Below are 57,671 nucleotides of genomic sequence, written 5' to 3'. Positions count from 1 at the left end.
TGCCTGGCACCGGCCACAAAAAGCAAGACCTCTCAGAACACATTTAGGCAATAAGCCAAACAAAACACAATAACTGAGAGTAAAACCAAGAGAGACGATCACATGACTAAGCAAACTGTTGTAGTGGCACTGGGCGGTAATGCCCTACTTCGCCGCGGCGAGCCACTCGAAGCTGATATCCAACGCCAGAACATTGCCAAAGCGGCAAAAACCATTGCGGAAATTGGCAAAGAATACAACGTGGTTCTTGTTCACGGCAATGGCCCTCAAGTTGGCCTGCTAGCCCTACAAGGGTTGGAATACAAAAAGGTTAACCCATACCCGTTGGACGTACTTGGTTCAGAAACCCAGGGCATGATTGGCTACATGCTAATGCAAGAGCTAAAGAACCTACTGCCGGAGCAAGATGTCTCCTGCATGCTAACCCAAATGACGGTAGATCCGAATGATCCTGCCTTTGCGGATCCAACCAAGCCAATCGGCCCGGTCTACGAAGAAGCCGAAGCCCGCGAGATGGCAGAGAAATACCACTGGACTGTCAAACCTGACGGCCAGTACTTCCGCCGCGTAGTGCCAAGTCCACTACCAACCGGTATTGTTGAAAGCGATGCAATCACTGCCCTTATCAAGCAAGAGCACCTAGTGATCTGTACCGGTGGTGGCGGTATCCCGGTGAAAAAAGAAAATGGCAAGTTAGTTGGTGTTGAAGCGGTTATCGACAAAGACATGTCTGCAGCATACCTTGCCCAGCAGCTTGATGCCGATGCCCTGCTGATCCTGACCGATGCCGATGCGGTGTACCTAGACTGGGGTAAACCAACCCAGAAAGCACTGCGCAGCACCAACCCTCGCGAGTTGGCTCAGTATGCCTTCGATGCCGGCTCGATGGGACCAAAAATCGATGCCTCATGCGAGTTCATCAACAAAGGTGGCAAGCTAGTTGGTATCGGCGCCCTTGAAGATGGCCTAGCCATCCTAAAAGGTGAAGCTGGCACAAATATTATTGCAGAATAAAAGAATATTTATTCACAAAACATAAATAATACGTTAAACAATACATAATAGCTTCCGGTGGCGGGGCAACCATTACAACCCAGCCCTTCCCCGGACAGAGAGATACAGATTCAGAGAGGATAACATCATGGCTTTTAACCTTCGCAACCGTAACTTCCTAAAACTTCTAGACTTCACTCCACGTGAGATCCAGCACCTACTAGAACTATCTGCTGAGCTGAAAAAAGCGAAGTACAACGGTTACGAGCAGCCTCGCCTAACTGGCAAGAATATCGCACTGATCTTCGAGAAAACATCAACTCGTACACGCTGTGCATTCGAAGTTGCAGCTTTCGATCAGGGCGCACAAGTTTCTTACCTTGGCCCATCTGGCTCTCAAATCGGCCACAAAGAATCAATGAAAGACACCGCTCGCGTTCTTGGCCGCATGTATGACGGCATCGAATACCGCGGTTTCGGTCAGGAGATCGTTGAAGAGCTAGGCGCTTACGCTGGCGTACCTGTATGGAATGGCCTAACTGACGAATTCCACCCAACACAAATCCTGGCTGACTTCCTGACTATGATGGAACACGGCCGTGGCAAACAGCTACACGAAATGAAATTTGCCTACCTAGGCGATGCGCGCAACAACATGGGTAACTCCCTAATGGTTGGCGCAGCGAAAATGGGTATGGACATCCGCCTAGTCGCACCTAAGCAATTCTGGCCTGAAGAAGCACTTGTTGCTCAGTGCCGCGAAATCGCTGAAACCACTGGCGCGAAAATCACTATGACTGAAGACGTACAAGAAGGCGTTGAAGGCGTAGACTTCCTATACACTGACGTTTGGGTATCTATGGGTGAAGCGAAAGAAGCATGGGCTGAGCGTATCAACCTAATGCTGCCTTACCAGGTCAACATGGACATGATCAAAGCCACTGGCAACCCACACGTTAAATTCATGCACTGCCTACCAGCCTTCCACGGCGAAGACACCACAGTTGGTAAGCAGCTAGCAGCAGAATACCCAGTACTGGCACAAGGCTGTGAAGTAACTGATGAAGTGGTTGAGTCAGACTACTCTATCGTATTCGACGAAGCAGAGAACCGTATGCACACCATCAAAGCTGTGATGGTCGCCACACTGGGTCAGTAATCGACTCTCTTGAGTGTAACTACTCTCAAACCCATACCGGCCTTCGGGCCGGTATTTTTATTCCAGCCAATTTTCCCCAGCCGCTCTCTTCGTTCAAAAACAAGCCCTTACAGTTCACAGGGTTAGAACACTATTCCTAGCCCGTAAAATACCCCTGAAAAATGCATAAAATTCCGCTAAATGAATACTTTAGGCAAACGCTTGCGTTCGCAAGAAATGGGGGTATAATCCTTCGCAATTTGTCTAGAGAGAGATAAAAAATGCGCCCGTCTTTTCAGCTAAACCTGATGACCCTTCGCCGATTTTCGGCGGAAGCGCCGTTTTTTGTTTTTCCTGTTTTTGTAAAAAGAGCCTCCTTTTTAAAGGGGGCTTTTTTTTGCCTGCTGTCCACACCAGCCGGCACCTGTCGTTCATCATCGTAATTAAAAGGGAAGAGAAGCCATGGCGAATTCGCTGTTTCAAAAGCACATCATTTCCATTCCGGAACTGAGCCGTAGTGAGCTTGAGCTAGTTGTCGAGACTGCTGGCAAACTAAAAGCCGAGCCGAACCCTGAACTTCTGAAGAACAAGGTTGTTGCAAGCTGTTTCTTCGAGCCATCTACCCGTACCCGTCTGTCTTTCGAAACCGCTATCCAGCGCCTGGGCGGTACCGTGATTGGTTTTGACAACGGTGGTAACACGTCACTTGCGAAGAAAGGCGAGACCCTAGCCGACTCGGTACAGGTCATTTCTTCCTATGTTGATGCCTTCGTCATGCGCCACCCGCAGGAAGGGGCTGCCCGCCTTGCTTCTGAGTTCTCCAACGGCGTGCCTATCATCAACGGTGGCGACGGTGCTAACCAACACCCAACCCAGACCCTGCTGGATTTGTTCACTATCTACGAAACCCAGGGCACACTGGATAACTTGAATGTCGCGTTTGTCGGTGACCTGAAATACGGCCGTACCGTCCACTCCCTCACCCAGGCGCTCGCCAAGTTCAACAACGTGAAGTTCTTCTTTGTTGCCCCGGAAGTACTGGCAATGCCTGACTACATCTGTGAGGAGCTAGACGAAGCCGGCATCAGCTATAGCGTGCATGACTCGATGGAAGAAGTGATTCCAGAGCTGGATATCCTGTACATGACTCGCGTCCAGAAAGAACGCTTCGACGAGTCTGAGTACGCCCACATGAAGGCAGCCTACATCCTTACCGCACCGATGCTGGCCGAAGCCCGTGACAACCTGAAAGTACTGCACCCGCTGCCACGTATTGACGAAATCACGACTGACGTCGACAAAACTAAGCATGCTTACTTCTTCCAGCAAGCAGAAAACGGTGTGTACGCACGTGAAGCCCTATTGGCACTGGTCCTAAACGAAGCAATCTAAGCAGGAGAGAATATAATGGCGAAGGAAACACAACTACAGGTCGAAGCGATCAAAAACGGCTCGGTGATCGACCATATCCCTGCAAACATTGGCTTCAAGGTGCTGAAGCTGTTTAAGATGCACAAAACTAACCAGCGCGTAACGGTTGGCCTGAACCTGCCATCATCGGCGCTGGGTGCAAAAGATCTTATCAAGATTGAAAACATCTTCATCAGCGAAGAGCAGGCAAGCCAACTGGCACTGTATGCACCACAGGCGACAGTTAACCAGATCGAAAACTACGAAGTCGTGAAGAAGCTGAACCTGACCCTGCCAGAGCAAATCAATGCCGTGTTCAAGTGCCCGAACACCAACTGTATTTCACATGGCGAACCGGTAGACAGCAGCTTCAAAGTCATCACCAAGAAAGAAGATATCCAGCTTAAGTGTAAATACTGCGAAAAGGTCTTCTCACGCGAAATCGTCACTGAGAACCACTAAATTTTCACAGTTAGATTCGCTAAATAGCTGAAAAAGCTGTCTCATTCGCGACATTTCCTGCCCTAGGAAAAAGAAAGTCTGCTCAACTTTGAGCAGGCTTTTTGATTCTCACTTCCGGCAAAGATCGATCCCATTCCCCTCACTACCTTTAAGTTTCCAGCCCCGCGTGCTGGATAAAACAACAAAAATAAAGGCTAGTGAAATGAGAAAAATTGCGCAAAAGATTGTGGCAGGTAAGCCAGGGTTTGCCCGCCCCTGTAGTATCCTTCTTGCAACTCTCCTCCTGTCGGGTTGTGTTACCAGCAATGGTCCTGTCCAACAGACCTACCAGCACTCCGCCAATGAAATGGTGGTCATCGGCGTACCGATGCTAATGGGGGGGTTTGGCTCCGCTGTCCCCATCAACGATGACTACATGATAACCGCCAAGCATGTCGCCCAACTGTCTTGGGATACCGGTGTTATCTACCACCCGGCCTGTGATCTTGCCCTGATCCCACGCGCTTCCAATGCCCAGCCAACCTGGGGCTTGATCTACCCTGATCAGGCAGTCATCCACCACGGCCATTCACTCGTGGGGACCACCGTAAGCGGTGAGGGCAAATACCTCCAAGATGTGGTCGATACCAATACCGATTGCCTTTACTCGTTAAGCGATGCGCCGGTTATGTCCGGTATGAGTGGAGGGCCGGTATTCAATGAAGACGGCGAGATTGCAGGGATCACCGTCGCCATCGTCAACAACCCGGAAGATCTGCAAAACCTCAAACCGGCTACTCGCTATAGCCAGTTTGTGCCTTCACCATTGATCTTCGACTGGCTCGCTGCTTTGGGGATAGACGTGCAATCCGCCAGTACCGAATTGGCCGGCATCAAGGTGTCTGACTATGTCGCAAGCCTCAACCGCCCTGGCACAGAGACACTTCAAATTGCCAGCAACAACGCACAGTCAACGGTAGAAACACCGCAAAAGCGTACATTTATGCCTGTCTCCCAGTACAGTACATATAGCCCGAATAATTTGTCAGGCCTGAACCTTCCCGAAGAAAATGATGGGGTTGCTGCTAATCAATCGAGACCTGAGGCCAAGTTAAATCCTCGGACCCTTCTCGATCAATCGGGATATAATTCCTCATTCTAACCAAATAGATGGCGTTTTGTTTTGGTGATAGGGGTCAATAAATTACTCTGACATTGTTGATATGATGCCCTTGCAAGATTATGCAACCGAGGCATTATATCTTGCGTCAGGGTAGCCACCTTTGTTCACCGATAAGAAGCACAGACTTCCAGACAAATCATACGGTGCGCAGGCTGCTAACGAGATACGATCAAAGTCCCAACAGAATAACAAGGAGTTGCCCGTGAGTGGATACAGTATGCACGGAGCGATGGAAGCTTTCTGCCAAGAAGAAAGCATCACTTCCGCCTGCAAACGACTATTGCAGCAACAAAGCTTTTCAACCCAAGATGATATCCGCAAGCAGCTCATCGCAATGGGGTTTGAAGATGTGAGCCAATCGACAGTGTCCCGCCTACTGTCGAGACTAGGCGTAGCGAAAGTACCCAACGCCTACGGTAAAAAGGTCTACTGCCTAACGGTAGAGAGTGAGCCGGTTCAAGTTGGCTCATCGATCGCTTCACAGATCGAGTTTATTACCCATAACCAATTGGTCGTGGTGGTGAAAACACACCCCGGCGGTGCCCAGTTGGTCGCCAGGCTGATTGACATCCAGCCCCATGCCGAGATCCTCGGTACGGTCGGCGGTAATGACACTGTGATGGTGGCACCGAAGGACATCAGCCGCATTGATGAATGCGAAAAGGTGGTTAAAGCAAGACTGGGGATCCCAGCTTGAACAATAGGCTAAGCTAAGCGGGCCAGCCCAAGACCACACTGCCATTACCGAATGAACAGAGAAAAACTAAGCAAAAAGGCAGCCTTAGCAGCTTCATGCTGTCTTTTTGCCCAGCCTACCTGAAACCCTTTGACCTCTTCGCCATTGGGTTGCAAACTAGACCTCTAACGGTGACCTACAACTATATTTAAGTAAGGACAAGAAATGACTCAAGTACTTCACACAGAGCAGGCTCCAGCTGCAATCGGCCCTTATGTACAGGGTGTTGACCTAGGTAACATGGTTCTGACTTCAGGCCAGATCCCTGTGAATCCTCAAACAGGTGAAGTGTCTGACGATATCGCTGAGCAGGCTCGCCAGTCACTAGAAAACGTTAAGGCTGTTGTGGAGTCTTCTGGCCTGAAAGTGGCTGACATCGTAAAAATGACCGTCTTCGTAAAAGACCTGAATGACTTCGGTACAGTTAACGAAGTGTACGGTAAGTTCTTTGACGAGCACAATGCACCATACCCAGCACGCTCTTGTGTTGAAGTTGCTCGTCTGCCAAAAGACGTAAAAATTGAAATCGAAGCCATTGCCGTTCGCAAATAATTGCCTGCCGCATCGCTGAACACAAAAAAGCTGCATTTGGCAGCTTTTTTCGTTTTGGCAGATAAGGAGTCCACCAGCACTAACAACGAATGTCACTAGGCATTCGCTAAGGTCAGTGCGAGCACCTGTGGAAACCAAGCAGTAAAACACTCAGGCTCCTGCTCCAAGGCTGCCTGAAGCTCACTTTGCGCCCACCAGCGATAAGCCATAACCTCTTCTGGGTTTGCCGTTATCGCTATATCGGAAGCCTCTGCCACCAAGACATGATCCAACTCGTGTTCGACCAAATCGTTATCCAGCTCAGCGTGGTATACAAAGTTGGCGACATCTGACAGCTCATGGATACCGACAATGCCCATCTCTTCACCCAAGCGACGGATACCAGCTTGGCTCATGGACTCACCCAAACGCGGGTGTGAGCAGCATGTGTTGGTCCACAGACCGCCACTATGATACTTACCTAGGGCACGTTGCTGCATCAGGAACTCACGCTCGTTACCACCGTCGCGGTAAAGCAAAACCGAAAACGCCAAATGCAATGCGCCGTCCCGGTGCGCCTGCATTTTTTCCTCAACGCCAAGCTCCCTGCCCTGCGGATCGACTAATATAACCTGTTCTTCAATCATGGTACGTTCAACTATAAAAACAAAAAGGACACGCTGGGCATGTCCTTAATCATTCAACAATGGCAAGAGAGCTTATCGATTAGCTTGCCGAGCGACTGTCCGCTTCAGCATTGAGCTCTTCCAGTTTCGCGGCCATCAAATCACGGCACTGATTAGACAACTGGCGGACATCTTCTTTAGTCAGCCCATCAACTGAAACGGGAGGCAACATTTCGACGATCACCACACCGTTATCCCACTTATTCAGTCTAACATTTTCCGTGCTACTACACACAATCGGGACAATCGGAACACCAGCACCGATAGCGGCGTGAAAAGCACCAGTTTTGAACGGCAGCAAACCACGACCGCGAGAACGGGTCCCCTCAGGGAACATCCACACCGAAACATTACGCTCTTTGATCTGGTCAATCACTTGGCCAATCGTACCGACAGCCTTGCTACGGTTGGCACGGTCAATCAAGATATTTCCGGTTAACCAGTAAAGCTGACCAAACAATGGCATCCAGGCAATACTTTTCTTGCCCACGGTCACAGTACGAGGCTGAATGGCACCCGACACGGTAAACATATCGTAGTTATTCTGGTGGTTCGCTAGGTATACGCTTGGAACAGGCTGTTCCCCTTCAGGGAAACGAAGCTCCAGCTTAATGCCGAAGATACGTGCCATCTTGCAGAAGTGACGGCCAACAATATAGACATTCTTAGGGTTACGAGGGCTGAACAAACAGTAACCACAGCCAAATACAAACATGAACACAGCAAAAACTGCGACAGCAATCATGCGCAATAGAAATAACATCAGACTCTCCTCAGCGTACAAGCGTTCGCTAGTATACTTAGGCTGCGGGAAAAAACACCTTTTATGTGCACAAATTAGACCACATCCTACCTCTTTCTGCCCCGAACTGCTGGAAAACGCACAAAAAAAGCCCTCCATCAGGAGGGCTTCCAATAAGCGTCAATAAAACCTTATTCGGCTTCAGGCTCTTGCGGTGCATCTATTTCAAAACGCGTCACCCGCTGCAGGCCACGCGGCAGCATGCTACCACGGCGGCCACGCTCGCCACGGAAGTTATCCAAATCGGCTGGCTTAAGGCCTAGCTTACGCTTGCCTGCATATAAGGTCAGGGTGCTGCCTTTTGGCAGTACCACCAACTGGGACAGGAACTCTTCCCGCGCTTTCGAGCGGGCTGCAGGGATATTGATGATCTTGTTACCCTTACCTTTGCCCAACTGCGGCAGCTCCTTAATTGGGAACAGCAACATCCGGCCCTCATTGGTAATCGCCAGGATCTCATCGTTCTCCAAGTCGGCAATACACTGCGGCTGCATCACTTCGGCATTTTCCGGAACCGTCAACAAGGCCTTACCGTTCTTGTTCTTCGATACCATATCACTGCATTTACAGATGAAACCGTAACCGGCATCAGAGCCCATCAGCCATAACTGATCGTCATCGGCCATCATCACTTGGCGGACGTGGCTGCCAGGCGTCAAATTCAAACGCCCCGTAATCGGCTCACCCTGACTACGTGCCGATGGCAAACTATGGGATTCAAGCGCATAGCTCCGACCATCCGAGCCAAGGAAAACCGCAGGCTGGTTGCTCTTACCTCGTGCATGGGCCTGGTAGCCATCACCAGACTTGTAGCTCAATGAGGTTGGGTCAACCTCATGGCCTTTGGCATGGCGGATCCAGCCTTTCTCAGACAGTACCACTGTGATGGCTTCTGAAGGGATCAGTTCGCGCTCGGTCAGTGCTTTGGCTTCTTCACGCTCTACCAATGGCGAACGGCGATCGTCACCGTACTTCTCTGCATCGGCCAAGATCTCTTTCTTGATCAAAGTACTCAAGCGGCGCTCTGAGCCCAGTAACTTCTCGAGGTGATCACGCTCCTTTGACAGTTCATCCTGCTCACCGCGGATCTTGATCTCTTCCAGCTTAGCCAACTGGCGGAGTTTGATTTCAAGAATCGCATCAGCCTGGATAGCAGATAGGTCGAAGCGAGACATCAGCTCAGCCTTCGGATCATCCTCGGTACGGATGATCTCGATAACCTCGTCAATGTTGAGGTAAGCCGCCAACAAACCTTCAAGGATGTGCAAACGGGCATTAACCTTATCCAAGCGGTGCTGCAAGCGACGACGTACTGTGGCACGGCGGAATTCAAGCCATTCCGAGATAATCTGTACCAAGCCTTTAACCTGCGGACGGCCATCAAGGCCCAGCATGTTAAGGTTTACGCGGAAGCTCTTTTCCAGATCAGTCGAGGCAAACAGGTGGTTCATCAACTGCTCGCTATCAACACGGTTAGAGCGCGGTACGATCACGATACGAGTCGGGTTCTCGTGATCCGATTCGTCACGCAAGTCTTCTACCATTGGCAGCTTCTTGGCTCGCATCTGGCTGGCGATCTGCTCAAGCAACTTCGAGCCAGAAACTTGGTGTGGCAATGCGGTGATCACAATATCGCCGCTTTCCTTGTGCCATACCGCACGCATCTTGATGCTGCCGCGACCGGTACGGTAAACCTTTTTCAGATCGGTCTTCGATGTAATGATCTCCGCCTCGGTCGGGTAGTCCGGCCCTTGAACGAATTCCATCACCTCATCAAGCTCTGCTTTCGGATTCTCAATCAGATGTACGGCAGCATTCGCCACTTCGCGGGCATTATGCGGCGGTATATCCGTCGCCATACCAACAGCGATACCGGTCACGCCGTTAAGCAGGATGTGCGGCAACCGGGCTGGCAACATCTTCGGCTCTTTCATCGTGCCATCGAAGTTCAGGCCCCAGTCGACCGTCCCCTGCCCGAGTTCGTTGAGCAACACTTCCGAGAAACGCGACAAGCGCGATTCGGTATAACGCATCGCGGCAAAAGATTTCGGATCGTCCGGCGCCCCCCAGTTACCCTGGCCATCAACCAACGGGTAGCGGTAGGAAAATGGCTGCGCCATCAACACCATGGCTTCATAACACGCCGAATCGCCGTGCGGGTGGTATTTACCCAACACGTCTCCGACAGTACGGGCAGACTTCTTGTACTTGGCCGTTGCCGACAGGCCCAGCTCTGACATCGCATAGATGATGCGGCGCTGAACTGGCTTTAGGCCGTCGCCGATAAACGGCAGGGCACGGTCCATGATCACATACATGGAGTAGTTGAGGTAGGCGTCTTCGGTGAACTTACGCAGCGGGAGCTGTTCAACGCCGTCCATTGAGACATCAGTCATCGTTGGGTATTCCGTTTACGTTTCTGGCCCATGCATCGTCACAGGCCATCAAATCATCAAGCAGGGCTGGCTAACAAATGCGATAAGCCAGCCCCATCAATCACACTTCGGCCATGTCGCCTTTGCTCTGCAGCCAGTGACGGCGGTCTTCCGCACGCTTCTTGCCCAGCAGCATATCCATCATCTCGTTGGTCTGCTCATCATCATCGATAGTCAGCTGAACCAAACGGCGGGTATTCGGATCCATGGTCGTTTCACGGAGCTGGAGTGGGTTCATTTCACCCAGACCTTTGAAGCGCTGGACATTCACTTTACCGCGCTTGTTGCTCAGGCGGTCAAGGATGCCGTCTTTCTCGGCATCATCAAGGGCATAATAGACTTCCTTGCCAAGGTCGATACGGTACAGTGGCGGCATCGCAATATAAACATGGCCAGCACGGACCAGAGACTCAAAGTGGCGCACAAACAACGCGCACAGCAAGGTGGCAATGTGCAGACCATCCGAGTCGGCATCGGCCAGGACGCAGATCTTGCCGTAACGCAAGCCGCTCAAGTCGTCGCTGTCTGGGTCAATACCCAAGGCAACTGAAATATCATGGACTTCCTGCGAAGCCAGTACCTGATCGGCAGAGACTTCCCAAGTATTCAAAATCTTACCGCGCAGCGGCATGATAGCCTGGAATTCACGGTCACGGGCTTGCTTGGCAGAACCACCTGCCGAGTCACCCTCGACCAGGAACAATTCGGTACGGGACAGGTCCTGCTGCGAACAGTCAGCCAGCTTGCCAGGCAACGCCGGGCCCGAGGCAACCTTCTTACGCACCACTTTCTTGCTGGCACGCATACGGCGGTGGGCATTGGCGATACAGACTTCCGCCAACTGTTCGGCAATCTGTGGGCGCTCGTTCAGCCATAGGCTGAAGGCATCTTTGACGACGCCAGAAACAAACGCAGCACACTGGCGGGATGACAGGCGCTCTTTGGTCTGGCCGGCAAACTGCGGGTCTTGCATCTTGACCGACAACACATAGGCACAGCGGTCCCAGATATCATCAGCCGTCAGCTTCACGCCACGTGGCAGCAAATTGCGGAACTCACAGAATTCGCGCATCGCATCGAGCAACCCCTGGCGCAAGCCGTTGACATGGGTACCGCCCTGCGCGGTCGGGATCAGGTTCACGTAACTTTCGGTGATCAGCTCACCGCCTTCCGGCAACCACAGCAAAGCCCAATCAGCCGCTTCGGTCTGGCCACTGAATACACCGGTAAACGGCTCTTCCGGCAACAGGGTGTAGCCCTTCACGCCTTCTGCCAAGTAATCTTTCAGGCCGTCTTCGTAGCACCAACGGATAGTTTCGTCACTTGCCTTGTCGGTAAAGACAATTTCAAGCCCCGGGCAAAGCACCGCTTTGGCCTTAAGGATGTTTTTCAGGCGAGAGACAGAGAATTTCGGGCTATCGAAGTATTTCGCATCCGGCCAGAAGTGGACCCGGGTTCCCTTGGCACGGCGGCCACAGGTGCCGATCACTTCCAGCTCACTGGCTTTGTCACCGTTTTCAAAAGCAATCTGGTAAACCTGACCATCACGTTTTACCGTGACCTCGACGCGGGTCGACAAGGCGTTAACGACCGAGATCCCCACCCCGTGCAAACCACCGGAGAATTGGTAATTTTTACCTGAGAACTTACCACCGGCATGGAGTTTACATAGGATAAGCTCTACCCCTGAAACCCCCTCTTCCGGGTGAATATCTACCGGCATCCCCCGGCCATCATCAATCACTTCCAGTGACTGATCCGCATGAAGAATGACCTCTACCTTGCGGGCATGGCCAGCCAAGGCTTCATCGACACTGTTATCGATGACTTCCTGGCCTAGGTGGTTAGGCCGTACCGTGTCGGTATACATCCCCGGACGGCGGCGTACTGGCTCAAGGCCATTTAGAACCTCAATGGCTCCAGCGTTATAGCTTTGCTCTGTCATAATTACGGAAAGTTACGGAAAAATTTCTGCCACAATAGTCAGTAACCCCAGCTCGGTTGTCAAGCTAGGGTCGAAAATGTGGCCCACAATTGTGAGTCGAATTTGATCCAAGTCGGGACAAGTTCCCCTCAAGCAACAAGTGCTCGGAAGATATTACAAGCCCAAGAATCGAATGATTTGTTCAGGGTAGCGTTCAAATCCGACAAAACTATGATCCCCTTCGGGTTCAACGGTTTGCCGGCAGGCCGAGTATTTCTCGACAGCCCGGCGGTAATCCAGTACCTCGTCACCTTCTTGTTGAAGCAACCATAGTTGCTCAGGGTGGCGGAGTTTGGCCACATCCATCTGGCGCAGTTCATCCATATGTTTGGGCTCCAGGAAATAGCGCTCCCCGGTATAGGGGTTTTCCTGCTCACCCAAGTAATCCTGCAATAACTCATAAGGCTTCACCGCAGGGTTAACCAATACCGCAGGCAACTGATAGTTGTTATTGAGCCAGGTAGAAATATACCCCCCCAGCGAACTGCCGACCAAGCCTATCTGGTATTGATGACGCAATGATTGCACCAGCTCATCAATAAACGTAGCAGCATCTGCAGGGTAGCAGGGGATCTGCGGGATCTCGACCCGGATATCTGGCCGTTCACGGCGGCAGTACTCAGCCATAACCGTTGCCTTGAGGGATTTCGGCGAGCTGTTAAAGCCGTGGATATACAATAGCAACGGCTTCATTTAGTAACCTGCGGACTCAAAATTCGGGGTAAAGTCATGGCCTTCCAAGCGATGGACCTGAGTTTCAAGACGCCCATCACTGTGCAATGACAAATAACGCCAGCCTGGGCTTTTCTGATCCAAGGCAAAGTCATGGGAATCTGGCTGGAACTGGATGCAGGTCGATGGTGTCGCCAGTACCCTGACATCTTGATGGATGCGGTCCAACTCCTGGTGGATATGACCGCACAAAATCGCCTTAACCTGCGGATAACGGCCAATGACCTGCCAGAACGGTTCGCTGTTGTGCAACTGGTGCTGATCAAGCCAAGTGCTTCCAGCCGGCAAAGGGTGATGGTGCAACAAGACCAGCGCATGGCGGTCAGGGTGAGCCGACAGTGCCTCATCGAGCATCTCGAGTTGTTCCTGGCTCAGTTCACCGTGCGGAACCCCTTTGACCTGGCTGTCCAGCAGGATCACCTGCCAATGGTCTCCCGCCAAGAGTTGATGGCAAGGCTTGATCTGTGGCGATGGCAGTACCGCCTGCATGCTTGGCTGGTAATCATGGTTACCCGGCAGCCAGAAACATGGCTGAGACCAGCGTGCTATACCATCGCAAAAGCGCTGGTAGGAATGTTCGGTATGGTCTTGGGAAATATCGCCCGTCGCCACGATAGCATCAAAAGGGCGTGCAGCGGCATCTACCGCATTCAGTACGGCATGAAAGCTGTCTTTTGTCGCGACACCCAACAAACTGCCGCCGTCATCGGCAAACAGGTGGGTATCGGTAATTTGCAGGAGAACCACACTATCGCGGTTCGTCTGTGGCAGAGTAAAAGTCTGCAAAACGTCAAAAACCTTGTCTATCTGATTCTATTAACAAACCGACTGTCTGCTGATCCCGTTTTTAAGGCAATACACCAACCAGTCTCCCAGAAAACGGTTAACTTGATGCTTCTCATCTTTCTGATGCATCCGCATGTTGGGGTAATCATACCTTGGCTTCAGACGCGAAGTCTGCTGAGCGGAACACACTTCTGCGACCCTTGCATCGTGGTACAACCTGATCGTCATTTTCGGGATCAGGTAATCCGGCAGTGATTCTTCTGCCTTGAGATGAAGTTCAACCACTGTGGTATATCGGGTCGATTCAGTAATGGTCAGATGATATTCCTGTTCCGAAACACAATAAATGCATTGGTCCCCTACCTGATCGCTTTTTGGCAGCAATGGGAGCAACTTCGCATAGTTGGTTTCGTAAAGTCGCATGATACCAGCAAAATCAACAGTGTATCTTCTATTCAATCGGTATCCTCAGTGAGTGTGGTCGTCTAACGCGCAGCCTGCAACCGAGTGTAGTTCAATTGCAACCATTGCAGGGCAATGATCGAGGCCGCATTCTCAATTTTACCAGATTCTACCCACTGGTAAGCGTCTTCTCGAGAAACCACATGCACTTTGATATCTTCGCCTTCCTCTTCCAGGCCATGGATCCCTTCTGCCGTGGTACTGTCTATCTCACCGACAAAAATATCCAAGGTTTCCGAGCAACCACCAGAGCTAGACAGGTAACGGGTGATTTTATGCAACGAGCCAACTTCAACGCCCGCTTCTTCCACTGATTCACGGCGGACAACATCATCCGCCTGTTCACCCGGTTCAATAATACCGGCCACTATCTCTAGCTGCCATGGCGAGCAATCAGCAGCCATCGCACCTACCCGGAACTGTTCAACCAATACAACCTGATCGGTATGGGGGTCATAAGGCAACATAGCCGCAGCATGGCCACGTTCGAACATTTCACGGTCCAATGGCTGACTCCAGCCTCCCGCAAATAGGCGATGGCGAAAACGGTATTTCACCATGCTGAAAAAACCTTGGTACAAAGGCTCCTCGGCGAGAACTTCGACGTCGTCACGAGAAAACTGTCCTGGTCCGCCTTGCTTAGCACCTGTTTTTGCCATGTTTTTATTCCTTTTGCCCTTTCTGACACGGCCTCCGGCCGACGAAGGCATATATCATTCCATTCCCGCCAAGGAACGGCAATGATTTAATTCAACATTTATGACAATTATTGTGATTTTTTTTAAGTCGCTTTTCGCAACGAAAAGCTTAAAATCACATTTAATCCAGTAAAATATCGTAAAATAAAGTAAATTGTTCAATGATCAGTTTCAGGCAAGGAAACATAGGTTAAACTGGAGCCTTGCTCTTATTTTTGTCAGGACCAGGAAAGGCATACATGAAAAAATTGCTTCCGCTTTTTGTTAGCTTTGCGCTTGGCGGTCTTAGCCATACTGCACTGGCTGATGATCTCGCCGAAATCTACCAACAAGCAAAACAAAATGACCCTCAGCTGCTACGTGCGGCTGCCGATAAAGACACTGCGTTCGAAGCGATTAACTCCACTCGAAGCGCATTGCTACCACAGATAAATTTAACTGCTGGATACAACGCTCTTTTTCTTGATAGCGATAACCCAAACACTGATAACGGTTTTGATGTAGGTCTTTCTCTAGATCAATCAATCTACAACCGTGCCAGCTGGGTGAACCTAGATATCAGCGAGAAAGTGGCCCGCCAGAGTGATGCTTTTTATGCGACCTCTCAGCAAGGCCTGATCCTGCGTGTTTCTGACGCCTACTTTGCCGTGCTACGCGCAATGGATGACTTAGAATTCGTCCGTGCCGAAAAAGCCGCTGTAGGCCGCCAGCTAGAGCAAACCAAGCAGCGTTTCGAAGTTGGCCTGTCAGCGATTACCGATGTTCATGATGCCCAGGCACAGTACGACAGCGTACTGGCTGATGAAATTTTGGCAGAAAACTCACTGACCAACAGCTACGAAGGCCTACGTGAAATCACCGGCCAGGCCCACACTAATCTGAGCGTTCTGGATACCCGCCGCTTCAGTGCCAGCGCACCTAAATCACGTGTAGAAAGCCTGATCACAGATGCTGAGACAGAAAACCTTAGCCTGTTGACTGCCCGTATCTCTCAAGATATCGCCCGTGACGAAATTGCCCTGGCAGAGTCAGGCCATTTGCCAACCCTGTCTTTCAATGCTGGTTATAACTACGACGATAAGCAGGCTTCAACTGATGATGGTTCTTTGACTGCTGGCATCAATCTTGCTCTTCCTGTTTACACCGGTGGCCGCGTGACCTCTGAAGTGAAACAGGCCCAATACGGCTATGTAGCAGCAAGCGAAGATCTGGAAGGCTCTTACCGCAGTGTTGTTCGTGACGTCCGCGCTTTCTACAACAACATCAATGCCTCTATCGGTGCTCTTCGCGCTTACCAACAGTCTGTGGTTTCTGCCCAGTCTGCTCTTGAAGCGACAGAAGCCGGTTTCGATGTGGGTACCCGTACCATTGTTGATGTACTAGATGCGACTCGCCGCCTGTATGATGCTAACCGCCAGCTGGCCAATGCTCGCTACGATTACATCATCAGCCAGCTTCAGCTAAAACAAGCCGTTGGCTCACTGAACGAACAAGATATCTTGGACGTTAACGCTGGCTTGGTAAAAGCGAAGTAATCGCAACCTAGCTTAAGCAAACCATATAAAAAAGCGCCCTCAGCAATGACGGCGCTTTTTTAGTATCTTTGCCTAACCGAAGCCCTGCTCTTATTGAGGTGCTTTCAGGCTCAGTCCAAGGAGAGGCCCTGTTAGCCCCTTCCCCCTTTGATCGCTTCAATGATTTCGGTTGTCGAACAACCGTCCTCGAAGTTAAGCACGCGAACCTCACCACCAGCCGCAATCACTTCCTGGCCACCGGCAATTTCTTCCGGCTTGTAATCGCCCCCCTTGACCAACAGCGTCGGCAAGATCTCACTGATCAGGCGCTGCGGGGTTTCTTCGCTAAATGGCACGACCCAATCAACGGCCCCCAAACCTGCCAACACGGCCATACGGCGATCTTCAGGGTTCACCGGGCGGCCAGGGCCTTTGAGCACCTGAACAGAGCTGTCTGAGTTCACCGCGACTATTAAGCGATCACCCAATTTAGCTGCCTCGTTGAGGTAGGCGACGTGACCTGCATGCAGGATATCGAAACACCCGTTGGTCATCACCACTTTCTCGCCACGGGCACGGGCCGCTTTGACCGCTTGCTTAAGCTGAGCTTCACTGATCACACCAAAACCGCTGTCCTGGCTACCGTGAATAGCTTCGGTCAGTTCAATGGTCGACAAGGTCGATGTACCCAGTTTACCCACCACAACACCAGCGGCAGCATTGGCCAATTTACACGAGTCAGACAAAGACTTGCCCGCCGCCAGCGAAGCCGCCAGCACCGAGATAACCGTGTCACCGGCACCGGTCACATCATAGACCTCTTTGGCCTGGGTCGGCATATGCAGCGGCTCCTGGCCTTTTTGCAGCAGGGTCATACCATGCTCGCTGCGGGTGACTAGCAAGGCTTCAAGCTCAAAACGCTCAATTAATGCCAAGCCTTTTGCCACCAAATCCTCTTCAGACAGAGCTTTACCCGCCACAGCTTCAAACTCTGACAGGTTTGGCGTTAGCAACGTTGCGCCACGGTAGCGTTCAAAGTCCGCCCCTTTCGGGTCAACCATCACTGCAACTCCAGACTTACGCGCCAACTGGATCATAGCCTGAACATGCTCAAGGGCTCCCTTGGCATAATCCGATAGCACAACCACTTTGCTCGATGCCAGTGCTTGCTCCATACGAGGCAAAATCACATCCGCCGGCACGTTGTGGAAACCTTCCTCGAAATCCAAACGGATCATCTGCTGACCGCGACTCATCACCCGCAGTTTGGTGATGGTTGGATAGTCCGGCAAAGTCACAAAGTCACAGCGCACATCCAATGACGACAGCTTTTCCGACAACGCACGGGCAGGTTCATCAATACCAGTCAAGCCCACCAAACGGGCATGCCCGCCCAGCGCCGCGATATTCATGGCCACGTTGGCCGCACCACCCGGACGCTCCTCTACCTGATCGACTTTTACTACAGGGACGGGGGCTTCAGGGGAAATACGGCCTGTCGGCCCATACCAGTAGCGATCTAGCATGACATCACCCACGACCAGCACGCCTGCTTGATCATAATCAGGAAGAGTCAGTTTCATTTTTTTCTCCGGGATTGTGATAACCCCCAAATATTAACACAAAGCCAATTTAGCATGCATCTGCTCGGGGGATTTCAACAATGATTCAACCACAAAGAGCAAGAAAAACGCCTCGCCCTTGTTGTTCAATATTACGTGCTTGGCTCTAGCAATGACTGCCAGATCGTTTGGACACATTGGCGCTCATCCGCAAAACGCCCTTCTTCGACATAGGCCGGTAAACCCAGCAAGCTCAAGCGGTGTATTTCGTCCCGCATCACACAATAGGCCTGCTTAAGCTGCATCGCTTGTTCCGGTGCCAAAATATCGTAATCGGCCATGGTATCGAACAAGCGGACATTATCAGACCAACGGGTCAGGGCCTTTTCTCCAGCCGCATGCTGCAATACCAAGTACTGGGCTAGGAACTCAATATCCGTGATCCCGCCTTTGTCCTGCTTGAGGCCGAACATTCCCGCCTTTTTGCTGCCGAGGTGCTCACGCATCTTATGGCGCATATCAACCACTTCCTGACGCAAGGGGGCAGCCTCCCGGCTGGACATCAGGATGGATTGCCTTACATTGGCAAACGCCTGCTGGAGCGGGGCATCCCCATAAATCATTCTTGCCCTGACCAACGCCTGATGCTCCCAGGTCCAGGCTTCTTTTTGCTGGTAATCGGCAAATGCCTCCATTGTGCTGACCAGCAGCCCCGAAGCCCCTGACGGCCTTAGCCGGACATCCACTTCATACAACACGCCCGATGCGGTACGGGTTGAGAACAAATGGACAATTCGCTGTGCCAATCTTAGGTAGAACTGCCTGCCGTCTATCTCTTTGCGGCCATTGGTGTAGACATTATCCGGACAGTCATGGAGGAAGACCAAATCCAAATCTGAGCCATAGCCCAGCTCCCAACCACCGACCTTGCCATAGCCCAACACGGCGAAGCCTCGCCCGCTTCGCTCGAGCAAATGCGTCGGCTCACCGTATTTTTCCACCATTTGCAGCCAGGCCTGGTTAACCACGGCAGCAACAATGGCTTCGGAAAGGTAAGTCAGATGATCACTGACCTTCATCAATGGCAATGCGCCAGCTATATCTGCCGCTGCGATACGCAGCAATTGGGTCTGCTTGAACTGGCGAATCGCCTCCATCTGCTGCTCCATATCCTCTTCAGGAATACGGGCAAGGAATTCGCGTAGCTCGTCACCGTAGTGTTCAAGCGGGGTCGGGTTGTAGAGGTGTTGGGGATCAAGCAGCTCATCGAGCAGGATCGGGTATTGGGCCAACTGGGTGGCAACCATTGGACTAGCCGCACATAGACGCACCAGTTGCTCAAGTGCCGCCGGGTGCTCACTGAGCAGCTCGAGGTAGGTGGTTCGGGTTGCAATACGGACAATCAGTTTACTGACCCGCTCCAACACGGCTGGGGCATCGTCCCGGGTCACTATTAGCATCAACACTGCAGGCATTAGTTTAGCAAGGACTTCGCGGCCACGAGGCCCAAGCGTACGCTTCGATAGCTCAGCCTTCATATTGCCCAGTACAGAAAGCTGGCTCTCTGCCTCTGGCGCGTTGAGCTCGGCAAGGATCGCTGTCACTACCTCTGGATCTTTTATCATCGCCCACATTTCATGGAACTGGGCCGTGGCTTCACTTTGCGGCTCTTCCTCATCACTACCGATGATGTCATCGAACACTTCGTGGATTGCTGCCATATTGCAGCCAACCGCCTGCTCTAACCCAGCCCAATTATCAAAACCCATCGCCAATGCCAAGCGGCACTGGTCGAGCGGTTTATCCGGCAATGTCTGGGTCTGCTTGTCATCAATAGCCTGCAAAAGGTTTTCCAACTTGCGCAAGAACGCGTAGCCCTGTTCGAGATCATCGACTTGCTGGCAAGGCAATAAACCCTGAGCCCGAATTGCCTGCAGGGTCTCACGCAAGCCACGCCCGCGTAATTCAGGCGTGCGGCCACCACGGATCAACTGGAAAGACTGGGCGATAAACTCCACTTCGCGGATCCCGCCCGGACCGAGTTTGATATTGTTGGTGAGGCCACGCCGGCGCACTTCGCTACTGATCATCGCCTTCATCCGGCGCAGTGACTGTATGGCGCTGAAATCGATATAGCGGCGGAACACAAAAGGCCGCAGCATCTGGCGCAACTCCTGGTACTGGGAGAAACTCTCCTTGCCCATGACCCGCGCTTTGATCATGGCGTAGCGTTCCCAGTCACGGCCTTGCTCCTGATAGTAATCTTCCAGCGCAGCATAGCTCATGACTAATGGGCCACTATCACCAAATGGCCGCAGGCGCATATCGACCCGGTAGCAGAATCCATCAAAGGTCTGCTGGTCAAGGGCTTTGATCAAACGCTGTCCCAAACGGGTAAAGAACTGGGCATTAGCCAGGCTACGGCGCCCACCTTGGGTTTCGCCATTTTCCGGATAGGTAAAGATCAAATCGATATCAGACGAGAAATTGAGCTCGCCCCCCCCGAGCTTACCCATGCCGAGGATCAGCATAGGTTGGGCTTCACCACAACTGTTCATTGGTGTGCCCCACTCCCTGCAGCATTGTGCATAAAGCCAGTTGTAGGCTTCCATGATCATCGCTTCGGCCAACATAGAAAGGTGGCCAAGGCTCAAATCCAGGCTGTCATGGCCGACAAAGTCCCGCCAGGCAATCCAAACCATCTCACGGCGGCGGAACTGACGCAGTACCCGCATCATGCCCGTTTCATCATTCACTGCTGCCAATGCGTCAGCCAACTCGGAGCGATAGTTTTCTGCACGTTCAGGGTCGTCCAAATGCAAGGCTAACCACGGCAATAAGGCTGCATCTCGGGCTATCGAGGCGGTAATAAAATCACTGTAGGCCAATGCCTGCTTGAGTTCGTCAAGCTTCTCCTGAGGCCAATCAGCTATTGCCTCTGGTTGGGCACAACTCACTTTATCCCACGCCTTGTCCATTGCGGTTTGGAAGCGATCCTGCACAGTCATAGGGGTTCCTTTTCAAATGCCGTTGTCTTACCTACCCGGCACATTTTACCAAAACCATACTGGCTGGCCGGGTATTGATTGTCCTTACGATAGCACAACGCCCGCGCGAGGCGGGCGTTGATTTGATAGCAAAAGTGTATTTATTTATACATTGAAGGCTTGGATTTTCTTTTCCAATTCAGTGGCATGATTTTGCATTGCATCCGAGGTTTCCGACAGTTCGGTCACCACTACAACCGATGCTTCCACCAGTTCGCGGACATTGGTCAGGTTCTGGTTCATCTCGTCAGCAACCGTGCTTTGCTGCTCGGCTGCCGATGCGATCTGGAAGTTCATATCATTGATCAAACTGACCTGCTCAACGATTTTATCCAGCTCGCCCCCCGCACTGGTCACCAAATCTACCCCTTCGGCCGCTTCAACCACACTTTGTTCCATTAAACCTACTGCCTGTTGGGCACTGGTTTGCAGCTGGGAAATCATTTCCTGGATTTCAACCGTTGCCGTTTGGGTGCGCTGGGCGAGGTTACGTACCTCGTCTGCCACTACGGCAAAGCCACGCCCTGCATCACCGGCACGGGCAGCTTCAATCGCCGCATTAAGCGCCAGCAGGTTGGTTTGCTCTGAGATACTCTGGATTGTGACAATGACAGTACCGATTTGCTCAACACGCTCTTCGACCTGATTCACTGCATTGGCTGACTGGCTAATATCCTGTGACAACTGGTTGATAGTACCGATAGTCTGGGACACGAACTGCTGCCCCTGGACAGCCTGTCCCGAAGTCCCCTCCGTTGCACTCGAGGCCTCACGGGCATGCTCAGCCACGGTCTGCACCGTCGAGGTCATTTCACTCATCGCCGATGCCAACTGGTCGATTTCATTGAATTCTTCCTGCGCCGACTCCTTGGTTTCAATCATGCTAATCGACATCACTTCAGCCAAGCCTGATAGCTCACCGGCGGCATCGCGCTGGTTACAAATCACCTCACGCAACTGAAGGCGGGTCTTTTCCAATTCTTTGGCCAAGTCACCGTATTCGTCACGGCACTCCATCACTATCGGCTGGGTCAGGTCCCGGGCAGCCAGTCGCTTAATGCTATCAGCCAGGTACCGGGTCTGACGCAGCATGACATGGGATCCCCCCAGCAAAATCACTACAAAGGCAACAATCATCAAAGCCGTTTGCCACGCCACCTGCACCAGATACTGCTGGTAATAAGCGTCAGCTTCCGAGGCTGGCTGCGAGGCCACCACCACCCAGTTCAAACGCGGAAGTTCAACCGCATATTCAAAACGTGATTGATCAGAAAAAATCAGGCTGGCCTGCCCGTTTAACTGCTGCAAGGCACGGTTGAGGCTACCCTGGCTGTCTATCTCTCCGTGCAACTCAGACAGTGCATGGACACTTGGGTGGCCTATTACCCTGTTGCTTCCCCGCTCGACCAAATAGACATAGGCGCCGCTGTTCATGGCAGCCGCCTGTGCGGCAACTACTTGCTCAACCAGTACTATATCCTGCTGGCTAGCCGATGGCAGGGCTTGAATGACTGCCGCAGTGGCTTGCGCTTGTTCTTGCGCCCTGTCTTGTTGGATATCCACTACCGACTGGTAGAAAGTGCTGGCATCCCAAAGCTGCTTGCCGACCAACAAAATGGTACTAAATACCATTAGCAAGAGCAGTTTGGGGATCAACCGGATATTTGTCAGCCCTTTCTCCCAAGGCTTGAAAACCATTTTGGTCATGTGGTATCTCCATATATGCTTGATACTCCTTCGCAGAATCAGCTCCCAAGTAAGGTGGTCAATTCTGCACAGGGTGTAGGGAAGTCGGTGCCTAGAAATCTATTTATTTTTCGCACCGAAACAATACATCACATTCTATCTATCGGCTGCGCAGTACAAAAATTTAATGATGAAAAAGATCGACCCCGTCAAATATGAGCTTAATCCGATGAGCCTGATGTCATTGGTATTGTCGTTTCTATCACTGACCATTGTGACGACCATGATCTTCTTACCCAAGGAGAGTAATGGCTACTTGTTGCTGCTCGGCATCGATACCTTTATCTGTTTGGTATTCTGGTGCCAGTTATTAGCGGACTTTTTTCGTAGCAAGGATAAAACCACTTACCTCAAAACCCATTGGATTGACTTCATCGCCAGTATCCCGATCATCGAGCAAATTCGTTTTGCCCGCCTACTGCAAATCTTCCGGGTGATCAGGCTGATCCGCTCAAGCCAACATGTTCTTAACCAAATTCGTAGCAACCGCCGCGAAGCAACCGTTGCCAGCATCTTCCTGTTATTAACCGTGTTGGTCTCGGTTGGCTCGGCCCTGATGCTGATTCTCGAGGGTAAAGTCCCAGAGTCCAATATCAAAGATGCCAGTGATGCCCTGTGGTGGGTGTTCGTCACCATTTCCACTGTCGGCTATGGTGACCACTACCCGGTGACAGTGCTTGGTAAAATGCTGGCTGCGGTCATTATTGTTTGTGGGGTAGGTTTGTTTGGTATGGTGGCCGGCCTGGTGAGTTCCATTATCTCCGATCCGGAGCAGAAGAAAGAGCAGGATGATGCCCGCCACGAACGAGAGTGGCAAACGATGCTGGCTAACCAACAACGGTTAATTGAGCGCCTTGAAACAATTGAAAAAAAGCTGGAAGAGAGCAATCACAACAAATAGCCCATAACAAAACACCCGGCATTCGCCGGGTGTTTTCACTAAAGCATAGTGCCTGTTAAGGCCAGTATGGCATGAGCTCGATACCCATCTGGCGGGTCTGATCCATCGCATGGATCAACGACTCCTCTTTGCGCTGGAGCCATTTTTCTATCTGGCTGCGATCCTCTTCGTCTTCCTGCTCACCCGACAATTGGCGGATAGGTTCCAGGTGACGAAGATCCTCAATCCCCTGCTGCAGGTCGAGCCACGGCATGCGGAAAGCCATTCGCTTTTCCTCTTCATATAAGGAGGCAAAGCTCAAGCCACTCATCAAATTGCGGATCAAGCGCGGCTGCTGGTCGAGATAATCAACTCGGTTAAGCTGACGCTCAGCCGGAAAAACATCAAGCAATTCCTGCCACGAACGCGCCAGCATATTATCAGCAAAGCCTTTAACCGGCTCGGCCAAGCGGGCACGGGACTTATCATCGAGGAACGGCTGCCAGCCACGGCTTAAGATCCAACGGCTCAAGTTGAGTAGCAAACCGCAGTAACGTGCCGAGCTGAGCAGGAGCAACATGTCGTTGTCGTCTGGTAGTTCCGCTTGAACAACCTCGAGCTGCTTGACCAATTGCTTGCGGGCATTGAGCTTTTTCAGTGCATGGCCTTTTTCAGCCAGCAAATACTCCAAGCCTTCTGCATCACCTAGCCAGTCCAACTCTCCTTCTAGCCACTGCAGTTCCTGGCGTAATAGGGCACTGGCCCGACGCGGGATCATACCGCCGAAAGTGACGAGGGTTTGGCGAATCAAGCCAAGCGCTTGCTGGATTTGAACCAATGCCTTTGGCTCTTGGCGCTCAGCAAAAATTTGTTCATGGTAATGCCAATGACCCAGTGCATGTTCAAGGGTTTTGACAAACACTGTTTCAACCGACTCATTACCGTCGAGTTTGACAGGCTCGAGTTGGGTCACTTCATCGCCCAGGTAGCCTGCCGCCAAACGGTAGCCTCTTGCGGCTTTGCTCAAGTTACCGAGGCGCATGCCACCATCGGCGCACAATTCACGGGCCAAAGTAAACAAGGCATCAGTTTGACCTGACTTTAACTCCAGCTCGACTTCGCAGATCGGCGTCGTTTCACCATTGGCACTCACTTCCCCTTGGTCAAAAGCCAGTTCGACCTGACTACCATCGGGCATCGCAACCAACCATTGCTGGCGGACGAAGTCCGTAGAGAAAAGCGGCGCAAGTTGCTGCTGGGTACGCTCAACATCAAACCCTTCCGGCCAGGCATCAGCTGGATGCAGGGCAAGATCAGGATCGGTGCTGTTGGTTTCGGCATTGTATTCCGGACGCTGGTGCAGTCCGGCGACCACGCGGCCGTGGGTCTTCAATGTTTGGACAAATACATCATCAAAACGACGGATCCGAAGACCGATATCGTGCTGGCGAAGAATTTGGTCTGGGGTGTCGAAGTAGACATTGCCTAACTCGCGACGACTTTGCTGCAGAACTTTCGCTTCAGATATTTTTTTCAGTAACTGGCTCGAAAATTCTGGTGAGACGAAAAACTTCAGTTCTATCTCAGTTTCCATAGTTCTACCTATAAACAGTGGCAAACCAAGGATATTGGCAATTGCACTCCGGGGCAAGCATGAAATATAAACAAAACCTTGATCGAAATTAGTTCCCCTATACTTACTTATGCGTTACCATGCGCGCCTTAATGACCATCGCTCAAGAATTAGCCATTTAAGGCACTTTCTAGGTTATTCGGCTATGCCAGTAAATACTATTATGGGGCTATTTGCTAAGTCCCCGATCAAACCCCTGCAACGTCACGTTACCCGTGTAAATGAGTGTTGCGAACTGCTTGTCCCTTTCTTCGAAGCCTGTAAGGCGGGTGATTGGGATCAGGCGGCTGTCCTGCGCGAGCAGATCTCCCAGCTTGAAAAAGATGCGGATGTGCTTAAGCGAGAAATCCGTCTGAAGCTTCCTCGTGGCCTTTTCATGCCAGTCGATCGTACTGACATGCTTGGTCTACTGACCCAGCAAGATAAGCTTGCCAACTTGTCGAAAGACATTGCGGGCCGCGTCTTGGGTCGCCAGCTTCAAATTCCTTCCGAAATGTATCCTGACTTTATCGCCTACGTTCAACGTTGCCTTGACGCCGCCAATCAGGCGAACCGTGTCATCAACGAACTGGACGAGCTTCTTGAAACAGGCTTTAAAGGCAGAGAAGTGACGCTCGTGGCTGAGATGATTAACCAGCTTGACGTTATCGAAGACGATACCGACAGCATGCAGATCAAGCTTCGCCAACAGCTCATGTCCATCGAAGACCAACTCAGTCCGGTGGATATCATGTTCCTTTACAAGATTCTCGAGTGGGTTGGTGCTATCGCTGACCAGGCACAACGTGTCGGCTCTCGTCTTGAAATCATGCTATCGCGCTCATAAGCGAAAGAGTGTAACAAAAACAAGGTTTTACAATGGAAATCCTGGCTAACTACGGCACCATTCTTATTTTGGTGGCGGCTTTTTTTGGTCTATTGATGGCTATTGGTATTGGCGCAAACGATGTTGCCAACGCCATGGGTACCTCGGTCGGTTCTAAAGCACTGACGGTTAAACAAGCAATCATCATTGCGATGATCTTCGAGTTTGCAGGTGCTTACCTAGCAGGTGGTGAAGTTACAGATACCATCCGCAAAGGGGTTATCGACACCTCGCTATATGCTGCCAACCCGGAAGTATTGGTGTACGGCATGATGTCAGCCCTATTGGCTGCTGGTACTTGGTTACTGGTTGCGTCCTACATGGGCTGGCCGGTATCTACTACTCACTCCATTATTGGTGCCATCATCGGTTTTGCCTGTGTTTCAGTCGGTACTGACGCAGTTGACTGGAGCTCTGTTCAGGGTATTGTCGGCAGTTGGCTTATCACACCGTTGATCTCGGGGCTGTTTGCTTATGCTATTTTCATCAGCGCCCAGCGCCTTATCTTCGATACTGATAATCCAGTAATCAATGCTAAGCGCTTCGTGCCTATCTACATGTTCATTACCACAATCGTAATCGCTCTAGTTACGATCAAAAAGGGTCTGAAACACGTAGGTCTTCACCTTTCAGGCGGTGAAGCATGGCTAGCTTCTGTTGCTGTGTCCCTCATTGTAATGATGTTAGGTTACATTTATATTAACCGTAAGTTCACAGACGACGGTTCGACCGTTGATAGCAATGGATATGCCGGTGTTGAGCGTATTTTCAGCGTGCTGATGGTGGTTACAGCTTGTGCGATGGCCTTTGCCCACGGCTCTAACGATGTAGCCAATGCTATCGGTCCTCTATCTGCCGTTGTCACTACCGTTCAGAACATGGGTGAAATCACAGCCAAGAGTCAAATTGCTTGGTGGATCTTGCCACTAGGTGGTTTCGGTATTGTTCTCGGCCTAGCAACAATGGGTCACAAGGTTATGGCCACCGTTGGTACAGGTATTACCGAACTGACACCAAGCCGTGGCTTTGCTGCCCAACTAGCAACTGCCTCTACCGTTGTTTTGGCATCGGGCACAGGCCTGCCGATCTCAACGACTCAGACACTGGTTGGTGGTGTCATTGGTGTTGCTTTTGCCCGTGGTATCGCGGCATTGAACCTGGGTGTGGTACGCAACATTGTTGCTTCTTGGGTGGTAACCCTGCCGGCCGGCGCTCTGCTTGCAGTCATTTTCTTCTACGTAATGCAAGCTGTGTTTGGTTAAACACCGTCAAAGCGGGCTCAAGATCAAAAGAGGGAGGCTATGCCTCCCTCTTTTCTTGCACCCAACGCACAAAATTCTTAGACTTCCTCTCTTAGAGAAAAACAGGCTCTCCCCCAAGGAATCAAATTGTGAAGCAGCTAATCAGCTTACTATTATTCGCTTGTGCCATGGCGACCATGCCTGCACAGGCCCAACAAACTCGGTATATCTCCGACAACCTATTTACCTACATGCACAACGGCCCAAGTACGCAATACCGTATCATGGGTAGCGTGAATGCCGGTACCAAAGTCGATCTACTCGAAACCAACAGCAGCACAGGTTTTAGTAAAATCCGTGATAACCGCGGCCGCACCGGCTGGGTTAACTCTGATTTCGTTTCGACCCAAGTAGGCCTGAAAGTACGCTTCCCTGCACTAGAAAAAGAGCTGACTGAAGTGAAGTCCCAGTTGGAAGAAGCGCTGGAGTCGGGCGACGAGAAAACCGCTAGCCTGCAGAACTCGCTGAAGCTTCGCAACGAACAAATTACGGATCTGGAAACCCAGAACGGCCAGCTTAACGAGCAGCTAATGAGCTCACAGGCAGAGATCCGCGAACTGCGCGCCCGCCTGGATACCCAAAAAGATGACCTGCTAATGCGCTGGTTCACTTACGGTGGTATGGTTGCCGGTGGTGGCCTGCTATTCGGCCTAGTTCTTCCTCACCTTATCCCACGTCGCCGCAAGCGCAACAACGGCTGGGCATAATCTCTTAGGTAGATATAAGGCAGGATCAAAAAAGGCAGCTAGGCTGCCTTTTTTATTACTTCTTCCGGGCCAGATTACCACTCCGACAACGCTGGCATCGCTATCAAGTAAGACTCAAAGTCGAACACCACCTCACGCGGATCAATCCGCCGCAGTACCACGCCCGGAGCTATCTCATCCCCTTCATAAGCCTCGCTGCCATTGACCTTGACCCAGCGGCTATCCGCCGATGATGAGTAAATGTGGGTCTGGAAATTCAGGTGTGGGATCCTATCTTGTACGGATGCCGGCAGATCACCGACATTAACCGTTTTAAGCGGAGCCTCGGGCTCTGGCATAGGCGGCAACCGTTCTTCCTGCAACAACTGCGGCAGAGTTTCCCCATCACCGGTTGCCGCAATCGCAGCCTTTAATTGACTTGCCAACTGTGGCGATAGCTCAGAGTAATCCAGCGCCTCCAGATCCCAACTGTCATCTACGGCATTCACTGACGAACGATTGAGTGACGGATCAGCTGAGGAAGGTAACGGAACGGGGTCGCTATCCCAACCATTAGGCTCACTGGCGGCTTGAACGGGTACCGATGATGTTTGGGTGTAACTCACCCGGTACGGTTGTCCCGCTTGGCGAGGGAGAGGCTCGGCATAAAACTGTGGGTAATCTAATCGCTCAATACCTTGCGGATATTGCGGAATGACAGTCGCTGCGACGTCAAGCACTGATGCAGGCACCTCTTCAGGCAAAATATCAGGTGCTGGTGTGGTTACCTGTTGTACTGTTGCCTCAGGTGCAGCAACCTGAGGCTCTGCGGTATATAGCTGCGGTGCCATGGCCGCTTGTTGTTGCTGGAAAAACAAGTATCCCAACATCCCTATCACCGGCAAGGCAAAGCCGACACCCGGTAGCAACCAAGGGTTGGCCTGCTTTGGGGCGGGCCCTGTGCGGTATGCCGCGCCAGAAGGCAGCGTTGCTGGTGCACGCTGGGCATCCGACTGCGCTAGGGCAGATAATAACTTCGACATTAACTTTTCTCCGGTTGCAGGGTCGGGCCCGGTAAATTCAGAGCTGAATCAATCACCATTAAGGTGCGAGGCCCGGCAATCCCATCCACCGATAAATCTTGTGCCCGCTGGAAGCGACGCAGTTTGTTGAGCAGGGCTTGCTCGAAGGTATCCTGGTTCTCAGGCATCACACCCAGCAACTGGCTGAGCTGACGATCGAGCCATTGAACCCTTGGGCCCTGCTGGCCATAACGGATCGCTGTTTTGTCTCCCAACGGCGGTCGCCACAGCAAGGTGTATTCACCGTTCCAGCGCTGTGCCAGCCACTGGGCGCCAACAGCAAAGCGTTGCCCTGCCAATAGCAACTCAACCCGGTCTTGGCCAATCGTATACAAGGTCGCAAAATAGCTCTCCCCACTCGGCTCGCGGAGCTCAACAATCGCAGGGCGATTGATCAATGCCAGTTGCTCCAGTGACCCCGTACCGTTAAAGCAACTTAACTGAACACGGCTTCCAGACTCACAATTGGCCTGGTTGAGTTGGGTGCTATATCCCCAGAGCTTGTATAGGGTCTGCATCGCCAAACGTTCAGAACTGGCTTGGGTGATCACCTGCTGCCACATATCCCGGGGAGATAGGCGCTGCGGGCTAACCTGTGGAAGCATTGGCTGCTGAGGGGTTGTCTGCACGAACTTGGTGGCCGGCTGTGCCAATATCGATTGAGAAGCGGTAGGCTGACTTGCTGTCACCGGCTCTTGAACGGAAGCTGTGGCTGCAGCAGAGGGTTGCACCGCAGCATTGGGTTCAACCGGCAAAGACGGGCTGCTAGGTTGCGATAAAATACCAGACCAGTAGCCTAAGCCAACGGCAGTGATAATACCTGCAGCCAAGGCAACCGCCAAAGGCTTGCGTGTGGCAGCTGGTGGCTCCGAATTACCTGGAGCGGCATATTGCGGTAACTGCCAGCTCAGGACATCACTGCACGCCCGCTCAACCAACTCTTTATTGACCAAGTGGGTCGACTGTTGGTGGGCCAGTTGCATCGACTTATCACACACCAGATTGATAAGCCTCGGGATCCCACCGGTTGCCTTGGCAATTTGCTTGGTCTGGGCAGGGGCAAACACCTCATGCAGACAATCCACCGCCTGCAGGCGGTAGTGGATATATTCCCGCACTTCATCTTCTGTCAACGGAAGCAAATGGTAGCGGGAGGTGATCCGCTGGGCTAACTGACGCAACCTGTCTTGCTGCAGTAGTTGCTGCAGCTCAGGTTGGCCAACCAGCACCACCTTGAGTAGTTTGACGCTGTCAGTTTCAAGGTTGGTCAGCAAGCGCAGTTGCTCAAGCACCTCCGGCAGCAAGTGCTGGGCTTCATCAATGAGCAGCAGGGTCTGGCGCCCCTCCCGGTGGTTGGCCAACAAATGCTGGTAAATACCATCGGTCAGGGTTTTGATGGTTGCCTCATCGGTATAATCAATGCTCAGCTCATCGCACAAGCTAGCTAGCAACTCCCGGGTCGAGAGTGACGGGTTCATAATGACCGCCACCTGAGTTTCCTGGGGCAATCGCGATACCAACGCACGCAGGACGGTTGTCTTACCGGTACCCACCTCGCCGGTCAACAAACCGAAACCGCCCCCTCCATTGAGGCTAGACAACATGTGGGTCAATGCTTCACGGTGACGCTCACTCAGATAAAGGAAGCGTGCGCTGGGCACAATAGAAAATGGTGATTCGGTGATCCCAAAAAAGTCCTTGTACATGCCTTTTGATCTCTTATTGTCGGCCTGGAAGGGGAAACCCCCTACGTTACCTGTCCCTTAACTGAATGTATAGCCCTTCAGATGAGGGCTGACAAGGGTTTTGCCTCCAAAGCCCGACCTGCCGCAAGCCATTCGTGAGTGCACCCAAGGTTTGGTATACTCGGCCTATAACAGTCTGCAGTCAGAGCGAAAAAGGATAAATCAGTGCAAACGTATTTAGTTGGCGGGGCTGTTCGAGATGCCCTGCTGGAACTACCAGTAAAAGACAAAGACTGGGTCGTGGTTGGTGCGACTCCCGAGCTAATGCTGGATCAAGGCTATAGCCAGGTCGGCAGCGACTTCCCGGTGTTCCTTCACCCCAAGACCAAACAAGAATACGCCCTCGCCCGTACCGAGCGAAAATCTGGCCAAGGCTATACCGGCTTTACCTGCTATTCCGCACCTGATGTCACTCTGGAGCAGGATTTAATGCGCCGGGATCTCACCATCAATGCCATTGCCCAGGCTGAAGACGGCAGCCTGATTGACCCTTACCAAGGCCAGCGCGATCTGGAGTTGCGCCAGTTGCGCCATGTCTCCCCCGCATTTGTCGAAGATCCGCTCCGCGTCCTGCGCGTTGCCCGCTTCGCTGCCCGTTTTGCCCATCTCGGCTTTACCGTTGCAGCCGAAACCATGGCGCTGATGCAAGATATGGTAGTGGCCGGTGAGTTGTCTGCACTAACCCCAGAGCGGGTCTGGATCGAGTGGGAAAAGTCGCTGCAGTCTGATAACCCTGAAGTGTTTCTCAAGGTTCTGCGCCAGTGTGGTGCCCTTGCGGTGATCATGCCGGAAATCCATGCCTTGTTCGGTGTTCCCCAGCCGGAGAAATGGCACCCTGAAATCGATTGTGGCATCCATACCCTGCTGGTTGCCGAGCAGGCAGCCAACCTCAGCACATCAAAGGTGATCCGTTTTGCCGCCCAGGTCCATGACCTTGGCAAAGCCCTGACCCCGAAAGAGGAGCTACCCAGCCATAAAATGCACTGCCATACCGGGCTTGATGCCATTCGTGGCCTTTGCCAGCGCCTGCGGGTCCCAAACGAATACCGCGATGTTGCCCTGATGGTCTGTGCCCAGCACACCAAGTTACATTTTGCTGCTGAGCTGCGTCCCAGCACGTTCATCAATATCTTCGATCAAATTGATGCCTGGCGTAAACCGGAACGGGTCGCCCAACTGGCCATTTGCTGCCGGGCCGATGTAAGAGGCCGGACCGGGTTTGAGAATGATCCCTACCCACAAGCCGATATCTTTGAAGGCGCTTTTGCCGCCGCCCAGGGCGTTGAGGTGAAACCTATTGTCGAGGCCGGTTTCAAGGGGAAAGAGATCAAGGAGCAACTTGCGCTGCGCCGTGCAGAGGCTGTCAAAGCCGCGCTGGTCGAATTACGCTAATCAGCATCTGGTTATCTGCTTGGTGAAAAACTTGTTGAACAATAAAAAGCCCGGCTTCAAGCCGGGCTTTTATATCACTACAAAATTGCTGTGGTATTACTGAGTCAGAAGGAAAGCGATCAAACCTGCGCCCAGCAATAGGCGGTATACCACAAACGGGAACATGCCCAGGCGGGTTACCAGCTTAAGGAAGGCATGGATACACGCATAAGCACTGACAAACGAGACCACAATACCAATCAGCAACGCATCAAGCTGAATCGGAGCACCGCTCACCACCATCTTCATGCTCAAGTAACCACCGGCAAGCAGGATGATAGGGATAGACATCAGGAACGAGAAACGCGCTGCCGCTTCACGGGTAAAGCCAAGGTACAGCGCGGCCGTCATGGTTGCACCAGAGCGAGAGGTACCCGGGATCATCGCCGCAGCCTGAGCCAGACCGATAAACAATGAGCGCTTCCAGTCAGCTTGGTATTCATCATCTTTTTGCGTTGCACGCACATCCACCCACCATAGCAACAAGCCAAAGAAGATAGTGGTACAGGCAATTACCCACGCCGAGCGCAGGTAAATCTCGATAATGTCTTTCATAAATAGACCGAAGATGCAGGCAGGGATCGTCGCCAGTACGATCATCCAAGCCAACTTGGACTCGGCACTGTGCTCTTTCTTGAAAATAGAGCTGATCCACGCCGATAGCAGGGCAACCACTTCCTTGCGGAAGTACCAGATCACCGCAGCCAGAGTACCCACATGCACGGCAACATCAAACGCCAAGCCCTGATCGTCCCAGCCCAAAATGGCCGACGGCAAAATCAAATGGGCCGAGCTCGAAATCGGCAAAAACTCAGTTAACCCCTGAATCAGGGCCAGCACAAAGGCTTCAAAGTAACTCATAACAATCTCTAAACGACAAAATGATATTCGACAGGCCAAAGTGCCTGTTCAAAACGAGAATCATGCCAAAGTTCGGCGACTGTACGGCCATCCCCCGGGATCACCCGGTGGGGGCACAGCTCCATCAAAGGCTGCAACACAAAGGCAAACTTGAAAATATCGTTACGCGGTAGAACCGGGTTGGTGCTCTGCACAGTATCGCCGAAAAGGAGAATATCCAGATCCAAGGTACGACTTTGGTTTTTGGCCGCATCGGGCGAGCGGCCATGCTGCAACTCCAACTGCTTCAGCGCTTGCAACAGCATATCCAGTGACAAAGACGTTTCGATGACAGCGACACAGTTGTAAAAGTTCGGCCCGCTAAAACCCACCGGCTCGGCTTCGTAAACGGTCGATACCTGCATCCCCGTCCCCAGCTTGCTCAACCCCACCAAACCGGCCTGCAAATAACGTTCGCGGTCAATATTGGAGCCTAAGCTGATATAGACAGTGGTCACTTGCTTCCTCGCTCAATCACCACCCCTACTCCACGGGCATTGGCCACCGCACCCGGCTTGGTCACACGCACCTTGATCCACGGTACGGAGAATTGGGTCATGATCAAGTTAGCGATTTCCTCGGCAACTCGCTCCACCAGTAAGAAACGGCCATTTTGAATGTACTGTGTCACCGCATCGCTTACCGCGGCATAGTCCAGAGCATAAGCGACGTCATCGCTTTGTGCGGCAGGACGATTATCGTGCGCCATTTCCAAATCAAGCACCAATTTTTGCTTGATTTCCTGTTCCCAGTCATACACACCAATGGTGGCGATGACTTCAAGATGTTCGATAAATACTGAATCCATGTTCAATCGCTAATAATGTTAGAGGTCGGATACCTAATTTGAGCAAAAACGCGTATTATCAGGTCGTAATCGTCTATATACTATGATCTTGATTTATATGATCATCGTATTGCCTGTATGGCTTCGGGTGAGCACTATACCATATGCCAGCCCATGCAGCATGGCTGACGATAGATAAAATCAGCGGCGTATAGCCACTAGCTACAGGATCTTGCATGACACCACTTGTACTCATGATCATCATCGGTGCCTACCTACTGGGTTCTATATCCAGTGCGGTCTTGATCTGCCGCTTGTACGGCCTGCCGGATCCTCGTGAAAACGGCTCGGGCAACCCCGGTGCCACCAATGTTTTACGCCTCGGTGGTCGTGGTGCTGCAGCCAGCGTCTTGGTCTGCGATATCCTCAAAGGTATGCTGCCGGTCTGGCTGAGCTATTTTATCGGCATCAACCCCTTCATGCTGGGGTTCATCGGCATCGCCGCCTGCCTTGGCCATATCTACCCGATATTCTTCCATTTCCGTGGCGGCAAAGGCGTCGCAACCGCACTGGGCGCTCTGGCTCCTATCGGCTGGGATCTCAGTGGCTTGTTGATCAGCACATGGCTACTAACGGTTTTGGTTACCGGCTATTCCTCGCTAGGCTCGATGGTCACCGCTCTGGCTGCACCGCTATTTACTTGGTGGGTCAAACCGGAATACACCATGCCGGTTGCTATGCTCTCGTGCCTGATCGTCTTTCGCCACCACGACAATGTCCGCCGCCTGCTCGAGGGCGAGGAAAGCAAGATCTGGAATAAATTCCAGCGCAGAAACAAAACAACCCCGCCACAAGACTGATTTCCAGCCTGTCACGGGGTTGCTTTATCATCTCACCTCAATACCTTTTACCAAGGCATAAAGTTACCAAGGCATAAAGGCTTACGCGTCTTTGATCGGCTTTAGCTGATCGATAGGCCAACGCGGGTACGCTTTTACGCCCAAGTCCATCGTTTCTTGGTTTTTCAGGCGTTGCATGCCGGCAAAAGCAATCATCGCACCGTTATCGGTACAGAACTCGGTACGTGGGTAGAACACTTCGCCGCCCATCTTCGCCATCATGGTCTCCAACTGCTCACGCAAGTGCTTGTTAGCACTCACTCCGCCGGCAATCACCAGACGTTTAAAGCCTGTCTGCTTAAGGGCGCGCTTACATTTGATGGCCAGGGTATCGACGACAGCTTCCTGGAACGCATAGGCAATATCAGCACGGGTCTGCTCGTCATCATCGTTGGCGCGAATAGTATTGGCTGCAAACGTCTTAAGACCAGAAAAGCTAAAGTCCAGCCCTGGGCGGTCAGTCATCGGGCGCGGGAAGGTAAAGCGTCCTGCGGTCCCTTTGTCAGCCAAACGCGACAGCAATGGGCCCCCCGGATAATCCAGCCCCATTAGCTTGGCGGTTTTATCAAACGCTTCGCCGGCTGCATCGTCAATCGACTCACCCAATATTTGGTATTCGCCAATGCCCTTCACTTCTACCATCATGGTGTGACCGCCAGAGACCAGCAGTGCCACAAACGGAAACTCAGGTGGGTTATCTTCCAGCATCGGTGCCAGCAAATGGCCTTCCATGTGGTGTACCGCAACAGCCGGTAAATCCCAGGCGTAGGCCAGGCTGCGGCCAATGGTCGCTCCCACTAACAGTGCGCCGACTAGGCCTGGTCCTGCGGTGTATGCCACACCGTCCAGATCCTCAGGCGTCAAGCCGGCATTGTTAAGCGCTTCCTTGATGAGCGGAATCGTCTTCTTTACATGGTCACGCGAGGCCAGTTCAGGCACGACACCACCGTAGTCGGCGTGCAGTTTTACCTGGCTGTAAAGTTCGTGTGCCAATAGGCCTTTTTCATCATCGAAAATAGCCACACCTGTTTCGTCACAGGAGGTTTCGATGCCCAGTATACGCATAACAACCTCTATACTTATGGTAATTGGGGGCCATACTACCGCCCTTGACAGAAATTAACCAGTTCGGGGTTGCAGAATGCTTTACAAATGCCCCCAGATCAGATTAGAATTTCGCACCATTTTTAATCAGCTGACACTTTATTGAACGTCAGCATTAACCGAATCACTCTGAGGTGAGTATTACATGCCAGTAATCAAAGTACGTGAAAACGAACCGTTTGACGTAGCACTACGTCGTTTCAAGCGCTCTTGCGAAAAAGCAGGTATCCTTTCTGAAGTACGTCGTCGTGAGCACTTCGAAAAGCCTACTACTGTACGTAAGCGTGCGAAAGCAGCGGCAGTTAAGCGTCACCTGAAGAAATTGGCTCGCGAAAACGCGCGTCGCGTTCGTCTGTACTAATCTGCTGATTAACAGAAGGAACGTGTTATGACCCTGATTGAGCGTCTTAAAGACGAACAAAAAGCAGCGATGAAAGCCAAAGACAAACCTCGTCTTGGCACAATTCGCTTGGTAATGGCTGCCATCAAACAGCGTGAAGTTGACGAAAAGATCACTCTTTCCGAAGACGACATTCTGGCAGTACTGACCAAAATGGTAAAACAGCGCCGTGATTCTGTTGCTCAATACGAAGCAGCAGGTCGCCAAGATCTTGCTGATGCAGAGCTTGCTGAAATCACAGTTCTGGAAGAGTTCATGCCACAACCACTGACCGACGACGAAGTCGCCGCTCTGCTGGATGAGGCTATTGCTGCTACCGGTGCTGCCAGCATGCAGGACATGGGCAAACTGATGGGCGTACTGAAACCACAGGTTCAGGGTCGTGCCGATATGGGTAAAGTTAGCCAGCTGGTGAAAGCCAAGCTAGGTTAATCCCTACCCTATTTCTGCAACAAGCCGTGCTATCCGTAACAGGACTGCGCGGCTTGTTCGTATTCAGCACCCTGTCGATTTTATTTCTCCGACGCCAAATCAAAGTGCTATTATCGCATAGCTATAACACTTTGATTTGACACTCCATCCCAACGCAAGCAGGTAACACCACTCTATGGCTGGAAAAATCCCACGTACATTTATCGATGATCTCATCTCTCGACATGACATCGTGGATATTGTGGATGCCAGGGTAAAGCTCAAGAAACAGGGCAAAAACTTTGGTGCCTGCTGCCCGTTCCACAACGAAAAGACCCCGTCTTTCTCTGTCAGCCAGGAAAAACAGTTCTACCACTGTTTCGGCTGTGGTGCCCACGGTAACGTCCTTGATTTCGTGATGGAATTTGACCGCCTGGAATTTGTCGAGGCGATTGAAGAGCTTGCGTCACAACTAGGCCTGGAGGTTCCGCGCGAGCAAGGCACCGGCGGTGGCCAGTCCGGAGCCCGCAGCAAGGAAAAGCTTGGCCTTTACGATATGATGGGGCAGATATCCCAGTTCTACCAAGGCCAGCTAAGAACCCAAGAGGGCCAGACCGCCATTGACTACCTCAAAGGGCGTGGGCTGTCTGGGGAAGTGGTCAAAAAGTTCGGTATCGGTTTTGTGCCTGACCAATGGGATCAGGTCCGTAACCGATTTGGTCGCGACATGCAGGCCCAGCAGGCACTAGTCAGTGCCGGTATGCTGATTGAAAATGACAACGGCAGGCGCTACGACCGCTTCCGTGGCCGGGTTATGTTTCCTATCCATGACCGCCGTGGCCGGGTAATAGGCTTTGGTGGCCGGGTGTTGGGTGATGGTACCCCTAAGTACCTCAACTCCCCGGAAACGCCGATCTTCCACAAAGGGCGTGAGCTCTACGGCCTTTACGAGGTGCTGCAAGCCTACCGTGAACCGGAAAAGCTGCTCGTTGTTGAAGGCTATATGGATGTTGTTGCCCTGGCCCAGTTTGGGGTCGACTACGCCGTCGCCTCGCTGGGGACCTCTACTACGGGCGATCATATCCAAATGATGTTCCGCCAAACCGGTACCGTGGTGTGTTGCTACGATGGTGACCGGGCTGGCCGTGACGCGGCGTGGCGTGCGATGGAGCAAGCCTTGCCGTATCTCAACGACGGCCGCCAGCTCAAATTTATGTTCCTGCCAGACGGCGAGGACCCGGATACCTATATCCGCCAGTATGGCCAGGAAGGGTTCGAGCAACAAGTCGAACAGGCCATGACCCTGTCAGACTTTATGTTCAGCACCCTATTACAGCAGGTCGACACCAGCAGCAACGAAGGCAAGGCCAAGCTCAGTACCCTTGCCGTCCCGCTAATTGATAAAGTACCCGGCGGCACCCTGCGCCTCTATTTGCGTGAGATGCTTGGCAGAAAGTTGGGCTTGCCCAACGAAGAGCAATTACAGCAGCTAATCTCAAAGCAAGGGGCCGACGCACCGAAGAAAGCGGGCCAGCCGGAAATCAAACGTACCCCGATGCGCGAAGTTATCGCCTTGCTGATCCAGAACCCAGATTTTGTAAATAGCCTAGAATTTGATATGGCTGCATTTGAAGGGATTGATGTCGCTGGGCTAAATTTATTGATAACAATAGTTGAAAAGTGTCGGGCCAACCCCAATATTAAAACTGGACAACTGCTAGAGGGTTGGCGCGGAAGCAAAAGTGAAGGGATGCTGGCACGCCTAGCCGCCTGGGAACTGCCTCTTGCCAAAGAAGAGGACAACACTCTAGATGTTTTTCTTGACGCAATGGACAAAGTCATAGACCAGTGCGTTAAACAACAAATCGAAAAGTTGCAGGCTAAATCGAGAACCGTCGGCTTATCAGTCGAAGAGAAGCGGGAATTGCAGTTGCTGATACTCAACCGTCCCGGCTAGTAAGTAGTCATCAATTAAGAAATTTGTTATAATTAATAGTTTGCATCTCTGCATACTACTATTCTCAATCAGACCCTAAGTTGGATATCGTCTATGGAGCAAAATCCGCAGTCACAGCTAAAGTTACTTGTTGCTAAAGGCAAGGAACAAGGCTATCTGACCTACGCCGAAGTAAATGACCACCTACCAGAGGACATCGTCGATTCTGATCAGGTGGAAGACATCATTCAGATGATCAATGACATGGGTATTAAGGTGGTTGAAACTGCCCCTGATGCCGATGATCTGATGATGACAGAAGACAATGCGGACGAAGACGCGATTGAAGCCGCGGCCCAGGCCCTATCAAGTGTAGAAAGCGAAATTGGCCGCACCACTGACCCGGTACGTATGTACATGCGTGAAATGGGTACAGTAGAACTCCTTACCCGCGAAGGCGAGATTGATATCGCAAAGCGCATTGAAGATGGTATCAACCAGGTTCAGTGCTCTGTTGCCGAGTACCCTAGCGCCATCGCATACTTGCTTGAGCAGTTTGACAAGGTAGAAGCAGAAGAGCTTCGCCTGACTGATATCATCTCTGGTTTTGTCGACCCGAATGAAGAAGAAACTGCCGCACCGACAGCAACACACATCGGCTCTGAGCTAAGCGAAGCAGATCTTGAAGATGAAGACAAAGATCTGGAAGAAGACGACGATGCCGATGAAGAAGAAGAAGATACAGGCATTGACCCTGAGCTTGCTCGTGAGAAATTCAATGACTTGCGTGTTGCCTATGACAACATGGCGCTAGCTATTGATACTCATGGCCGCCAGGATCCAAAAACAGCGGTTGCTGTTGAAGAACTGTCTGAAGTATTCAAGCAGTTCCGTCTGATCCCTAAGCAGTTCGACAAACTGATCAGCTCTCTGCGTGAGTCTATGGACAAAGTGCGCACCAACGAGCGTCTGATCATGCGTATGTGTGTCGACAACAGCAAGATGCCGAAGAAAACTTTTGTAAGCCTATTTGCCGGCAACGAAGCTTCTTCTGAGTGGATTGACGAGGCACTGAACTCAGGCAAGCCTTACGCTGAACGCCTGAAAACGTACGAAGAAGACCTTCGTCGTGCAACGACCAAGCTAAGTATCCTAGAGCAGGAAACTGGCTTGTCTATCGAACGTATCAAAGACATCAGCCGTCGTATGTCTATCGGTGAAGCCAAGGCTCGCCGTGCGAAGAAAGAGATGGTTGAAGCAAACTTGCGTCTTGTTATCTCGATTGCCAAGAAATACACCAACCGTGGCCTGCAGTTCTTGGATCTGATCCAGGAAGGTAACATCGGTCTGATGAAAGCGGTAGATAAGTTCGAATACCGTCGTGGTTACAAGTTCTCGACTTATGCAACATGGTGGATTCGTCAGGCAATCACGCGCTCAATTGCTGACCAGGCACGTACTATCCGTATCCCTGTTCACATGATCGAGACGATCAACAAGCTGAACCGTATCTCTCGCCAGATGCTTCAGGAAATGGGCCGCGAACCATTGCCGGAAGAATTGGCAGAGCGTATGCAGATGCCTGAAGACAAGATCCGCAAGGTACTGAAGATTGCCAAAGAGCCAATCTCAATGGAAACCCCTATCGGTGATGATGAAGATTCGCACCTAGGTGATTTCATTGAAGATACCACGCTTCAGCTACCGATGGACGCCGCTACGGCAACTAACCTGCGTATGGCGACCAACGATGTACTCGCTGGTTTGACGCCGCGTGAAGCGAAAGTACTGCGTATGCGTTTCGGTATCGATATGAACACTGACCACACCCTTGAGGAAGTGGGCAAGCAGTTCGACGTTACCCGTGAGCGTATCCGTCAGATCGAAGCAAAGGCACTGCGTAAGCTACGCCACCCAAGCCGCTCAGACGTTCTGCGCAGCTTCCTGGATGAATAAGCACGCATTCAAAATAGCATGACTAAAAACGGGCCCTTCGGCCCGTTTTTTTATTTCTTCTTTCTTGCCATCAAACACTTACTTCTGTTTTCACCTTTGGGCTGGCATGTTCCTTTAACTGCCTAAAAAGCAAGCAAAACAACCACTTTATTCTCTAGACAAGCCGACAGCCTTCCCATATAATTTCACCCATTCGGCCCCTTAGCTCAGTGGTTAGAGCAGGCGACTCATAATCGCTTGGTCCCCAGTTCAAGTCTGGGAGGGGCCACCACTTCTCTTGTGGTAAAGATTTCAGAGACCTGATAGGGCAACCTATCAGGTCTTTTTTGTTTTCTAGTAGCCATCTACCAGCACTCTTGTGCTTAACTTGCTGCAACCTTAGCCTAGTAACAACCTTGTTATTTATTTTTCCCTCCTAAATAAATCATCAATTGATAAGAAACAAAAAAAATCTGTGAAATATGTAGATAATCTCACCCTCTCTTTGAGCGGGCGTTAAAAATTTGCGCACTATCACAAGGTGATTAAAGAGATTGACTATGTTAGTATGTGCCCCTTGTTTGGCCTGCTGATTTATGTAAGGCAGACATACAAGCGTCATACGGCTACAGTATAGTCATGACATCTTGCCAATAACCTACCCGGTTAACGGCAGCTTTGGCTCACAAGAGATGCCTTACAAAAGCAACACCACTGCTTTTGTAAGGCAATATTTTTGAAAAAATTTGTATTATCACTGGTGATAACCGGACGAAAGTTACATTTTTTTGAAGTCCGCCACACTTTGTGGGCGTATTTCAACATCAATGGCACTGCGTTTTCGGGTATAACACTGTGAATCAAATTTCCCTTGGGTAAAAGTTCGTCCGGAGACCATTCTCAATGAAAAAGACCAAGATCGTATGTACGATTGGACCTAAAACTGAATCTGTAGAAATGCTTACTAAGCTAGCTAACGCTGGCATGAACGTAATGCGTCTAAACTTCTCACACGGTGACTTCGCTGAGCACGGCCAGCGTATCCAGAACCTACGTGACGTTATGGGCGAGACTGGTAAGCAACTTGCGATTCTTCTAGACACTAAAGGTCCAGAAATTCGTACTATCAAGCTTGAAGGCGGTCAAGACTTTTCTCTTGTTGCTGGCCAGGAGTTCACGTTCACAACTGACACTTCTGTAATCGGTAACCAAGACCGCGTGGCGGTAACTTACCCTGGTTTTGCTAAAGACCTGGCTAAAGGCAACACTATCCTTGTTGACGACGGCCTGATCGAAATGGAAGTTCTAGAAACTTCTGAGACTGAAGTTAAGTGTAAAGTACTTAACAACGGTGACCTAGGCGAGAACAAAGGTGTTAACCTACCTGGCGTTTCTGTACAGCTTCCTGCACTGTCTGAAAAAGACAAAGCTGACCTAGTATTCGGTTGTGAGCAAGGCGTTGACTTCGTTGCGGCTTCTTTCATCCGTAAAGCATCTGATGTTAAAGAAATCCGTGAGCTACTAGTTGCTAACGGCGGCGAGAACATCCAGATCATCTCTAAGATCGAAAACCAGGAAGGCGTTGACAACTTCGACGAAATCCTAGAAGCCTCTGACGGCATCATGGTTGCTCGTGGTGACCTAGGTGTTGAGATCCCTGTAGAAGAAGTTATCTTCGCTCAGAAGATGATGATCGAGAAGTGTAACCGTGCACGTAAAGTGGTAATCACTGCAACTCAGATGCTTGATTCTATGATCAAGAACCCACGTCCAACTCGCGCAGAAGCGGGTGACGTTGCGAACGCAATCATGGACGGTACTGATGCAGTAATGCTTTCTGGTGAGTCTGCGAAAGGTAAGTACCCAATCGAAGCGGTAACTATCATGGCTCAGATCTGTGAGCGTACTGATGCAGCTCTTAAAGCAGAGCTAGGCTCTCGTCTAGACAGCGCTCGCCTACGTATCACTGAAGCTGTTTGTAAAGGTGCTGTAGACACGTCTGAGAAGCTAAACGCTCCTCTTATCGTTGTAGCAACTGAAGCTGGTAAGTCTGCACGTTCTGTACGTAAGTACTTCCCAACTGCAAACATCCTAGCTGTTACTACTAACACTAAGACTGCTGCTCAGCTAGCACTGACCAAAGGTGTTACTCCAGTAGTTGTTGATTCAATCGACAACACTGATGCGTTCTACGGCCGCGGTAAAGAGCTTGCACTAGAAACTGGCCTAGGCGCTAAAGGCGATATCGTTGTTATGGTATCTGGCGCGCTAGTTCCTTCTGGTACAACTAACACAGCTTCTGTACACGTACTATAAGTGTCATTACGCTGATTGTTGAAAGCGGGAGCCTCGGCTCCCGTTTTTTATTGCCTGCCACGGCGCTGCTTTCATCGCCAACTACCACGCTAATCTGTGATAACCTCTCACAATTATGAAACTTAGCGTCGCACTCGATTTTTTTCCTCGATATACTTCACCTGCAGTATTCCCCTTGAGCATATCCTTATACGCTTAACCTTACGGGTGGCACTGCCTATTCTGAGCTGAAACCACACAATGAGGAAGAACGTGTCCAGCCCTACCCTTGCCGATAAAGTCATGGAAATGATCCGCCAAGATATCTTGACGGGTGAGCTATCCCCAGGCCAAAAACTGGTGGTTGCAGAACTCAAGCAGCGATATAGCGTGGGCGCTTCCCCTATCCGCGAAGCCCTTGTTCAACTGGCTTGGCGTAAATACGTCCATTTTGCGCCACAAAAAGGCTGCTGGGTTGCCAATGTTTCTGCAGCCGAATTGGAAGACTTGTTCGATACCAATCAAGAACTCTCAAAAATCCTACTCCAGCGAGCGATTGAGCAAGGCGATGAAGCATGGGAAATCAACATCCTCACTAGCTACCACAAGCTCAGTAGGCTGAACCCAGCAGAAGCGAATACCGACTTTGCAGAATGGGAACAAAGGCACAGTGACTTCCACCACGCCCTCCTTGCAGGTAGTCAATCACCGACAATGCTGGCACTGTACCGGCAAGTGTATGAGCAAATCGAACGCTATCGCCATATCTGGGTGAGCAGGCACCGCCAATATGAAGAGCGATACCATGACAACGGTGAGCATGAAGCAATGATGAAGGCAGTATTGGACCGCAATACCGAGCAGGCACTGGCAATCATGGCAACTCATTCAGAGCGCGCACTGGAAATGATAAAAGGCGACTTGGTCCAAGACTGATAGCTGGCACTACCAAAAAATTTCCTTGTGGTGGGTATTAAGCAGTAATACCGCTAACAGGAAATACAGCGCACTGACATTGAAGCCAAGCAGAAATAGGCTAAGCACTGTTAGCCTTGCCAAAAATTTACGGTTCATCATTTCCCCCCTGCGCCATACCACCTGATTGGCACCTGACCTTATTAGACTTTAGTCTAATAAGGTTTGATTTTCAGGGAGACAAAATGACAAAACCCGGTGACAAGCACCGGGTGTATTAGGCCTGAGACAAGCTCTTAGTAGGATTTAAGCTTTCAGCGCCCGCTCTCCACGAGCAATACCAACGACACCACTGCGCGCCACTTCGATGATCTCTGTCGCTTCGCTGACCGCTGAAATAAAGGCATCCAGCTTATCGCTAGTCCCCGCTAGCTGGACGGTGTAGATCTGGCTTGTCACATCGACTATCTGGCCCCGGAAAATATCCGCAGTGCGCTTCACTTCCGCTCGGGCAAAACCGCTCGCCTTCACCTTAACCAACATCAATTCGCGCTCGACATGCTCACTCTCGGTAACATTGCTAACCTTGAGGATATCGATGAGTTTGTGCAGTTGTTTCTCAATCTGCTCCAGCGCCGCCTCATCTTCAACATTGGTCGTGATATTCAAACGGGACAAGGTAGGATCGTCCGTCGGGGCTACCGTCAAAGACTCAATGTTGTAACCCCGTTGGGAAAATAGCCCGACTACCCGTGACAATGCGCCCGGTTCATTTTCAAGAAGTACTGATACAATCCTGCGCATATTACGTTCTCTCCGTTTTACTCAGCCACATTTCGCTCATTGACCCACCACGGATCAACATTGGGTAGACGTGTTCTGTCTCATCAACACTGATGTCGATAAAGACTAGGCGATCTTTTAGCGCCAGCGCCTTCTCCAGCTCTTCTTCTAATTTGTTCGGGTCGGAGATCCGCACCCCAACATGGCCATACGCTTCAGCAATGGCAGCAAAATCAGGCACCGAGTCCATATAAGAATGGGAGTGGCGGCCTTGGTAAATCATATCCTGCCACTGTTTCACCATACCGAGGAAACGGTTGTTGAGGTTGATGATCTTAACCGGAATATCGTACTGAAGAGCAGTGGAAAGCTCCTGGATATTCATCTGGATACTACCATCACCGGTTACACAGACGACTTCGGCATCTGGCAGGGCGAACTTAACCCCCATTGCGGCAGGAAGGCCAAAGCCCATCGTGCCTAGGCCACCGGAGTTGATCCAGCGGCGGGGTTTGTCAAACGGATAATACAAGGCAGCGAACATCTGGTGCTGGCCAACATCCGAGGCAACATAAGCATCGCCATCGGTCAGCCTGTGCAGCACTTCAATCACTTCCTGCGGCTTGATGCGCTCATTATCCTTCTTGTAGCTCAGGCACTGGCGTCCACGCCAGGACTCGATTTCACTCCACCAGGTATCAATGGCGGCATCATCGTTTTGGCCACTTTGCTCATCAAGCATTTTCAGCATGCAGTTGAGCACCGTATCCGCCGAACCTACAATCGGGATATCTACTGCAATCGTTTTGGAAATGGACGACGGGTCGACATCGATATGCATAATGGTGGCATTCGGGCAGTATTTCTCGACATTGTTGGTGGTACGGTCGTCAAAACGCACCCCGACACCGAAAATCAAATCCGAGTTATGCATTGCCATATTGGCTTCATAAGTACCGTGCATCCCCAGCATACCCAGGTTGTTCTTGTGCGAACCAGGGAAAGCACCAAGGCCCATCAGGGTATTGACCACCGGGATATTCAAACTCTCAGCCAGTTTAATCAATTGCGGGCTACAATCAGCCATGATTGCACCACCGCCAACATACAATACCGGCTTTTTGGCCGCTAACAGGGCTTTGAGACCCCGCTTGATTTGGCCCTTGTGGCCTTGCGTTGTCGGGTTGTAAGAACGCATGGCAATAGACTCGGGGTACTTGTACGGGAAGCTCTCAGCCGGGTTGAGCATATCTTTGGGGATATCGATAACAACAGGGCCAGGGCGGCCACTAGAAGCGATATAGAAGGCTTTTTTGATAATCTCAGGGATATCTTCCGGCTTCTTCACCAAGAAGCTGTGTTTGACGACAGGACGTGAGATCCCCACCATGTCACACTCTTGGAAGGCATCGTTACCGATGAGGTTACTCATGACCTGGCCGGAAAGCACGACCATAGGAATGGAGTCCATATAAGCGGTTGCGATACCAGTGATAGCGTTGGTCGCTCCTGGGCCGGACGTTACCAGCACCACACCAACCTCACCAGTGGCACGGGCATAACCATCTGCCATGTGCACTGCCGCTTGTTCGTGGCGGACCAGTACGTGCTCGATATCGCTTTTCTCATGCAGCGCATCGTAGATATCAAGAACTGAACCACCAGGGTATCCGAAGATATGTTTCACGCCTTGATCGATCATCGAACGAACGATCATATCGGCGCCGGACAACATTTCCATATTTCTGCCTCCAGGTCGCGTATACCACCCTGCATAGCTAATTCATTCCATACCTCTTGCTAGCGGCCTGATCCCATCTGCTTGGTTGGAGGAGCAAACAGTCTGGGTATCAGCACGGGTTGCGCTAGCCTGATTGAGGAAATACAGCAGCCAGAATACCTGGTGCCTCAATTAGCTATACAGGCTGGTATAACATAGTTAGGGCTTATTTTTAGCCTAAAAAATGAAATCGTGCTTTCATGCTATGTTACCTGCTCTGAGTCATAACCCGAGCAGTAAACCGCAACAACTGTAACGTTTTTTTAGCAACTAAGTCTATTGGTCGAAGGCAGTTAACACGTATCCTCTGAAATGAGCAAATATCCATCAAGATCATCATTGAGCGTGCTACAAATTGCAGAATATTTTCCTCTGTGTATGTGGTTATTTCAGAATGTTCAACTGATCAAACCAGAGCTAGTGCCACTGAGACTGCCACACTGGCAGCACCAAAACGGAAAACCGAGCCCCCAGCAGGCAAATACCAGGCATAAAAAAGGAGAGCCGAGGCTCCCCTTTCCAACACGTTAGCGATATTACTTGCTGGCCGCTTTATGGCTTTCTTCGTACATACGCTCAATTTGCTGATGGTAGCGGTCTTGGATCACTTTACGACGCAGTTTCTGAGTCGGTGTCAGTTCGCCTTTGTCCATCGAGAAGGCACTTGGCAGCAGGGTAAACTTCTTCACCTGCTCAAATCGCGCCAGATCTTTTTGCAGCTCAACAACACGCTTTTCGATCAGCTCGATGATCTGGCTGTGTTTGACCAGCTCCATGCGATCCTTGTACTTGATGTTAAGCTCGCGAGCATGCTCTTCCAGGGTTTCGAAACAAGGCACAATCAGGGCCGAGACAAACTTGCGGGTATCGGCAATCACGGCGATCTGCTCGATAAAGTGGTCTTTACCAATGGCACCTTCAATCACCTGCGGCGCAATGTACTTACCGCCCGAGGTTTTCATCAGCTCCTTGATTCGGTCGGTAATAAACACATTACCTTCCTCATCAATGTGGCCGGCATCACCGGTTTTCAGGAAGCCGTCTGCGGTAAAGTTCTTGGCCGTTTCTTCCGGCATATTGTAGTAGCCACGCATAACCATTGGGCCGCGAACCAAGATCTCGTTGTTCTCGCCAATTTTCACTTCTGCACCCGGCATCGGCATACCGATGGAATCAGGATTAAAGCAGCTATCATCCCAACACGATACTGTCGCGGTGGTCTCGGTCATACCGTAGCCCAGCTTGACGTTGATACCGATGGCATGGAAGAAGCGGCCGATGCTCTCGTCCAGCTTGGCACCACCACATGGCATGAACTTAATGTTGCCACCAAGGATAGCGCGCAGCTTTGAAAGCACTAGCTTATCAGCCAACGCATGGCTCTTCTTCAGCATCCACGACGGCTCGCGGCATTCCTGGCGGGCCAGTGCCATACGGGCACCCATATTGACCGCCCAGGTGAAGATCACCTTGCGCTGGAACGGGGCACGGGCCACTTTGTCGTGGACGGTTGAATAAATCTTCTCGTAAACCCTAGGCACTGCCGCCATGACATTTGGCTTCACCTCGGCAAGGGCTTCTTTGAGCAGGTTGGTATCTGACAGGTAGCAGTTTACGCCACCACGGTGTAGGACATAGAAGGTCCATGCACGTTCGAAAACGTGGGACAATGGCAGGAAGCACAGTGAAACATCACCTTGCTCCAGTGCCAACTTCTGATCGTGGCCTTCAATCTGAGAGCCAATATTGTTGTAATCCAACATGACACCTTTTGGCGTACCGGTCGTACCCGAGGTGTAAATCAGCGTCAGCAGGTCATCCATTGAAGCTTCATCTAGGCGCTGGGTCAACACCTCTGCAGGCGCAGACTCGGCAGCCGCCACGAAGTCTTCAAAGCGGATCACCAATGGGTGCTCGGTCAGGTTTTCAACCTCACCCATCACCACGATATGTTCTAATCCAGGGCAATCAGCCGCTACCGAAACAGCAGCATCCAGCTGTGCCTGCTCGCCTACGAACAAGATACGGAGGCCTGCATCGTTAATGATGTATGCAGCTTGCTGAGGGGTATTGGTTGGGTAAATAGGGACAGTTACAGCTCGGTTGTACAAGGTTGCGAAGTCAGCCACTGTCCATCGCGGCATATTGTTGGAGAAAATACCGACCTTGTCTTGGACATTGAGGCCATGTCCAATCATTGCCAGCGCTAGCTGTTGGATCTGATCGCCAAACTCAGTCCAGCGGATATCTTGCCATTGACCCGCCACTTGGTGGCGCAATGCAACCTGGTCACCTAAACGCTCAACTTGAGAACGAATGCGGTTGACGATATGAAATTCACGTTTAGCCATAACTACTCTGCCATTCGGGCTTACACCTGTAAGCCTATTCCGCAGGGAGTCTACCCGCGACGCAGGGAAAAAGGCAACTCCGTGACTTCACAAAATACCCATTTCTCTGGTACGACCAGAATCAAAAAGCCAGATATTACAAAGGCTCTACGTTTCCCTAATAGCATGGCTACAAAGTGTAAGGAAATACGTCTAACTTTCCGCCTACTGACAGTATAACGGCACGCACAGACTCGCTTAGAAAAAGAAAAGCCAGCGATTGCTGGCTTCATAACAAAAAGGGCATTGCTCCGATTTAGAGGGAGCTATCACCACATACCGCTAATAGCTGGTCGCGCATCCAGATGTGACCTTTGTCTTTCTGTGATGACTCATGCCAGCTCAAGTAGCCTGCAATCTTGGCCGACTCAACCGGTAACGGCAGGATCTTCAACTGTTGGCTAGCTGCCGCCACATTAGCAAGCCAGCGCGGTACCACGGCAATCAATTCGGATTGGCTAACCACATACATGATGTTGCTCAGGCTCGCCCCTTGGTAGGCCTCTTGGTAGCTGGTATGGGCATGGTAGATATGGTCGGCGAACATCTTCACCCCCGGGATCGACTTCATGACCGCATGTTGCTCCTGGGTAAATTCAGCCTCTGTGATCACCTCACCAATGCGCGGGTGGTTACCCGCAGCCACGACCACCAATTCATCGGTAAACAGCTCTGTGCTGCAGAAGCCTGGCTCATCGAAGCGAACATAGTCAATAACGAAATCGATGTCCTGGTAACGCATTTTCTGGGTGAGTTCAGCGTCCAACTCTGCCTCGACCTGCACTCGTACATAAGGTGCTTGCTCAGCAACATTGCTCAGGATACGTGGGGCAAAACGCATGTCAGATGGGCTGCAAACGGCCAGTTTAAAGGTGCGAGTTGAGGTTTCTGGCGAGAAAATAGAAGACGGCAGCTCATTTTTCACCAGCTGCAACGCCTGGCGTAGAGGGCCGAACAGCTGCTTGGCACGCTGGGTAGGCTGAATACCACGGCCATGGCGGATAAACAGCTCATCATTGAACATCACCTTCAGGCGGGCAACAGCATTACTCACTGCCGGCTGGGACATACCCAGGTTGTGTGCTGCACGGGTAATGTTCTGCTCCTGCATAACTGCATCAAATACAGTCAACAGGTTTAGATCAACGCTACGTAAGTTTGATTCCATTTTGTACCCATCAGCAGGGTGAATAGATGAATTTCTGCGTGCCATTATTTGCCTCTATAGATTACCGTTATGGGGCAAAATCCATTATGCCGCCGGTGAATAACTGGGCATTCCAATGCCTCTGAAAACTGACTCCCTCTCTCGGGGTGCTGCCAGTATGTTTCAAATAGATTGACGAAATAAATAGGCGAGTATCAGCAAATTGATGCAGTGATATATAAAAAACTGAATTCAGAATACAAACACTTATATTTCATAACCTTAAGTCAATTATAAAAAGATCTAAAATATCTATAATTAAAATAAAGCTTCAATTATAAGCAAAATTAAAGGCTTGGCTGGGACAAAAAAAGGCCTAAACCGGCCTTTTCATCGTTGGGTGACACTGCGATGTTACACAGTCGTTATGGAGGATTTGTAGCGGCTTGGCTCATTATTTGTGTACCACTCAATCATGGCTTCTTCGACGATCTCCGGGTACTCAACCTGATCCCATAGCTGTTGCCATAATTCATCACAGTTATGCCAGTTTCCCGACAGCACCCAGCCAGCAATTGTCATGGCAACATCCGGCATTTTGACCCGACCAACTGAATTGCTATCGAGCCAGTTTCTTACCGCAGCAGGGTCAAGGTAGCTCATCGAATCCGCCAGCCCCATCATCTCCAGTGTCATCACATTGCTGAGCTGTTCATACTGACCATGCAAGGGCTTGAGCAATAGTTTCTTACCGAGGTTCATCGCCTCGGAGGGCAACTCGAAACCACCATTGGCAATCACGCCCCGACAATAGTGCAAACGATGATGGAAGCTTTCTCGGTTGAGCTGACGAATGCTGACATTATCGTACTCACTATCTTTCTCTACATCGGGGTGATAGCAATAAAAGTGAACTTGGTTAAACCGGGTGAGCAAATCCAGCACTGCTGGCAAGCTCTCAAACGGCAGGTAAACCAATACCGACTGATCATTATCCCTCTGGGCTTCCTTTACTGGCACGATCGGCGGCAAGATCATCTGGTTGAAGTGAAACCAATGTACACCTAACTGCTGGACTGTCGGGGCGAAGCCACGTATCACGAGACTATCGAACCAAGTTTGCCCTCGGGTTGGAATATCGTGCAGAAAAGCATTCTGGTGGCTGATACCAATACTGTGGACTTTCTGCGCCTTGGCAGCCCAAGCAGATACAGGTTCAAAATCATTGAGTACAACATCATAGCCGGATACATCGAGATGGCGGACATCCCGTGCAAAGCGGGCTAAATGGTTACCGGTCAATGTTTTCCTGCGGTTCACTTCGCCGTTTTCGGTCACGAAAGTCAGTCCGCGGCAGGTTTGGAAATCCCCGAAGCAATCCATATCGAAATAGCGATTATCCGGCCTTCCCGAAAACAGGAAATCAACATCTCCCCCCAAAGTGGCAAATGCCCTCGCCATTTCCCTAGCCCTTGAAATATGACCGTTACCCGTTCCTTGGACGCCATAAAGGATCTTCATTTATCAGCTACTCCTCAAAAACTCACCAACTGGAAACAGAATATGCCCAGCAAGGCGCCAGCAATCACATCAGTAATGTAATGCACGCCAAGTAGTACACGTGAAAACCCTATCGCTATCGCCCACGGCCAAATAAACCATGCCGTATCGGGGTAGAAAGTAGTGATCAGCGAAGCCATCACAAAAGCCGCTGCGGTATGGCCTGATGGCAGGCTGTATTTGTCTGATGGGGTGATAAAGCTAGGCAGTGCCGCTGGGCGGTCACGCTTTAAACTGTTTTTCAAGATGAGGTAGACGGGAAGTTCGAGAGAAAAGGCCAACAACCCTGTTTTCACTACTTCTGTTCCCTGTGATGTATCTACCACCCACACCAATGCCGCAAACATCACATACAGGTGGCCATCCCCGGTATGGGAAACCGCGCGGCTGAAACGCGCAACCTGGATATTGAAACGATGGCAAAGGCAAAGTGCCGAAAATGCGTAATCCATTCGCTGTAATGGTGTCAGCAAGGTCATTGCCCGATCCTTTTCTGATTAATTAAGCATCAGATTAGGAGAGGGATATGACAGGGCAGTGACGCTTTGGAGGAGGGATAATGACAATCCTTCCGTGCCCTTTTTAGAAAAGAACAACGGAAGGGTTATCTTAAGCTAAGTCAGTCTAACGCTATGCAGAGACTAGCTTTTCGTGGCGGTGCACCAACTTGAAGTCAGACAAAATCACATACGCTGCAGGGATCATAAACAGTACCAACAGGGTCGAGGTGAAAATACCGAACACTATCGAAATCACCAACGGTTTGATCACCTGGGCCTGCAAGCTGGTTTCCAGCATCAATGGCAGTAATCCGGCAGCGGTAGTCAACGAGGTCAGGAAAACCGCCCTAAAGCGTTCGCGGCTGGCCTGCACCACCGCTTGCTCTATGCCGTCACCGTCGTCAAGGTGGTGGCGGATGTACTGCACCAGCAAGATGGAATCGTTGACCACTACCCCTGCCAGCGACACAAAGCCCATCATACTCGGCATACTCAGCGGGTGGCCTAGCAGGAGGTGGCCCCAGAATACCCCAATCAACGCCAGCGGTATCGCGAGCAATACCACGAATGGCTCGAGGTAACTGCGGAACTGGAAACTCAGGATCACAAACACACCGAAGATACCCAACATAAAGCCGGTCGCCATCGACTGGCCGGTTTCCGCGGTATCCTTGGCAGCCCCCTCAAAATCAAACCGCAACCCCGGGTAGTCCTGCTGCAATTGAGGCATCAGCTTGGTTCTAAACTGGCTTAGTACCTCACCTGAGCTGATCACACTCTCTTGCAGGTCGCCATACACGCTGAGTGTGCGCAGGCCGTTAATGCGCTGGATACGGACATAGTTCCGCTGGTGCTCGAGGATTGCCACCGACGCCAACGGGATCTGGCTACCATCAGACAAGATGATCGGGAAACTTGATAAGTTTTGTAGATCCGCTGCCCGCTCCTTGTTGAACATCACTTCGATTTCAATGTTCTCGGGACCAATCTGGATTTCATCGGCAGTCTGGCCGAAATAGGCCGAACGGAGCTGGGAAGCTATCATCTGGCCGTCGACACCAAACGCCTCCGCCCCGGGGCGAAGCCGGATCAACACCTCCGGTTTGCCCATCCGCATGTCATCGAGTACGCCCGATACCCCGGCAAACTCATTGAAGAACTGTTGGGTTTCGACGGAGGCAGCCTTGAGCATCGCCAGATCGTCATGCTGCATCCGTACTTCTATAGCACGTCCACCCGGCCCCATCATAGGTTGTTTATAAACCAACGCCACCGGGGCGGCCAGCTCACCAACATCTTCCCGCCAGGCATCAATAAACTCATCTATCAAGCTATTACGGATCTCAGCACTGAGCAAATCAAGCCTTACTGTCGCAACATGCGGCCCGCTCTCGTCAGCATCGGCATTAAAGTTGAATTGCTCGGTGATATTCCTCACCAAAGACTCACCTCCTTCATTGCGCTCGCTCCATTCTTCGTTAAGGCGCTTGGCAGAGGCAACGATTTCCTCGACCACAGCTTCGGTCTGGCCCAGTGTCGAGCCCGGCGGCAGAATGATCCTCGCCTCGGCGATATCCCCATCTAGCTCGGGGAAGCCGACAAACTTGAGCCCCCCACCGGCCAACAGGGCAAAAGAGGCAAACAGCAAGCCGATAACCCCACCGACAAATAGGTAACGCCACTGCACCACCAAAGCCACCATCTTCACCAAGCGTTCATTCCTAAATCGCTCGAAACGGACCAAGAAGCTTTGTTTCCAACGAGGAGGTAATTTCTCCTGTTTCTGGCGGTGCAAGGAATGGCTGAGGTGGCTAGGTAGGATCAAGAAGGCCTCGATCAAACTGATCGTCAACACTAGGATCAATACCTGCGGCACGACCCGCAGTACTGCCCCCATCTCCCCCTCGAGGAAAATCAAGCTGCCGAAAATACAAATGGTGGTCAGGTAGGATGACACGACCCCCGGCAAGACTTTTTTCACCCCGTTATATACCGCGTCCTGGATCTTCTGCCCACGATCGAGGTGGGAGGCGATGGACTCGGAGATCACTATCGCATCATCCATCATGATCCCGATAGCCATCAACAAACCAACCAGGGACATGATGTTGATAGATAGCGAAAATGTCGCCATCAAATACATACTGCCCAAAAACGCCACCGGCAGCCCTGCGGCTATCCAAAACGAATAGCGGAACGAGAAAAACAACCACATCACAGCAAAAACCAGTATCACCCCCTGCCAACCATTCTTGACCATCATGGTCAGGCGATCCCATAGCAGAGATGAGAGATCATTGGTCAGTGTCAGGGTTACCCCGGTTGGCGCCCGCTGGTTTTCAGCCTCGACAAAGGCAGCGACCCGCTCTTTAATTCGCAGCGCATCATCGGCCTTGTTCTTGCTGATCCGCAGCATCGCCGATGGCACACCGTCAAACAGCACCTTTTGTTCATCAAGGGCAAAGCGGTCAGTAATGGTCGCCACATCCCCCAACCGTAGGACTGCCCCTTGGGCATCGGCACCGACAACCGTCCGTGCAATCGTCTCGGGGGTAATTTTCTGCTCATCAAACCGGATCAATAAATTACGGTCCGCCAACTCGATATTGCCGCTTGGCAGTTTGATGTTCTGCCGGCTCAGTTTGCTGGCAATATCACTTACACTCAAACCAAGCTGACGTATCGCCACCTCATCCAGTTCCACCCGGAGTTGGTGATCGGAAAAGCCACTGACCTCCACCAACGAGACGCCGTAATCCAATTTGAGCGTGCGTTTGAGTTGCTCGGCATAAGCTTTGAGGTGGGGCAAACTGGTGTCGGCTTTAATTGCAACATCAACCACCGGCTCGTTCCAGTCTAGCTCGCGGACAATCGGTGACTCGATTTCAGTCGGGAAGTCATTGATCGCATTGATCTGAGTTTGAACATCCACCAGCATCCGCGAGACAACCTCGCTGTTGGTCAGCTTGAGGATCAACGACGCCGATCCTTCCACCGCTTCACATCGAGTCTCGACTATGTTGGCCAACCCATCGACCGCATCTTCCATCCGCATACAGATGCTCTCTTCCACTTCCTGTGGCGAGGCGCCCGGATAAACCACCGAGGCAATGATGTAAGGCGGAGCAAATTCTGGGAAAGTTTCACGTTTAATCTTCGGAAGCGACACCAAACCCAGAATAATCAATGCCAGCATCATCAGGTTAGCAGCGGTTGGGTGGCGGGAGAAATAACGGATCATGATGCCGGCTCCTGATCTTGGTCTTGAGCCTTAGCCTCATCAACTGGCTTGCCATTTACCGTAACCACTTTGAGTGCCATGCCCGCCACTGCGGGTAATAGGTCATTGACTACCAGTTGGGTCCCAGATGCCAGATCACCGCTGATCGCCACTTGGCCATCACGGCGGAACAGCACTGTAACCGGCTGAATTTTCAGGTTGCTATTGCCATCGACCAAATAGACTTTATCCCCATGCAGGGCTCGCTCAGGGATCACCCAATGCGGGTTGGGTTGGCCCGAGAGCCTTGCTTCAACAAACATACCGTTGACCAATGGCGGGGCCGTTTCTGGCGACATCTGGCTATAGTCCTGGCCGACCTCAAGGATCACCCCAACGGTTGCCTGGTTGGCATTGACCGTATCGCTGATCCGGGTCACCTCAGCAGGCCACTGCTGGATAAAGTTGCCGCTCGATAGCTGGATACTGGCACTGAGATCTAGTTGATCGGCACGAGGCTTGCCGTCTGCATGGGCGGTATATTGAGTCAAACTGGCCGCCAGTACTTGCATGTCATGTAGGGCGATTTGGGCATCAATTTCCACCGTATCGATACCGTGTGCCACTACCATCACCTGCTGGGTATTAACCACCTGATCCTGCTCTATATCGACCGTTGAGATCCGGGCATCAATCGGCAAGGTGATCACCGTTTTTTCCAGCGAACGCTTCGCTTCACTCACTTGCGATAGGTTGACCTCCAACTGGGCCAGCGTCACCTTGCGCTCATTGGGTAGCACAATCAGTTGGTTCTCGATTTCTTGCACCACTTTCTGACTGGCCAACGCATTTTGCTGCTCGAGGTCGACCGTCGATTGCGAGGTTAACCCCTTGGTTCGTAGCTCCTGCTTACGCGCGAGTTCTTTCTTGCTGATCGCCAAGCGGTTTTTTTCAATTTTCAGCGTCGTTTTAAGGTTTTGCTCTTCCTGCTCTAGCTTCGCCAGTTGGGCCTGACTGGCACTGACGTCGGCCTCGGCCTGCGCCAAGCGCAACTCATAATCCAAAGGGTCGATTTTCAGCAACACCGTGCCGGCATCGAGTACCCGTCCCTTGTTCAAATCAGGATGGCGATAAACCACCTTACCGGATACTTCAGCAATGGCCTGCCATTCCACCTTGGGGGCAACCCGGCCAAAGCCCGCTGCTTGCGGGGCAAGTAGCTGCTGCTCAAGATTAATCACATCGACCACACGGGCCCGCTCAAGGGCAGGTTTTACTTCAGGAGACGGGCGCAAGTTGATGGCCAGTACCAAGATCACCACACCGACCAGTACAGCGGGAAACAACAGCAATTTTCGATTCTTCAGCATGGTTTATTCTCTTCCTTTGGCATTGTCAGGCCACGCACCAACAGATTGACATTATGCTCGGCCAACTCAGCCAGATAAGCTTCGTCCATTTCAATATTTTGCAGCGTCAGCAGCGAGGGCGGAATGAGAAAGGGGAATACCATCAAACTGATAAAACTCATCCTCGCCTTTTCAGGACACACATCAGCCCTAAGCTCGCCTTGCTTTTGCAATTGCTGGAACATCACTTCAATCGCAGGGCGAGCCACCTCGTTGAAGATCTTTTCCATGGTCTGGCGCTGCAGATCAGCCGGCTCCATCATCATGGCCCGGGCAATCAATTTCGGCATATCCGGGTTGGGTGCCATGATTCGATAATAGGTACGCATCAAATCCCCGATAGAAGCAAAATCCCCTTTGTCCAAGGCCACTCTCAGCTGGGCTTGGATCGGGGTAATCGTCTCCCTCAACATGGCTTCATACAGGCCAGATTTATTGGCGAAGTAATAGCGGATCAACGCGACATTGACGTCAGCACGGTTAGCGATCATCCGTGTCGAGACCTTACCGTAAGGCAAACTGACAAAGAGTTTCCTCGCTTCAACAATCAACCTCTGCCTGGCATCTGAATCGCCGACAGGGCGCCCTGCCTTACCTACCATGACGCCTCCCTAAAACCTTTGTTATTGCGCACATTCTGCATTCACTTCGCTCAATTAATCACTTGATTAATTTTAAGCTTTGCCCGCCAGACTAACAGGGCATTAATTCCCTACAATTTAATCAATTGATTAATTTTAATATATGAGAGATTTGCCCCCTTTGATGTGATACCAACAAAGAAATAACAT

At 51.3% G+C, this 57,671-nt stretch carries 49 protein-coding genes and 1 tRNA gene; 21 read left to right on the top strand and 29 right to left on the bottom strand.

Annotated elements, in window-relative coordinates:
* The first annotated feature begins 102 nt into the window (after window positions 1–102).
* Both arcC and BIZ37_RS05105 read left to right on the top strand, forming a co-directional pair.
* On the top strand, window positions 103–1,014 hold the full coding sequence (gene arcC / locus BIZ37_RS05110) for a carbamate kinase (protein WP_107299566.1): 912 nt from the start codon (window positions 103–105) through the stop codon (window positions 1,012–1,014).
* Window positions 1,015–1,141: 127 nt separating this feature from the next.
* Window positions 1,142–2,152, top strand: coding sequence for an ornithine carbamoyltransferase (locus BIZ37_RS05105; RefSeq protein WP_107299567.1), 1,011 nt, complete (start codon window positions 1,142–1,144; stop codon window positions 2,150–2,152).
* A gap of 243 nt (window positions 2,153–2,395) precedes the next feature.
* Here BIZ37_RS05105 and BIZ37_RS05100 read toward each other — a convergent pair whose 3' ends face one another.
* Window positions 2,396–2,614: a hypothetical protein gene (locus BIZ37_RS05100; protein WP_187460574.1), complete on the bottom strand. Its 219-nt coding sequence runs from the start codon at window positions 2,612–2,614 to the stop codon at window positions 2,396–2,398.
* On the opposite strand from BIZ37_RS05100, the gene pyrB reads away from it, so the two are divergent.
* The 5 genes from pyrB to BIZ37_RS05075 all read left to right on the top strand — a co-directional run bounded on the left by pyrB (window position 2,594) and on the right by BIZ37_RS05075 (window position 6,453).
* Window positions 2,594–3,523: an aspartate carbamoyltransferase gene (gene pyrB, locus BIZ37_RS05095; protein ID WP_107299568.1), complete on the top strand. Its 930-nt coding sequence runs from the start codon at window positions 2,594–2,596 to the stop codon at window positions 3,521–3,523. The two genes, BIZ37_RS05100 and pyrB, sit on opposite strands and share 21 nt — an antisense overlap.
* Window positions 3,524–3,538: 15 nt before the next feature.
* Entirely contained in the window at window positions 3,539–4,003 is a 465-nt protein-coding gene (pyrI, locus tag BIZ37_RS05090) for an aspartate carbamoyltransferase regulatory subunit (protein ID WP_107299569.1), read from the top strand.
* A 202-nt stretch (window positions 4,004–4,205) separates the two neighbouring features.
* Window positions 4,206–5,144 (top strand): S1C family serine protease, encoded by a 939-nt coding sequence (locus tag BIZ37_RS05085; protein ID WP_222939585.1) that lies wholly within the window; start codon window positions 4,206–4,208, stop codon window positions 5,142–5,144.
* A 238-nt stretch (window positions 5,145–5,382) separates the two neighbouring features.
* The gene (locus BIZ37_RS05080; protein ID WP_107299570.1) at window positions 5,383–5,862 is read left to right on the top strand and encodes an arginine repressor; all 480 of its coding nucleotides are present in this window, start codon (window positions 5,383–5,385) and stop codon (window positions 5,860–5,862) included.
* Window positions 5,863–6,066: 204 nt separating this feature from the next.
* Window positions 6,067–6,453, top strand: coding sequence for a RidA family protein (locus tag BIZ37_RS05075; RefSeq protein ID WP_039456204.1), 387 nt, complete (start codon window positions 6,067–6,069; stop codon window positions 6,451–6,453).
* A gap of 95 nt (window positions 6,454–6,548) precedes the next feature.
* On the opposite strand, the gene idi is transcribed toward BIZ37_RS05075, so the two are convergent.
* From idi to nudF, 8 genes are all read right to left on the bottom strand, one after another.
* Window positions 6,549–7,079, bottom strand: coding sequence for an isopentenyl-diphosphate Delta-isomerase (gene idi, locus BIZ37_RS05070; protein ID WP_187460573.1), 531 nt, complete (start codon window positions 7,077–7,079; stop codon window positions 6,549–6,551).
* Between the two features lie 79 nt (window positions 7,080–7,158).
* On the bottom strand, window positions 7,159–7,881 hold the full coding sequence (locus BIZ37_RS05065; protein WP_187460572.1) for a 1-acylglycerol-3-phosphate O-acyltransferase: 723 nt from the start codon (window positions 7,879–7,881) through the stop codon (window positions 7,159–7,161).
* Window positions 7,882–8,051: 170 nt separating this feature from the next.
* A complete protein-coding gene (parC, locus tag BIZ37_RS05060) occupies window positions 8,052–10,316 on the bottom strand; it encodes a DNA topoisomerase IV subunit A (RefSeq protein WP_187460571.1) in 2,265 nt (754 codons plus the stop codon).
* A 100-nt stretch (window positions 10,317–10,416) separates the two neighbouring features.
* Window positions 10,417–12,300: a DNA topoisomerase IV subunit B gene (gene parE / locus BIZ37_RS05055; RefSeq protein ID WP_187460570.1), complete on the bottom strand. Its 1,884-nt coding sequence runs from the start codon at window positions 12,298–12,300 to the stop codon at window positions 10,417–10,419.
* Window positions 12,301–12,453: 153 nt separating this feature from the next.
* Window positions 12,454–13,032 (bottom strand): esterase YqiA, encoded by a 579-nt coding sequence (yqiA, locus tag BIZ37_RS05050; protein WP_187460569.1) that lies wholly within the window; start codon window positions 13,030–13,032, stop codon window positions 12,454–12,456.
* A complete protein-coding gene (gene cpdA / locus BIZ37_RS05045) occupies window positions 13,033–13,857 on the bottom strand; it encodes a 3',5'-cyclic-AMP phosphodiesterase (protein ID WP_187460568.1) in 825 nt (274 codons plus the stop codon).
* Window positions 13,858–13,887: 30 nt separating this feature from the next.
* Window positions 13,888–14,316, bottom strand: coding sequence for a DUF1249 family protein (locus BIZ37_RS05040; RefSeq protein ID WP_187460567.1), 429 nt, complete (start codon window positions 14,314–14,316; stop codon window positions 13,888–13,890).
* A gap of 26 nt (window positions 14,317–14,342) precedes the next feature.
* Complete coding sequence (nudF, locus tag BIZ37_RS05035; protein WP_187460566.1) at window positions 14,343–14,978, bottom strand: ADP-ribose diphosphatase; 636 nt, start codon at window positions 14,976–14,978, stop codon at window positions 14,343–14,345.
* A gap of 278 nt (window positions 14,979–15,256) precedes the next feature.
* Here nudF and tolC point away from each other — a divergent pair, with 278 nt between their 5' ends.
* Window positions 15,257–16,552 carry an outer membrane channel protein TolC gene (tolC, locus tag BIZ37_RS05030; protein WP_187460565.1) on the top strand — a complete coding sequence of 432 codons (1,296 nt, stop codon included), beginning with the start codon at window positions 15,257–15,259 and terminating at the stop codon, window positions 16,550–16,552.
* A gap of 131 nt (window positions 16,553–16,683) precedes the next feature.
* Here tolC and hldE read toward each other — a convergent pair whose 3' ends face one another.
* The 3 genes from hldE to BIZ37_RS05015 all read right to left on the bottom strand — a co-directional run bounded on the left by hldE (window position 16,684) and on the right by BIZ37_RS05015 (window position 22,847).
* On the bottom strand, window positions 16,684–18,114 hold the full coding sequence (gene hldE, locus BIZ37_RS05025; protein ID WP_187460564.1) for a bifunctional D-glycero-beta-D-manno-heptose-7-phosphate kinase/D-glycero-beta-D-manno-heptose 1-phosphate adenylyltransferase HldE: 1,431 nt from the start codon (window positions 18,112–18,114) through the stop codon (window positions 16,684–16,686).
* Between the two features lie 131 nt (window positions 18,115–18,245).
* Entirely contained in the window at window positions 18,246–21,101 is a 2,856-nt protein-coding gene (glnE, locus tag BIZ37_RS05020; protein ID WP_187460563.1) for a bifunctional [glutamate--ammonia ligase]-adenylyl-L-tyrosine phosphorylase/[glutamate--ammonia-ligase] adenylyltransferase, read from the bottom strand.
* Window positions 21,102–21,245: 144 nt separating this feature from the next.
* A complete protein-coding gene (locus BIZ37_RS05015; protein ID WP_187460562.1) occupies window positions 21,246–22,847 on the bottom strand; it encodes a methyl-accepting chemotaxis protein in 1,602 nt (533 codons plus the stop codon).
* A gap of 169 nt (window positions 22,848–23,016) precedes the next feature.
* Between BIZ37_RS05015 and BIZ37_RS05010 the strand changes: the two genes are divergently transcribed.
* Complete coding sequence (locus BIZ37_RS05010) at window positions 23,017–23,787, top strand: ion transporter (RefSeq protein WP_187460578.1); 771 nt, start codon at window positions 23,017–23,019, stop codon at window positions 23,785–23,787.
* 55 nt (window positions 23,788–23,842) lie between these two features.
* Here the strand turns inward: BIZ37_RS05010 and BIZ37_RS05005 are convergent, their stop codons facing one another.
* Window positions 23,843–25,360: an inorganic triphosphatase gene (locus tag BIZ37_RS05005; RefSeq protein ID WP_187460561.1), complete on the bottom strand. Its 1,518-nt coding sequence runs from the start codon at window positions 25,358–25,360 to the stop codon at window positions 23,843–23,845.
* Window positions 25,361–25,544: 184 nt separating this feature from the next.
* Here BIZ37_RS05005 and BIZ37_RS05000 point away from each other — a divergent pair, with 184 nt between their 5' ends.
* From BIZ37_RS05000 to BIZ37_RS04990, 3 genes are all read left to right on the top strand, one after another.
* Window positions 25,545–26,225 (top strand): TIGR00153 family protein, encoded by a 681-nt coding sequence (locus tag BIZ37_RS05000; RefSeq protein ID WP_039456252.1) that lies wholly within the window; start codon window positions 25,545–25,547, stop codon window positions 26,223–26,225.
* 32 nt (window positions 26,226–26,257) lie between these two features.
* The gene (locus BIZ37_RS04995) at window positions 26,258–27,526 is read left to right on the top strand and encodes an inorganic phosphate transporter (RefSeq protein ID WP_187460560.1); all 1,269 of its coding nucleotides are present in this window, start codon (window positions 26,258–26,260) and stop codon (window positions 27,524–27,526) included.
* Window positions 27,527–27,654: 128 nt separating this feature from the next.
* Window positions 27,655–28,272 carry a TIGR04211 family SH3 domain-containing protein gene (locus BIZ37_RS04990; protein WP_107299585.1) on the top strand — a complete coding sequence of 206 codons (618 nt, stop codon included), beginning with the start codon at window positions 27,655–27,657 and terminating at the stop codon, window positions 28,270–28,272.
* Window positions 28,273–28,346: 74 nt separating this feature from the next.
* Here the strand turns inward: BIZ37_RS04990 and BIZ37_RS04985 are convergent, their stop codons facing one another.
* Entirely contained in the window at window positions 28,347–29,294 is a 948-nt protein-coding gene (locus tag BIZ37_RS04985) for a general secretion pathway protein GspB (RefSeq protein ID WP_187460559.1), read from the bottom strand.
* Complete coding sequence (locus BIZ37_RS04980; protein ID WP_187460558.1) at window positions 29,294–31,039, bottom strand: ExeA family protein; 1,746 nt, start codon at window positions 31,037–31,039, stop codon at window positions 29,294–29,296. The genes BIZ37_RS04985 and BIZ37_RS04980 overlap by 1 nt, the downstream gene beginning before the upstream one ends.
* A 204-nt stretch (window positions 31,040–31,243) precedes the next feature.
* On the opposite strand from BIZ37_RS04980, the gene BIZ37_RS04975 reads away from it, so the two are divergent.
* Window positions 31,244–32,470 (top strand): multifunctional CCA addition/repair protein, encoded by a 1,227-nt coding sequence (locus BIZ37_RS04975; protein WP_187460557.1) that lies wholly within the window; start codon window positions 31,244–31,246, stop codon window positions 32,468–32,470.
* A 96-nt stretch (window positions 32,471–32,566) separates the two neighbouring features.
* Here BIZ37_RS04975 and BIZ37_RS04970 read toward each other — a convergent pair whose 3' ends face one another.
* The 3 genes from BIZ37_RS04970 to folB are packed head-to-tail and all read right to left on the bottom strand — an operon-like array spanning window position 32,567 to window position 34,217.
* Window positions 32,567–33,370 (bottom strand): undecaprenyl-diphosphate phosphatase, encoded by an 804-nt coding sequence (locus BIZ37_RS04970; protein ID WP_107299589.1) that lies wholly within the window; start codon window positions 33,368–33,370, stop codon window positions 32,567–32,569.
* 8 nt (window positions 33,371–33,378) lie between these two features.
* Window positions 33,379–33,867, bottom strand: coding sequence for a 2-amino-4-hydroxy-6-hydroxymethyldihydropteridine diphosphokinase (folK, locus tag BIZ37_RS04965; RefSeq protein ID WP_107299590.1), 489 nt, complete (start codon window positions 33,865–33,867; stop codon window positions 33,379–33,381).
* Entirely contained in the window at window positions 33,864–34,217 is a 354-nt protein-coding gene (folB, locus tag BIZ37_RS04960) for a dihydroneopterin aldolase (RefSeq protein ID WP_187460556.1), read from the bottom strand. Before folB ends, folK begins: the two co-directional genes overlap by 4 nt.
* Window positions 34,218–34,432: 215 nt before the next feature.
* Between folB and plsY the strand changes: the two genes are divergently transcribed.
* Window positions 34,433–35,056: a glycerol-3-phosphate 1-O-acyltransferase PlsY gene (gene plsY, locus BIZ37_RS04955; RefSeq protein ID WP_107299592.1), complete on the top strand. Its 624-nt coding sequence runs from the start codon at window positions 34,433–34,435 to the stop codon at window positions 35,054–35,056.
* A gap of 81 nt (window positions 35,057–35,137) precedes the next feature.
* On the opposite strand, the gene tsaD is transcribed toward plsY, so the two are convergent.
* Window positions 35,138–36,160, bottom strand: a complete 1,023-nt coding sequence (gene tsaD, locus BIZ37_RS04950; RefSeq protein ID WP_107299593.1) for a tRNA (adenosine(37)-N6)-threonylcarbamoyltransferase complex transferase subunit TsaD — start codon at window positions 36,158–36,160, stop codon at window positions 35,138–35,140.
* Window positions 36,161–36,344: 184 nt separating this feature from the next.
* Here tsaD and rpsU point away from each other — a divergent pair, with 184 nt between their 5' ends.
* The 7 genes from rpsU (at window position 36,345) to BIZ37_RS04915 (ending at window position 44,112) form a co-directional block, all read left to right on the top strand.
* The gene (gene rpsU / locus BIZ37_RS04945; RefSeq protein ID WP_005301411.1) at window positions 36,345–36,560 is read left to right on the top strand and encodes a 30S ribosomal protein S21; all 216 of its coding nucleotides are present in this window, start codon (window positions 36,345–36,347) and stop codon (window positions 36,558–36,560) included.
* A gap of 27 nt (window positions 36,561–36,587) precedes the next feature.
* Entirely contained in the window at window positions 36,588–37,031 is a 444-nt protein-coding gene (locus BIZ37_RS04940) for a GatB/YqeY domain-containing protein (protein ID WP_107299594.1), read from the top strand.
* Window positions 37,032–37,206: 175 nt separating this feature from the next.
* The gene (gene dnaG, locus BIZ37_RS04935; RefSeq protein ID WP_187460555.1) at window positions 37,207–38,967 is read left to right on the top strand and encodes a DNA primase; all 1,761 of its coding nucleotides are present in this window, start codon (window positions 37,207–37,209) and stop codon (window positions 38,965–38,967) included.
* A 93-nt stretch (window positions 38,968–39,060) separates the two neighbouring features.
* Entirely contained in the window at window positions 39,061–40,902 is a 1,842-nt protein-coding gene (rpoD, locus tag BIZ37_RS04930) for an RNA polymerase sigma factor RpoD (protein ID WP_187460554.1), read from the top strand.
* 195 nt (window positions 40,903–41,097) lie between these two features.
* Window positions 41,098–41,173, top strand: a tRNA-Ile gene (locus tag BIZ37_RS04925).
* 611 nt (window positions 41,174–41,784) lie between these two features.
* Window positions 41,785–43,197, top strand: coding sequence for a pyruvate kinase PykF (pykF, locus tag BIZ37_RS04920; protein WP_107299597.1), 1,413 nt, complete (start codon window positions 41,785–41,787; stop codon window positions 43,195–43,197).
* A 240-nt stretch (window positions 43,198–43,437) separates the two neighbouring features.
* The gene (locus BIZ37_RS04915; protein ID WP_187460553.1) at window positions 43,438–44,112 is read left to right on the top strand and encodes a GntR family transcriptional regulator; all 675 of its coding nucleotides are present in this window, start codon (window positions 43,438–43,440) and stop codon (window positions 44,110–44,112) included.
* A 9-nt stretch (window positions 44,113–44,121) separates the two neighbouring features.
* Here the strand turns inward: BIZ37_RS04915 and BIZ37_RS30390 are convergent, their stop codons facing one another.
* The 10 genes from BIZ37_RS30390 to BIZ37_RS04870 form a co-directional block, all read right to left on the bottom strand.
* Window positions 44,122–44,253, bottom strand: coding sequence for a hypothetical protein (locus tag BIZ37_RS30390; protein ID WP_255526673.1), 132 nt, complete (start codon window positions 44,251–44,253; stop codon window positions 44,122–44,124).
* Between the two features lie 144 nt (window positions 44,254–44,397).
* Window positions 44,398–44,895, bottom strand: a complete 498-nt coding sequence (ilvN, locus tag BIZ37_RS04910) for an acetolactate synthase small subunit (RefSeq protein ID WP_187460552.1) — start codon at window positions 44,893–44,895, stop codon at window positions 44,398–44,400.
* A gap of 1 nt (window position 44,896) precedes the next feature.
* Entirely contained in the window at window positions 44,897–46,615 is a 1,719-nt protein-coding gene (locus tag BIZ37_RS04905) for an acetolactate synthase 3 large subunit (RefSeq protein WP_107299599.1), read from the bottom strand.
* A gap of 575 nt (window positions 46,616–47,190) precedes the next feature.
* On the bottom strand, window positions 47,191–49,005 hold the full coding sequence (locus tag BIZ37_RS04900; protein ID WP_187460551.1) for a long-chain fatty acid--CoA ligase: 1,815 nt from the start codon (window positions 49,003–49,005) through the stop codon (window positions 47,191–47,193).
* Between the two features lie 295 nt (window positions 49,006–49,300).
* Window positions 49,301–50,257: a transcriptional regulator LeuO gene (gene leuO, locus BIZ37_RS04895; RefSeq protein WP_107299601.1), complete on the bottom strand. Its 957-nt coding sequence runs from the start codon at window positions 50,255–50,257 to the stop codon at window positions 49,301–49,303.
* Between the two features lie 348 nt (window positions 50,258–50,605).
* The gene (locus tag BIZ37_RS04890) at window positions 50,606–51,712 is read right to left on the bottom strand and encodes an MJ1255/VC2487 family glycosyltransferase (RefSeq protein ID WP_187460550.1); all 1,107 of its coding nucleotides are present in this window, start codon (window positions 51,710–51,712) and stop codon (window positions 50,606–50,608) included.
* Window positions 51,713–51,726: 14 nt separating this feature from the next.
* The gene (locus tag BIZ37_RS04885) at window positions 51,727–52,230 is read right to left on the bottom strand and encodes a phosphatase PAP2 family protein (RefSeq protein WP_187460549.1); all 504 of its coding nucleotides are present in this window, start codon (window positions 52,228–52,230) and stop codon (window positions 51,727–51,729) included.
* 151 nt (window positions 52,231–52,381) lie between these two features.
* A complete protein-coding gene (locus tag BIZ37_RS04880) occupies window positions 52,382–55,492 on the bottom strand; it encodes an efflux RND transporter permease subunit (RefSeq protein ID WP_187460548.1) in 3,111 nt (1,036 codons plus the stop codon).
* Window positions 55,489–56,841, bottom strand: a complete 1,353-nt coding sequence (locus tag BIZ37_RS04875; RefSeq protein ID WP_187460547.1) for an efflux RND transporter periplasmic adaptor subunit — start codon at window positions 56,839–56,841, stop codon at window positions 55,489–55,491. Before BIZ37_RS04875 ends, BIZ37_RS04880 begins: the two co-directional genes overlap by 4 nt.
* The gene (locus tag BIZ37_RS04870; protein WP_187460546.1) at window positions 56,835–57,482 is read right to left on the bottom strand and encodes a TetR/AcrR family transcriptional regulator; all 648 of its coding nucleotides are present in this window, start codon (window positions 57,480–57,482) and stop codon (window positions 56,835–56,837) included. The genes BIZ37_RS04875 and BIZ37_RS04870 overlap by 7 nt, the downstream gene beginning before the upstream one ends.
* Between the last annotated feature and the right edge of the window lie 189 nt (window positions 57,483–57,671).

The sequence above is a fragment of the Photobacterium sp. BZF1 genome (assembly GCF_014349205.1).
GTDB lineage: Bacteria > Pseudomonadota > Gammaproteobacteria > Enterobacterales > Vibrionaceae > Photobacterium.
The sequence above is the reverse complement of the archived record's forward strand: the minus strand, read 5'-3'. Positions and strand labels throughout refer to the sequence as shown.

Coding starts and splice junctions, on each gene's coding strand:
- arcC (WP_107299566.1), top strand. CDS start 103: ATGACTAAGCAAACTGTTGTAGTGGCACTGGGCGGTAATGCCCTACTT.
- BIZ37_RS05105 (WP_107299567.1), top strand. CDS start 1,142: ATGGCTTTTAACCTTCGCAACCGTAACTTCCTAAAACTTCTAGACTTC.
- pyrB (WP_107299568.1), top strand. CDS start 2,594: ATGGCGAATTCGCTGTTTCAAAAGCACATCATTTCCATTCCGGAACTG.
- pyrI (WP_107299569.1), top strand. CDS start 3,539: ATGGCGAAGGAAACACAACTACAGGTCGAAGCGATCAAAAACGGCTCG.
- BIZ37_RS05085 (WP_222939585.1), top strand. CDS start 4,206: ATGAGAAAAATTGCGCAAAAGATTGTGGCAGGTAAGCCAGGGTTTGCC.
- BIZ37_RS05080 (WP_107299570.1), top strand. CDS start 5,383: ATGCACGGAGCGATGGAAGCTTTCTGCCAAGAAGAAAGCATCACTTCC.
- BIZ37_RS05075 (WP_039456204.1), top strand. CDS start 6,067: ATGACTCAAGTACTTCACACAGAGCAGGCTCCAGCTGCAATCGGCCCT.
- idi (WP_187460573.1), bottom strand. CDS start 7,079: ATGATTGAAGAACAGGTTATATTAGTCGATCCGCAGGGCAGGGAGCTT.
- BIZ37_RS05065 (WP_187460572.1), bottom strand. CDS start 7,881: ATGTTATTTCTATTGCGCATGATTGCTGTCGCAGTTTTTGCTGTGTTC.
- parC (WP_187460571.1), bottom strand. CDS start 10,316: ATGACTGATGTCTCAATGGACGGCGTTGAACAGCTCCCGCTGCGTAAG.
- parE (WP_187460570.1), bottom strand. CDS start 12,300: ATGACAGAGCAAAGCTATAACGCTGGAGCCATTGAGGTTCTAAATGGC.
- yqiA (WP_187460569.1), bottom strand. CDS start 13,032: ATGAAGCCGTTGCTATTGTATATCCACGGCTTTAACAGCTCGCCGAAA.
- nudF (WP_187460566.1), bottom strand. CDS start 14,978: ATGGCAAAAACAGGTGCTAAGCAAGGCGGACCAGGACAGTTTTCTCGT.
- tolC (WP_187460565.1), top strand. CDS start 15,257: ATGAAAAAATTGCTTCCGCTTTTTGTTAGCTTTGCGCTTGGCGGTCTT.
- hldE (WP_187460564.1), bottom strand. CDS start 18,114: ATGAAACTGACTCTTCCTGATTATGATCAAGCAGGCGTGCTGGTCGTG.
- glnE (WP_187460563.1), bottom strand. CDS start 21,101: ATGACTGTGCAGGATCGCTTCCAAACCGCAATGGACAAGGCGTGGGAT.
- BIZ37_RS05015 (WP_187460562.1), bottom strand. CDS start 22,847: ATGACCAAAATGGTTTTCAAGCCTTGGGAGAAAGGGCTGACAAATATC.
- BIZ37_RS05010 (WP_187460578.1), top strand. CDS start 23,017: ATGAAAAAGATCGACCCCGTCAAATATGAGCTTAATCCGATGAGCCTG.
- BIZ37_RS05005 (WP_187460561.1), bottom strand. CDS start 25,360: ATGGAAACTGAGATAGAACTGAAGTTTTTCGTCTCACCAGAATTTTCG.
- BIZ37_RS05000 (WP_039456252.1), top strand. CDS start 25,545: ATGCCAGTAAATACTATTATGGGGCTATTTGCTAAGTCCCCGATCAAA.
- BIZ37_RS04995 (WP_187460560.1), top strand. CDS start 26,258: ATGGAAATCCTGGCTAACTACGGCACCATTCTTATTTTGGTGGCGGCT.
- BIZ37_RS04985 (WP_187460559.1), bottom strand. CDS start 29,294: ATGTCGAAGTTATTATCTGCCCTAGCGCAGTCGGATGCCCAGCGTGCA.
- BIZ37_RS04980 (WP_187460558.1), bottom strand. CDS start 31,039: ATGTACAAGGACTTTTTTGGGATCACCGAATCACCATTTTCTATTGTG.
- BIZ37_RS04970 (WP_107299589.1), bottom strand. CDS start 33,370: ATGAGTTACTTTGAAGCCTTTGTGCTGGCCCTGATTCAGGGGTTAACT.
- folB (WP_187460556.1), bottom strand. CDS start 34,217: ATGGATTCAGTATTTATCGAACATCTTGAAGTCATCGCCACCATTGGT.
- plsY (WP_107299592.1), top strand. CDS start 34,433: ATGACACCACTTGTACTCATGATCATCATCGGTGCCTACCTACTGGGT.
- tsaD (WP_107299593.1), bottom strand. CDS start 36,160: ATGCGTATACTGGGCATCGAAACCTCCTGTGACGAAACAGGTGTGGCT.
- rpsU (WP_005301411.1), top strand. CDS start 36,345: ATGCCAGTAATCAAAGTACGTGAAAACGAACCGTTTGACGTAGCACTA.
- BIZ37_RS04940 (WP_107299594.1), top strand. CDS start 36,588: ATGACCCTGATTGAGCGTCTTAAAGACGAACAAAAAGCAGCGATGAAA.
- dnaG (WP_187460555.1), top strand. CDS start 37,207: ATGGCTGGAAAAATCCCACGTACATTTATCGATGATCTCATCTCTCGA.
- rpoD (WP_187460554.1), top strand. CDS start 39,061: ATGGAGCAAAATCCGCAGTCACAGCTAAAGTTACTTGTTGCTAAAGGC.
- pykF (WP_107299597.1), top strand. CDS start 41,785: ATGAAAAAGACCAAGATCGTATGTACGATTGGACCTAAAACTGAATCT.
- BIZ37_RS04915 (WP_187460553.1), top strand. CDS start 43,438: ATGAGGAAGAACGTGTCCAGCCCTACCCTTGCCGATAAAGTCATGGAA.
- BIZ37_RS30390 (WP_255526673.1), bottom strand. CDS start 44,253: ATGATGAACCGTAAATTTTTGGCAAGGCTAACAGTGCTTAGCCTATTT.
- ilvN (WP_187460552.1), bottom strand. CDS start 44,895: ATGCGCAGGATTGTATCAGTACTTCTTGAAAATGAACCGGGCGCATTG.
- BIZ37_RS04905 (WP_107299599.1), bottom strand. CDS start 46,615: ATGGAAATGTTGTCCGGCGCCGATATGATCGTTCGTTCGATGATCGAT.
- BIZ37_RS04900 (WP_187460551.1), bottom strand. CDS start 49,005: ATGGCTAAACGTGAATTTCATATCGTCAACCGCATTCGTTCTCAAGTT.
- leuO (WP_107299601.1), bottom strand. CDS start 50,257: ATGGCACGCAGAAATTCATCTATTCACCCTGCTGATGGGTACAAAATG.
- BIZ37_RS04890 (WP_187460550.1), bottom strand. CDS start 51,712: ATGAAGATCCTTTATGGCGTCCAAGGAACGGGTAACGGTCATATTTCA.
- BIZ37_RS04885 (WP_187460549.1), bottom strand. CDS start 52,230: ATGACCTTGCTGACACCATTACAGCGAATGGATTACGCATTTTCGGCA.
- BIZ37_RS04880 (WP_187460548.1), bottom strand. CDS start 55,492: ATGATCCGTTATTTCTCCCGCCACCCAACCGCTGCTAACCTGATGATG.
- BIZ37_RS04875 (WP_187460547.1), bottom strand. CDS start 56,841: ATGCTGAAGAATCGAAAATTGCTGTTGTTTCCCGCTGTACTGGTCGGT.
- BIZ37_RS04870 (WP_187460546.1), bottom strand. CDS start 57,482: ATGGTAGGTAAGGCAGGGCGCCCTGTCGGCGATTCAGATGCCAGGCAG.